Below are 57,671 nucleotides of genomic sequence, written 5' to 3'. Positions count from 1 at the left end.
ACGTTACAAGACTTGTACAGCCTGATGCGCATCGTTGATGCCTGCAACAACATCCATTATTCCCTGCGTCCCGTTGTGGCGCGGGATCTGGAAGACCCGCTGACGCTGGATATCAACACGGCATTTACCGCGATGAAGGCGACTTCGAAACCTATTGGCACAAGTTTTTTCGAGCCCGCCAACGTGCCCTCCGTGGTTGAAATGTTCGACGCGGCTTTGGGCGGCGACGGAGCCTTCAAGGCGCAACCCTTCTGCTTTGCGTCCGTCTGCCACGTGGTGCCACCGCTGACGCTGGCCGAGGAAGCCTGCGGGGTGATGCGTGAATGCGTGCGACTTGGAATGCCGCTACAAATCTGTTCCGCAGCGCAAGCTGGGGCCACAAGCCCGGCCGCGCTGGCTGGCGCCTTGGCGCAGGGTTTGGCGGAATCCTTGGCCGGTCTGGTGCTAGTCAACATGATGCAACCGGGCTTTCCCTGCATTCTGGCCTTCCTGCCCTTTATCTCTGATCTGCGCACCGGCGCCATGACCGGCGGTTCGGGCGAGGCTGCGGTCGCCAACGCTGCTGCGGCGCAGTTGCTATTGAACCTTGGCCTGCCTTCGACCGTGTCAGCAGGTATGACAGATGCCAAGACAGCCGATGCACAATCGGGCTATGAAAAGGGATACACTATCGCGCTCGCGGCACAGAGCGGAGCCGATATGATCAACCTGTCTGTTGGTATGCTGGGCTCGATCATGGCCGCCAGCAATGAAGCACTGGTCATAGACAACGACATGTGCGGGGCCATCCTGCGATCGGTGCGCGGCGTGGAAATGTTCGAAGGCTCGATTGATCTGGACATGATCGAACAGGTCGTGACCGGCGAGGGGCACTTCCTCGGCACTGCTCAGACCCTGGATCTGATGACCAAGGAATACGTCTATCCGTCTTTGGGCGACCGCCAGAGCGTCAATGACTGGCTTGAAAGTGGTGCGCAAACTGTCTGGGACAAGGCCATAGCCCGCGTTGCCGAGATCGAAGCACAGCCCGCACCGTCCCATCTGCCCGCCGACATCGAGGCCGCCCTGCGCGCCCGCATGCCTATCCACTTGAAAGACTAAGCACATGAAAAGCCAAGCCAAAGTTGTGATCATCGGGGGCGGCGCGGTTGGTGTCTCGACCCTTTATCATCTTGCCAAAGCCGGGGTGACCGACACACTGCTGATCGAAAAGAACGAATTGACCAGCGGGTCGACCTGGCACGCAGCGGGCAACATCCCCACCTATGCCAACAGCTGGGGCGGGATGCGCGCGGGCAATTATGCTTGGCGGCTGTATAAGGATCTGGCGGAAGAGGTCGATTATCCGATCACCTACCGCCACACCGGCGCGTTCTGGCCCGCCCACACGCCCGAACGCATGGACCTGTTCCGCCATCTTGTCGGGGTTTCCAAGGGTCTGTGCTATGACATGGCGATGCTCACCCCGTCCGAAATGGATGACATGCACCCTTATTTCAGTTCAGGCGACAGCATCATCGGCGGCATCCTTGACCCCTATGAGGGCGATGTGGACCCTTCGCAACTGACCCAGGCCCTGGCCAAAGGCGCTCGGGATAAGGGCGCGGCGATTGCGCGGTTCACCACAGTCACCGGCATCTCACGCCGCGCTTCGGGCGAGTGGGAGGTTCAGACGGACAAGGGCAATGTTGTCTGTGACATCGTGATCAACGCCGGGGGCTATTACGGTCGCCAGGTGGGTGAGATGGTCGGCCAGAAACTGCCCGTCGTAACGCTGGAACACCAATATTTGGTCACCGAAAGCCTGCCGGAACTGGAAGCGAACCCGGAAAACTTCCCCCTCGTCCGCGACCCGGACATCATGTATTACCTTCGGCGCGAGCGGAACGGGTTGCTGCTGGGCTCTTACGGACACGAAGGGCGGCCCGCGTGGCTGGACGGGATGCCCGATTGCTTTGCCAACCAGCTTTATCCCGACAGCGTCGACGACATCGCCGAAATCCTCGAAGCCGCGCTGGAACATGTGCCGTTATTGGGCGAGGCCGGGGTCAGCCGCTTCGTGAACGGCCCGATACCTTACAGCCCCGATGGCGCGCCGCTCTGTGGTCCGGCCTTTGGTCTGCCGAATTTCTACCACGCTTGCTGTTTCCCGGTGGGTATCACCCACTCAGCAGCAGCGGCGAAAACCCTGACCGAGTGGATTACCGAGGGCGAAACCGAATGGGACATGTCCTTCTGGGATCCCCGCCGCTTTGGCAAGGAATGGGCGACCTTCGATTACACCGTCAAACGCTCGAGCGAGTTGTACGAACATCAATACGCGATCCCCTACCCACATCGTATGTGGAAATCGGGTCGTCCGGTGCAGACCACGCCGCTTTACGATACGCTCAAAGACAAAGGCGCTGTGTTTGGGCAGATTGCCGGATGGGAACGCGCTTTCTGGTTCCAGACAGATCAAATCAAGAATGACGGGCAGCTGGGTTTCCATCACGAGGTCTGGCACGATGCGGTCAAAGCTGAATGCGAAGGCGTGCGGGACCGAGTTGGTGTGATGGATCATGGCGGCTTCACTCGGTATGAAGTCGAAGGACCAAAAGCCACCGAGTTCCTGAACTACGTCTTCTGTGGTGCAATGCCTGGCGTGGGCCGGGTCAAGCTGTCCTATATGCTGACGCCCAAAGGCAAGATTTGGTCCGAAGCCACCATCGCGCGGCTGGATGAAAACAAATACCTGCTCTGCGGCCCGACTCTGGCCGATCAGCGCGATCACGACTGGATGTCGAAATTCCTGCCGGGCGTGGGCGTGACCCTGACCCGAGGTTCGGATTTTGACGCTGCCCTAATGGTCATGGGGCCAAAATCCCGCGACGTCCTGCAACCCCTGACCCAGGATGATCTATCAAAAGAAAACGCGCCTTGGATGTCAGTTCGCGAAATCACTGTTGCGGGTGCTTCGGTCATTGCCCTGCGCGTGTCTTATGTCGGAGAGCTGGGTTGGGAGCTGCACATGCGCAACGCCGATCTGGTCCGCGTCTACACCGCCATAATGGATCAGGGCACTGAACACGGTATTGTCGAGTTCGGCTCTTACGGGCTGAACGCCATGCGGCTTGAGAAAGGCTATCACGGCTGGCGCGCGGATTTCGGTATCGAATACACCGCCTTTGATGCAGGGCTGGATCGTTTTGTCAGTAAAAAGAAAAACAGCTTTGTTGGACGCGACGCGTTTCTGGCGCAGGCTGAGCAGCCGAAGGATTACCATTTCACCGCCTTCGTACTCGACGGCCACGGCGCCGACGCGCTGTCTTCCGACCCCATCTGCCGCGACGGCAAGCCCGTAGGCTATGTCAGCTCGGGCGGCACCGGGTTCCGCATCGGCAAGCGGGTCGCTCTGGGCTATTTGACCGAGGCGGCGCAGCCCAGTGATTTATACCAGATCGAAGTGCTTGGCGTTCCGGTCAATGCGACTGTGGCGACCGTGCCGTTCTACGATCCTGAAAACGACCGGTTGCGGGGATAAAACCCATGGCGAAATCTCTTCCGACGGACGTTCAGGTCGCCATCATTGGCGGCGGCATTGTCGGCTGCGCGACCGCTTATCACCTTGCCAAGGCAGGCTGGTCCGCCGCCTTGTTCGAGCGTAAGAAACTGACCAGCGGAACGACATGGCACGCCGCAGGTCTGGTCAGCGAAACGCAGGGGGTTCCGGTCACGTCGGCGCTGGCGAAGTATGGCCTCGACCTGATGGAAAGCCTTGAGGATGAGACCGGGCAGAAAACCGGTTTCAAGCGCAACGGCTCGATGACCGTGGCGCTGACCGAGGCGCGTATGGAGGAGTTGCGGCGCAAGGTCGACTATGCCCATGGATGCGGGTTGCGCGCAGAAGAGATCAGCCTGACCGAGGCGCAGGATCGCTGGCCTCTGCTGTCCGTCGACGGTGCAAAGGGCGCGTTCTGGTTTCCCGGCGACGGCTATACCAATCCCATCGACACGACGATGGCTCTGGCCAAGGGCGCGCGGGCCCACGGCGCGCAGGTTTTTGAAGATACCAAGGTCACCCGCGTTGTGATCGAAGGCGGTCGCGTTGTCGGCGTTGAAACCGCCGAAGGTCTGGTCAGCGCCGAGCATGTGGTCAACGCCACCGGCATGTGGGCGCGCGAGTTTGGCCTGACTCATGGGGTGCAGATTCCGCTGCATTACACCAACCATTACTACGTTGTGACCGACCCGATTGAGGGTGTGACCGGTGACTTGCCTGTCCTGCGGGTGATGGACGAATACGCCTATTACAAGGAAGAGGCGGGCAAGCTTCTGATCGGTTGTTCCGAGCCAAACGCAACACCGTGGCTGCCCAAGGACGGTTTGCCCGAGACGTTCGAATTCGACGAACTGCCCTGCGATGAGGAACACCTTTTTCCCATCCTTGAAGCCGCGATGGAGCGGGTTCCAGCCTTGGCTGAGTCCGGTATCCGCAAGTTTTTCAACGGGCCGGAGTGCTTTACCCCCGACGCCAAACACTATCTGGGCCCGGTTCCGGATGCGGCGGGCTATTGGGTCGCCGCGGGTTTCAACTCAACCGGAATCCAGAACGGCCCCGGCGCGGGCATGGCGCTGGCCGAATGGATCATGGCCGGTCACATGACCATGGACCTGACCGATGTGGACAGCCGCCGCATCGTGCCGGGCCTGAACGCGCGCAGCTATACCGCGACCAAGGCGGCCGAAACGCTCGGCCATGCTTATGAGATGCATTGGCCCTACTTGCGCAAAACACAGGCGCGCGGTCTACGCCGGACGCCTTACTACACCCACCTGCGCGACGCGGGCGCACAATTCGGCAGCGCCAATGGCTGGGAACGTCCGCTCTACTATGGGCGCGAGATGACGGATGGCTTCGGATGCGAGCCGTGGTTCGACGATTGGCAGGCCGAACATCAGGCTCTGCGCACTAATCTGGGCTGCATCGACCTGACCTTTGGGCGGTTCATCGTCGACGGGCAGGATGCCGAGGCACAGATGCAGCGGCTCTGCGGGGCTAATATGGCCGTGACACCAGGCGCGCTGGTCTACACCCATATGTTCAACCCGCAAGGCGGGATCGAGGCAGACGTAACCGTCGCACGCCTGAATGCAAACCGCTACATGGTCATGGCCTCGGCCGGGGCTGAGCCTCAGACGGACTACTGGCTGAAAAAGCAGCTGGCAGGTACGGATGTATCCGTGGTCAACGTGACCTCGTCCGAGGCAACACTGGCCCTGATGGGACCGCGCGCGCGGGACTTTTTAGCCAAGCTGACCGATGCCGATTTGTCGAACGACACGTTCCCCTTTGGAACATGGCAGGCATTGAATGTCGGTCATGCTCCGATCCGGGCACAGCGGATCACCTATGTAGGTGAGCTGGGATGGGAGCTGCATGTCCCTGCCGAGTTCGCCCAGCAGGTGTTCGAAACAATCATGGCTGCGCCCGATGCACCGCGCTTATGTGGCGGCATGTCAGTTGACTCATGCCGCATCGAAAAGGGCTTTCGCCACTGGGGCCACGACATCGGACCACATGACAGCCCGGTCGAAAGCGGCCTGACCTTTGCCTGTGACTTCGCCACCGAGTTCACCGGCAAAGCCGCCATCGAAGCCCGCAAATCTGCGGGGTCTGCAAGCCGGTTGCTGTCTTTCCGGTTGGAAATCCCAGAGGCGCTGGTCTTTGGCAAAGAGCCGATCCTGTGCGACGGCCAGATTGTCGGGCGTTTGACCTCGGCCAGCTATGGGTGGACCGTAGGCGGTGCGATTGGCATGGGCTATGTCACACGTCCCGACGGGATGGCCATGAAAGAGCTTGCCAAACGCAGCTATCAAATCATGGTTGCAGGAAAAACCATCGCCACAACGGCGAGCCTGCGCGCACTTTATGATCCCGGAAACGAAAAGATGCGCGGTTAAGGAACCGCGCATCTCCAATATCTAACGCTGTAAACCTGTGGTGTCAGCCGTCCTGACCCATCTCTTTTACGGCAGCCAGAAGGCGCGCGATCTCTTTTTCGGTGTTATAATGGCAGAACGAGATGCGGATACAATCCGGCAAACCCAGCGGATTCAGTACGTTGCCGGAATAATGATCGGCCTTGCGCACATGGGTTCTGATACCCTGCGCGTTCAGAGTGGCGACCACATCCTCGGATGAATGGCCATCAACAACGATCGACACCAGACCTTCGCGCGCGGGGTTGTCCGCTCCGGCCAGAATTGTGACGTGATCCATATCGCGCAGACCTGGCAGGTTGCCAGTGCCATTGATGGCAGTGTTGGTCAGATGCGTTTCGTAGGCATGGATGGCTCGACCCGCAGCTTCGATCCGTTGGCGGGGTTCGGTTTCATCCGAAACCTCTCCACCCAGCCAGTCGAAATACGACACGACATCAGAAACAGTAGCATAAGAGCCGGTGTCTCGTGTGCCGAACTCCCAACCGGTTGCAGGAGCGTCGATCAACATGTCGTGCGGAACAGCACTTAGCTTGTCGGAAATCCACGCAATGCCATATCCGTGGCGTGAGAAAACTTTGTACGGTGAAATCGCATAGCCATCGACATTGTAGGCATCCAGATCCAGCTGCCCATGAGCTGCGTGCTGAATGCCATCCACGATGATCAGGCAATCCGGCGCAACTGCGCGAATCGCGCTCGAGATTGCGGCAACATCCATACCCATACCGGTCACGGGCGACGCATGCAGGATCGTTGCAACCGCCACGTCCGGAGTCATGAGTGCAGCATAGTCCTCGGGCGTGACCAAACCGGTATCGTCGTCATGTGCAACATTGACATAGTCCAGCCCGGCGATCCCGGCCCACCGGCGCGCAGCACTGCGAGTGGCGGGGTGTTCGATGGACGACCCGATCACCTTTGCCCCCTTTGGAGCGGTCAAACAGGCGGTTCGGATCAAGCGGAACAAAAGTTCTGTCCCGCTTTCCCCTGCAAAGAACTGACCCGATGACGCGTTCATGAAGACGGTCAGGTCTTGCTTGGCCTTGTTGATCACGTTCTGGGTACCCTGCCCCGCCGGGTTGATGCGACCTGGGTTGTCGGGGATTGCGGCATAAAAGGCTGAGGTTTCAGCCACGGATTTCAATGTCAGCGCACCACCAGCGTTTTCGAAGAAAATGCGCTCGCCCTGAAACGGGCAGCTGTCGACATGAGCAAAACGGTCACGGATTGCGTCGATAAGGGCGGGATTGTCTTGGATCATAGTTTAGTCCTGTGAGTTGTCAGAGCGCGCGGCTCACGATCGTGCGGCAAAGCTCGGCCACCGCGACATGGCTTTGGCGGGGAAACCCATCGACGCTGTCGTCGACGATCCCGTGGGTTGAATTGATCAGGCCGTTGGAGACCATGGTGTCCAGCAGAAGGGTTTCTCGGTTTGGTGTGTGCAGAAGTTTGGCGTTGCCCGCACGCGCTGCCATGGCAGCAGCAATCGCGGTACAGCCCCAATTGGAACAGGCAGCCGTCACCAATACATCACAGCCTGTCACAGCGCCGATCCCACCACCGCAACCACATTGGCATGTGTCTCCGTAGGGGACATGTGCCTTCACATGGTCGGCGACCTTACCCATGCCGATTTCGTTGCCACCATCGCCAACCGCCACTACTGGGATGCCGCGCTCAAGTGCCAGATCGAACAGGAAATCGACACGCGCGCGACCCATGCCATAGTCGATACCGCGCATTGAGTGATAGACGCCAAATTCATTGCGCCCGACACGCTCGGTCGAGAACAACAGATCAGGGTTCAGCTTGGCCAGAAGGGTCTCGGCCTGCGCCTTCCCGTCCGCATCATCGGTGGCGTAGGGAAGCATAACAATCGTGGCAAGGCTTTTGTCTGCCTTCGCAATCGCCGCCTGTTCCACCGTGACGGGAAAAAGCCCGGCAGCCTGACAGGTGTTCTGGATCGCAGGCAGCAGAGTTTCCTCGCACAGCATGACGCAGGTCACATTGCGGGCCAGTACCAGCGCGCGCGCAATCGCTGCCGCACCCGAGGGGCCATCGTTTTCACCCAGATCAGGCGTGATCCAGGCCCGCGAGACCGATCCGGTAGTCAACACAACTGTTCCACCCTCTGGCACTGCCATCAGCGCATCCGCAGCCGCCCCAACCAGCGACCGGCCTTCCAGCGCACGGGCTGCCTCGAACAGGTGCTCAACGCCGCGTTCGCCCATATCGATGTTCACAAGCTGTTCCAGTCGATTATCCAGCCGGGTGATCAAAGCCGTATCGGCCATTCACGTGTCTCCAAACAGTGTTGCCGCAAACCATTTCTTGTCGTGCAAATGCCGCGCAGTCTGGCGCATTGCCGACATCAAACAGTCAGCCACCGCCATTGCACCCCCAGCCCTCGCCACAGCACCCGATGTCGGTTTGAGCCGGATCGAGACACGCCCGCCGGGTTGCCCATGGGTGTTGACCGTGACAATCCCTTTGCTCTGCAGCATTAACATACCAATGGCCGCGGTCACCTCGGCTGGCACCAATTCTGACCTGTCGGCCCCGGCCATGCCCAGAACAATCTCCATCGCTTCCTGTTCATCGATCTTTGGACCAAGAGCCGACCGAGTGATGCGCCCTTGCCCCAGCACGCTGTCCAGCGCGTCGGCCAGGTCCTGACCATCCCGCGCCTCTTGCAGCAACAGATCGGGGGTAAATCCTTGCAGACTACGCATTGCACCCACGGCGACGGGGGCACGAGCCTCCATCCCAAGCTCACTCGCTTTCGCTTGCACAGGAACCAACGCCGCAGCCTCACCACACAGGACACCAGCGCGCGGGCCAGACAGGCCAGCCTTGTCTGCATTGGTGATAATCAAATCAGCCCCAAAGGACAGCGACGCTCCACCGCCGTACAGCACCGGGCGGAACCGCGCACCATAGGCGTCATCCAGGAACGTGACACAGCCCGCCTTGTTCCCAGCCGTAGCGGCGTCGCGGATCAGATCATCGCCAAGCATCGACAGTTCCGAGGTGACAGGCGTGATCACGAATAGCGCCGGGTTGTCTTCTGCCAGAGCCTTTTGCACTGCGTCCAGATCATGAACCTCTCGCACCGGCACGCCAGCCAGCCGTGCCCCGCGCAGAAGCGAGGCATGGCTGCGGTCGCCTGCGGCCACCAAAGAAAGCACCGGGTTGCCGCCTGAATGCGCCAACACAGTCGCCACGATCCCCGCGCTAGTGCGATTGACCACTGCCGCCGCCTCATGCCCCTGTCCACCCAGATGCGCGATAGCAGCCTTGCGCAGCTCTTCCCCGAACAGGCCAGGACCAATCCATTCCTCACACAGCAGGCTCAGATCGTCCGGTGTGGCGGGAAAAAACCGCAGGTTACCGGTACAGATAGCGATCTTGTCGATGCCTTCGCGGGCCACGAAATCTCTGGCCACGCGACCGGCCTGCGCCAACCTGCGCACCTCATCCCCCGAGCCCCGCAGCAGCGCCCCCCGAGCATATCCCACGCCCGGGTCAATTGCATTGCCGAACCGGTCCGTGCTCACGCGCCGCCCTCGATATTGATTGTGACGCATTTGCGGTATGTATATGCCTCTAGCGCTCCCTCAATCGAGTATTCGCTGCCCATACCCGACTGCTTGGTGCCCCCGTAAGACATCCCAGGGATTTGCCCGCCGCCCTGATTTACCTGAATCCAGCCTGCATCGATAGCGCGCGTCAGGCGCGTTATGCGGCTGACGTCATGGGTGAACAGGAAGGCTGCAAGACCATAGTGAGTGTCATTGGCCATAGCGATCACCTCCTCTTCGGTCTCGAAGGGGATCGCGACCATCACCGGGCCGAACACCTCTTCACGGGAGATGCGCCAATTGTTATCAACGCCGGTGATGATGGTGGGGTTCGGGCAGAAACCCGCCGGGTCTTCCGCTGGCGTTTCGCCGATCAGGAAGGTGGCCCCTTCTGCCTCAGCTTCGGCCACATAGGCGCGGATTTCACCATAGCGTTCCGCGTTAACCACCGCGCCCATATCCACGTCTGGATCCAGCGCATCACCCACTTTCAAAGCTGCCGATTTCTCGGCGACCTTCGGCATCAACTCATCCCAGATATCCTTGTGCACAAACAGGCGCGATCCGGCGGTACAACTTTGGCCCTGCCGCATGAACCGCATCGCGTTTGCCACCTGCTGCGCGGTGCTGTCCAGACGGCCATCGGCGATGGCGTCAGGGAAGACGATGGTCGGGGATTTCCCGCCCAGTTCCAGAGTAAGTTTTGCAATGCGATCAGCCGTGGCATGGCCAATTAACTTGCCCACATCGCTTGAACCGGTAAAGGACACCTTGTCGATACCCGGATGCGAAGCAAGCGCTGCACCAGCTTCCTCTCCCAACCCAGTGACCACATTAAAAACACCCGGTGGAAACAAGCCATCCGCAAGTTCAGCCAGTTTCAGGATTGCCAGGGGCGCATCTTCGGCAGGTTTCAACACCAGGCAGTTGCCGGTGGCAAGCGCCATCGAAATCTTCACCGCACCAAGCTGCAATGGAGAATTCCAGGGGATGATCGAGCCCACAACCCCATGTGGCTCGCGCGTCGAATAGCTCAGCAGTCCCGGGCCGAGCGGCAGGGTTTCGCCCTTTTGCTCAACCGCCACACCACCATAATACTTCAGAACGCCCGCCGCGCCCAATGCCTCTCCGCGTGACTGGGTTTTGATCGCATTCCCGCTTTCAGCAGCCAGCACGCGGGCGACTTCTTCGACATTTTCTTCCAGGCGACGGCCGAGTTCGGTCAACAGTTTGCCACGCTCGCTTGCCGCCAAAACGCGCCACGCTGGGAGCGCGGCACGGGCGGCTTCGACGGCCAAGTCGACCTCGGTTGACGTGCCGCGACCAACCTCGCAGATGGGTGCGCGACGCGAGGGATTTTCGACCACTAGTCGCCCTTCGGGCCAGTGCCATGCCCCGTTGATATAGCTTCCGGCCAAACCCGCTTCGGGCAGTTTCGGTTCCAGGTGTGTCGTCATCCCTGTTCTCCTTGGCAGGCTAGAGGTATTTCAGAATAAGTCGCGCCGCCTGGAGGGAGTTCAGCGGCGCAGCGACCGGGTGAGAGCTTGGATCTGACCCTAAAGCAAATCAGATCTTGGTGCGGACCACGGCCCACGCGTCGTCCAACGCGCCCTTGAACCGTTCAGTCGCAACATCAATCTCATCCTCATTGATGATCAGCGGCGGCATAAAGCTCATCCGGTCGCCAATCGCCCGCAAGTACAGACCCCGATCATGGGCAAAGTTCTGCACAAGTTCGCCCACTTTCCAAGAGGGATCGAAAGGTTCGCGGGTTTTGGCATCCTTCATCAGTTCGAAACCGCAGAACAGGCCAACACCCCGCACCTCGGCCACAAGCGGGTGATCGGCCATAGCGTGGCATTTTTCCAGGAACCGGGTCGAGACCCTGCGGACATGGCCGACCAGATCCATCTCGTCGTATATATCCAACGCCTCAAGCCCGACGGCAGCACCTACCGGGTGTCCGGCATATGTGTAGCCGTGACCGAACGTGCCAACCTCATCCGAGTTCTTCATCATGTCGGCGTAAATCTCATCCTTGAACATCAGCGCCGAGATCGGGAAAAACGCCGCCGACAGCGCTTTGGCACACGAGATCATGTCAGGCTCTAACCCCCAGGTCTGCGAGCCCCACATATTGCCGGTGCGACCAAAGCCGCAAACGACCTCGTCGGCCAGGAACTTGATGTCGTATTTACGTAGAACCGCCTGCATTTCTCGCCAATAGCCTTCGGGCGGCATCAGTGCACCACCGCCTGAGATGGCCGGTTCGGCAAAGAATGCCGCCACGGTTTCAGGGCCTTCCGCTAAAATCAGCTCTTGAAACTTGGCCGCCATTCTGGCCGAGAACTCTTCTTCGCTCTCACCGTCGATGTGGAAGCGGTAGTAGTTTGGCAATTCGGTGTGCTTGAATTCGGACAGCGGCAGGCCAAATTTGGCATGCATATGCGGTTGGCCCGACAAGGACACGGTGGCTATCGTGTTGCCATGGTAACCGCGTACGCGGCCAATGATCTTACGGCGATTGGGCTCGCCTTTGGCGGTGTTGGCGTACCACAGCAGCTTGATCGCAGTATCGTTCGCCTCGGACCCGGAACACTGGAACATTACCCGGTCCATGTCGACCGGAGCCATACCAATCAGGCGCTCACCCAATTCCGCAACACGTGGGTGCGAACGGTTGTAGAAGGTCGGTGCAAAAGGCAGAACATCCATCTGGCGTTTGGCCGCGTTGGATAGGCGCTCGTTATGGTAACCCAACGAGACGCAACCCAGCCCGGAAAACCCGTCGATGATCTCATGCCCTTCGCTGTCGTAGATGAAGACGCCCTTACCATGGGTGATCATGGTCGGGCCATTCTCGGCATGCTGACGCAAATTAGACTGCGGATGGACGTGATGCGCCTTGTCCTGTTCAATCGCGCGTCGGGCGTCAACGTTCATGGCGTATGCTCCAAAAGAAAACCTGCCGGGACTTCACCTTGTTATTGACTGAATTTCAATTTCGAAGTTTTTTGGTTTTTGTGAATATTTTTCAGGCTAAAAACACATGAAACCTCTCCTCGATCTGCGCCACCTGCAATTGATCCAAGCCATCAATGAAACTGGCCGGATCACTGATGCCGCCAAAAAGCTGGGCGTGACACCTTCGGCCCTGTCGCATCGTCTGCGAGAGGCCGAGCGCAGACTGGATGTGCCTCTGTTCACCCGAATGCACAAGAAACTGCGCCGGACGCCCGCTGCCGACTACATGGCAATCGTGGCCGAGCGCATCCTGACCGATCTGAGCCGCGCGGAAGAGGACGTGCGGCGCATGAATGCCAACGTACAACATGTCGTACGTCTGTCGGTTGAAGCCTACAGCAACTATCGCTGGCTGCCCTCGTTCATCAAGTTCATGAAGGCGCGCACCGACGGGATTGATATCCAAATCATGGCTGGCGCGCGCAGCGACCCGCTGAGCGGGCTACTAAACCGGCATCTGGACATCGCGATTACCTCTGGCACGGTCTCGCAAGCCGGGCTCAGCAGCATCAAACTGTTTGACGACCCTTTGCTTTACATCATGCCACCGTCACATCGTCTGGCGGATCACCCATATGTGGAAGGGTCTGATATCGTGGGTGAGCCATTTATCACCTATACCAAGATCCCAGAGCCTGACCGCGAATTCGCGCTGTTGTTCCGCCCGACGGACAGCTACCCGAAATGGGCTGCAACTGTCGAATTGCCCGAAGCGATTGTCGAGTTGGTTGCCTCGGATCTGGGTACCAGTGTGCTTTCGAACTGGGCGCTTCAGTCAGCGCTCAAAGAAGGCCGCATCGTTGGCGCTCAGGTTACTCGGGACGGTATTTCCGTGCCGTGGCACGCAGTATTAAGGTCAGAGGATATGGAAGATGGTGATCCGATTTTACAAATCGCCAAGTTGTTGTCGGAATGGTGCAGCCTGCCTGACTGTGGGTTTCACATAACCTGACTGCAATAGGTCTAAAGTGCGATGTCAGCTAATGACACAAGGGGTTTCTCGTTCTTGACATGACGGTCAATGAGTTTCCGTTGCTGTTTGCCCGTCGGGATGAACCCGGCAGGCTCTGGCAACACATCCGTTTGTTTCAGTTCTGGGAACAGCACGAAAATCTCTTCTCGCGCCTCAGCGCTAATCGCCTTGAGCGCTTCGGGCCCGGTAAACAGGCTCTCTGACGGCGCGCCTTCAGCAAAGATGATCTCGTGCCGGTCAAACAGCAGGTGGAAGTATTCGACTTCCTGGACAGTCTTGTCCACGTAAACCCCAGGAAGGCTTGTCAATTTGATAGCCGGGACAAGAACCTCTGGGACGCCAAACATGCGTTCGGCAATGGACGAGCGGACAAGCATTCGATGCTGCCGCGATATCAACAGATCCCTCTGCGGAAATCCGTTTCCCAGAGACCCGGCAAGAATTCGAACCGGGTATAGCTTTGGGTTGGCATGAAGCTCTGATTCAGCGACCCGCCGTCTGCCAATCCATCGCACAGGTTGAGGTCCATGTTGACGTGTAAGGACCAGATCCGACAGTGTAATCTGTTCGACCCGCTCTGGCCCGGTCGTCGTTGAAATCAATGTTGACCCGGTGAAACAAGGTACCAGACTGCTCTCATCGACAGGCGGCTGTCCCGAAGACCCTGGCCCTTCTGCGGATGAGATAACCTCAAGCGGCACTCCGCGCGGTGGGAAACTACCAACAAAGGCCACACCTTCGGTGGTGCCAAACGAAGGAGAGGAATTGTTAATGTTGACACCAAGAACCTGATAGGTTTGCCCGGTGCTGTTGTCACGCAGCGTGATGCTGTATTCAGCCTCGATACGCGTCCCATCGGCATAGGTCGTACCATCAAAGCTCTGAGCACCGTTTAAGCGCTGGTTCCCGTCATTGTCGTCAAAATCGGAGTCCGATCCGGCGTCTGACACGTTTAGATCCGTCAGCGGGCCATTGCCGATCGTTATAAATTGACCGACAAGGTTTGACCCATCACCCTGGGTGATACCGCTCAGGCTTTCACCTCCAGTGATCGAGACCTGGCTGGCAGCCAAAGCGTGTACGATATAGTCAGCCATGTCCCCTCAGCTCACTTGCGGAACGCTTTTTCAGGCTAAAGGATTGTCGGCTTCTTGCAAACAGGCACAACAGATAAACATTGACGGATTCGCTATTGACGGACATTTCGCCCAAAGCAGCGCTACGTGAAAAGAGTTACAATCCACGGTCTGGTATGCTGCGGGCAAGCACATTCTCCAGCGCCTCAGCGGCAGCCTCCAGATTAGTGCAGGCAATGACCCCGATCTCGGTCAGCTGATCGGTCACATCCACAGGCAGGCTTGTATTCGTGCCTTCTGGTATCTCGTTCAACCGACCGCCGATCAGAACCGGCACATCCAACCCGGCCTCTTCCAACTTTTGCAACAGTGTTTTTGAGTACCGCAACGCCACGCCATTATACGTGCTAAGTGCAATGGCATCGGCCGCGTTTTGTTTGACCAAGGCCACAATGTGATCCGGGTCGCTTGAAACGCCACCATCTATGACAACAAATCCTGCTTTGCCGAACACCAGATCCAAAAGCATCTTCCCATGCTCGTGCACATCTGTGGTTGCAGTCAGAATACGGGCAGAAGACTTGGCCAAATGGGCCACTGCCCGACCGGCTTCAGAGGACATGAAACGCGCGGCGGCTTCTTCTAGTTCGCGATATGTTGTAGCGCTTACAATGGGGGTTCTGCGACGCGGCGCATCTGGCCTTTCTTCACCTCCGCCAAAGGCTTGCTCCAAAGCGCGCCCACCGATGCGACGCAGGGCCAGCAGCATCTCAAAGGGATCGTCTGTATTGATGCCACCTTTTGACAATCCAGCAAGAACCCGATCTGCAAAACGCTGACCTTCGCGTAGCAGCATATCGCTGATCCGATCAATCTCAGTCATGTCAAACAGGGGCAGATACCCCTCTGCCAGCTCGGTCAACCTGCTCAAATGACATTGTGCGTCGCAAATCTCGGTCACGTCGGGGATGCGCTCATTCTCGCTTACTGGAACCGGGTTCAGCGCGTGCCCGCTTGGTCGCAACCGCTGCGCCACAATATCGGACAAAAGATACGAGGACAGCCCTGCATAGTTTTCGGCACGCGATCCTTTGTAAAGCACCGTTGCGCCATAGATCTGCGACCCCGGAACCCCATCGCTGATCTGCGCCAAGGCGCGTTGAAATGCCAGACGCGTCAGGGGTTCGGTAAAGTGATGGCCATAGCAAACAGCATAAGGCGCGCCGATCAGCCCGGTTACAATGTGCTTCTCAAGCAAAGCCTGACCCAAGACCGAGGTCAGGTCCTCGAATATTGCGGCGTATCCGTCATCCAGATTTGAGTGCACCAATACAGGAACAGGTTGCGCGGCAATCAGGCCAAGCGCCTTAACGGTAGCTTTTGTGGTCTCTATATCGTCTTGGTAGCCCGGCAGACGAAACGTGAAATACTGCCCCAGATTGCCGATCGTTGTGGCCCCAGCCGCAAGTGCAGCGCATGTGTTTTCCAGAGCTGCCGGAAACCCCAGCATGAAATCACCGAAATGCATCGCCGCGGGGCTGGCTTGTGTAAGACGCGCAAACGCGTCCGCGTCCTTTAGGATAACACCTGTTCCACGCACGTTTTCGGTTCTTTGATGTCTCGGAAACCCCATCGACCAATCCAGACACATACCAAAGCGATCAACCCGTGCACCGCGCTGGGCGCAGGTATCATACACCCTTCGGATGGCATCAATACTGTGGGACACGTCCCGAAATCCAAGATGCGCATGCTGCATAACCTGCCCGGACCGGATCATGGACTTCTTGTAGTCAATCTCGTTCTTGTACCCGGTCGCGACCTGGAAAGCACTGCTGCCGACACGCCAGTCCGACACCATTTTTTTACCACAGCTCAACAGCTCTGGGCCGCTGATCAGGTCCTGCTCTGGCAGAAGCGCCGCTCTGTCAATTCTGAGGTTTCGATCGTCCATTTCGCCACAATGGCCAATTCAGTGCAGCAGGCAAGTCTATTAACCCCAGCGATTTCCGGTGACGAAGGCACCTAGATACTCTCCCAAGGGAAACTGTCCAACCGTTCAATCCCTGTTTCGGTTACCAGCACCTGAGTTTCCAGTTTGACACTTTCCGAGCCCTCTTCCCCAACAAGACTTTCGACGCAGACGACCATTCCCGGCTCGATTACGCCCGACATGGCGGTCTCATCGAAATCGACATGCAACGGGATGACAGGCCATTCATCTGCCATGCCCACGCCATGGACCGCCAGCGAATATCGATAGTCAACATGCCGTTCAGGAATGCGCCAGCTTCTTTCGTTAAACTCGGCAAATGTCATCCCCGGCTTCAACACATCCAGGTTATGGTAGATCTGATCCACAGCCGTCGCATAGATCCGCCGCTGCGTATCCGTCATCGGGGTATAACCACAGGTCCAACTGCGGCTGAGGTCCGCGCAGTAACCGTACGGGCCAATCATATCTGTATCAAACGATATCATTTCACCCAATCGGCATACCCGGTCCGAACATTCTTTGTACCAAGGGTTTGTATTAGGACCGCAGGTCAAAAGCTTGGTTTCAAGCCAATCTCCGCCCGAACGTGCATTCTCAAAATGAAGATGGGCCCATAGCTCGCGTTCGGTTACGCCGGGAACTGAATGTTCGTAGATACGTGCCATCCCAGCTTCGCAGACGCGAATGGTCCAACGCATCAGTTCGATTTCGTCAGGGGACTTGATCGAGCGCGCGCGCTCCGTCAATTCACCCCCTTCCACGAAAGTTAGACCGCGCTTTTGAAGCGCGTGAAGTCCCGGGCCGTCCAGCCTGTCTGCAGCAAAGCGGCGATTGCCACCACCATGTTGGCGGATTACGTCAGCTATTTCATCAGCCCAACCTTCAACGCCAACAGGGGCTTTGTCGCCCTTTGTCATGAACATCCATGACACGGCGGTTCGAATTTCGTCGATACCGGGCAAACCATTGTTCAGGTGTTCACAGCCCTTGAACTCCCACAGGATTGCTGGGCCGCCCGCCAGGATCATCGCATAACGAACCGGATTGTGGCCCGTCCAAATCTGCATGTTCGAGCTGTCGACCGCATAGCGGATATTAATCGGATCATAGAGCAACAGACCTGCCACATCATGCTGTGCCATCTGCTGTCGCAATCGGGCCAATCGATAGGCACGGGCCGCATCCAGAGTGGCCTGTGGGACTGGGCTGATCAGCGGCTTATCCGCACCGTCGCGGTTCAGGTAGGTTAGCTTGCGCTCATCCTTGAAGGCAGGGCGCACCTGAGTCATGACACGGAACGCCCATAGAAACCAATTTGTTCTTCGGCGGAAAAATAAACGCCAGGGGTCTCATAAAACGAGAAAATCGCGATCACGCGTTCGGTGTCGCCTTGAACAGGTACAACACGGTGCGGTGTATTCACCCCACGGAACACATTAAGCGCGCCGGGCAACGGCATGATCCGTTTTACTTCCGGGTCCTTCCCGGCCAGAACAGCGACAACACCTTCATAGTTTTGGTCATCCGGCGTGCGCAGGTCTTTGCGATACTCAAGCTCACCGCCCACCTCAGGGGCCTGCAACAAGATCGTCGTCGTGAATTCCGAGCGGTCGAAATGCCAGTTCAACCCTTCGCCATCCCGTGTTGCCTGCACGTTCACACGCGCCATGGGGTCATCCATCTGATACAGCTTTTCTTTGCCCATTGTTGCAGCCAGAAAGTCGGCGAAGGGTTGCCATTCGTATACATCGATCACCGGGTTGCCCTCTAGCTGATCGGCGCACAGTGTATGGTTGACAGTCTGCGATTTGACCATCGCCGGATGCGCATCGTCGATGCCGGGCATATCATCTTTGAAGTAGACGTTGTGTTTACGCGCATGCCTGAATGAGACTGTGTCCAACGCGGGTTTCGCCGCATCTGCAGCTTGCTGTGCGATGCCAGGCTTAAAAAATCCTGGCAGGTTGAACATGCCGTCAGATGCCAGGTCTGCCCGACACTTTTTCACCAGTTTCTCGTATTCCCGGCTGTCAGGTCTGTGCAAAGGGTATTTTTCAAGATCCAGCAAGTGCTTCATCGCGCGTCCTCCTTTACTTCATTGAAGTTCAGTTTATGACAAAAGCAACCAGGAAAATTATTGGGTATCATAAGTTTTACTATGGGCTATGGGCACACTCTTCCGCCTCTGACCGCGTTGCGCGCCTTTGAAGCCGCAGCCCGATGTGGCAGTTTCGTATTGGCTGGGAAAGAACTGAGCGTCAGCTCGGCCGCGATCAGTTTACAGATCAAAACCCTTGAGGATCATCTCGGCAAAAAACTGTTCGTCCGCAAAGGCAACCGGATTTCGCTGACGGATGCGGGTGAAATGATGTACCCCAAGCTCGCTCGTGCCTTTGAGGAAATGTCTGAAGCCGCTCGGATCGTACGCAGCGATACGTCAACCCGGCAGTTGGTTGTCAGCGTGCTGCCGGCATTGGCTGAGTTGTGGTTTCTGCCCAAAGCCATCACGTTTACCGAAGAAACCGGAATATCGCTGGATGTTCGCGTTCAGGAAGACCCGATCGACTTTGAACGTGAAGCCATCGACATACGTCTGACCTATGGCTCGGCGCTTTATCCGGGTTACCGGGAAACTCGCCTGTTTTCAGATGTTGCGATACCGGTCTGCGCCCCCTGGTTCTGTGAAGCATATCCCAACATGGATGAAGCACTGACAAATGTCCCGGACAACAAATTCATCCACAACAAATGGGGCTCAAACTATGCAAGCGAGCCACTTTGGTCGGATTGGAGGCGCCAGGTCGAGTCTGATGCAACGCCGTTTTCTGATGCGGGTTTGACGATCAACGATTTGACCTTCGCCATCGCAACAGCCAAGCGGGGGGCCGGTATCGCGCTGGTGCCTTCCGTCCTGGCCAAAACGGACCTTGCATCGGGGCTACTCGTTATCCCGTCGAAACATGCCTTGAAAATGAAAAAGGACTATGTTTGCGTGATCCCGCATGCGCGTTTCGATACCTCTGCCGTCCGTCAGTTCAGCGCGCATCTGGCACTGAATTGGGCATGAGCGAGCACCGGCACACCGCTAGTTAATCAACGCTTGATCGCTTAGATGATGGTCTTTGCCCAGGGCAAGTCCCTGAGTATTTGTTTCGAATGTCACGTTCATAGCGCACAAAGGCAGAGGCTGCTCAGCGCGGCTGACCACCGATTGCCAATGTAATTTCGTGCGCCGCCTCAAGGACCATTTCGCCGAAGTAAGCAGCGTTCGCTTTGTTGATCCGCGCAGTGGGGCCAGAGACGGAAATACCCGCACATGCAACGCCAAATTGGTTTTGAATTGCCGCTCCGGTGCAGGACATTCCCTCGTAACGCTCCTCATCATCAAAGGACCAACCGCGTTGTCGGATCAGTGTAAGATCTTCAAACAGAGACGCCGTCGATCTATGCGTGCGATCTGTGTAAGGCTCAAACGTAAGGTCCGACGTCAGCCTGCCCAAGGCATCCTGGCTAAGCTCGGCCAGCAATGCCTTTCCGGTCCCCGACGCGTACATCGGCGTCCGCGCGCCGGGCGGGAAAAAGGCCCTGATCGGATTGCTGGTTTCGATCTGATTGACGAATACCACATGGCTTCCATCTGGCATTGCCATATTCGCCGTCTCACCCGAGTCGCGCATAAGCCTGCGCAGGATCGGTCGACCAATCTCAACCACGCTGTTGCGGTTCAGATAAGACGCACCAGTCCGATACGCCTCGATCCCGATCATCCATTCCTGGCGTTGCTCATCAAAACTGACATAGCCGCGGTTGGACAGCGTCGTCAGTATGCGATGCGTCGTAGCCGTTGGCACGCCCGTCTCGCGACTGAGGTCGCTCAGCGTGCAGCGTTCCAGCGTCGCCAGGGTCGTCAATGTCTCCAAAGCCCGGTCCAGGGATTGCAGTGTTCCGGCTGAACTTTCCTTGAACAGTGACTTGGGCCTGCCGCGCGGCTTTTTATGATTCTCCATGGGGATTTTCCTATGTGGTCCACAGCTCGCTTTTAGGCTTCGCTGCAGAATTTTTCAAATTTGAAAAATTTCCTCTCCAAAGTGAAAAACGATCTTACCCATGTGTTTCAATGCGCTAGGTAATTTTTTCGCTATGTGAAAAACATTTTCGAGAAAATTGCAAACCCCAAGCATTGGTAACATCATATTACCAAAGAGGAGGGGCAAGCCATGTCTCAACAAAACCCAGTTTTTATTCCGGGGCCCACAAATATCCCCGATCGTCTGCGTCTTGCGATGCAGGTTCAGACGCAAGACCATCGTGCGCCCGATTTTGTTGAAACGTTTGCCCCTGTGTTGGAAGACACCAAGCGGGTATTTGGGACAACCTCGGGCCAGGTCATTACCTTCCCGGCCAGCGGGACAGGCGGTTGGGAGGCCGCGATGACCAATACGCTCAGCCCTGGCGATGCCGTCCTCGTGGCGCGCTATGGCATGTTCAGCCATCGCTGGATCGACCTGTGTCAGCGTCACGGGCTGGATGTCCGGATCATCGAATGCCCATGGGGCAGCGGTGCTCCGGCGAACAAGTTCGCCGAGGCTCTGGCCGCCGACAAGGCCCATGAGATAAAGGCGGTTTTGGTCACCCATAATGAGACGGCGACTGGCGTACGTTCGGATATTGCAGCGGTACGTAGGGCAATGGATGCCAGCACTCATCCGGCGATGCTGTTTGTAGATTGCGTCAGCTCGCTGGCCTCGATGCCCTTCGCGTTTGACGACTGGGGCGTTGATATCGCGGTCTCGGGCTCGCAGAAGGGCTTCATGCTGGCCACCGGAATGGCGATCTTGTGTGTCAGCCCCAAGGCGCTGGCGGCGATGGAGACGGCACAACTGCCGCGCACCTTCTTTGACTTCCGCGACATGATGAATGCCAACGCGTCGGGCGGCTTTCCCTATACCCCGCCGCTGCAGCTGATCTATGGCATGCGCGAAAGCCTGAAAATGCTGTTCGAGGAAGGCTTGGACAATGTCTATGCCCGCCACTTCCGTCTCGCCGAAGGTGTGCGCAAGGCCACCTCGGCCTGGGGGTTGGAGCTGGTGGCGCAGTCGCCGGATCTCTACTCTGACACCGTCAGCGCGATCTATGTACCCGACGGCTTCGACAGCAATGCGCTGACGGATCATGCCTTCAACACATATGGTGTCAGCTTTGGCATCGGGTTGGGCGAGATGAACGGCAAGGCCTTCCGCATCGGCCATCTGGGCAGCCTGACGGACGTGATGGTTCTGTCCGGTCTGGCCACGATCGAAATGGCCATGGCCGATCTGGACTATCCGATCGAGCTGGGCCGCGGCGTGGCCGCAGCGCAGGAATACTTCCGCGCGGGCCGTGCCACACCCATGCAATCTGCAGCGTAAGGAGGCTCTGATGTTGGATGCAATGACCACAGCCGATTGCCTGACCATCGCCGATATGCGCGAGGCGCATGAGCGGATCAAACCCCATATCAACCGCACCCCGGTGTTGCGGTCGGAGTATCTGGACGATCTGACCGGCGCGCAGCTGTTCTTCAAATGCGAGAACTTCCAGGAGGCGGGCGCTTTCAAAGTGCGCGGGGCCTGCAATGCGGTCTTTGGCCTGAATGACGAGGCCGCCGAGCGCGGCGTCTGCACGCATTCTTCCGGCAACCATGCGCTCAGCCTGTCTTATGCGGCGGGCCGCCGGGGCATTCCCTGCAACGTGGTGATGCCGCGCACGGCACCGCAGGCCAAGAAGGACGCGGTGCGCCGCTATGGCGGGATCATCACCGAATGCGAGCCCTCGACCACCTCGCGCGAGGTGGTGTTTGCCGAGGTGCAGGCCCGCACAGGCGGCGAGTTCGTGCACCCGTATAACGACCCGCGCGTGATTGCGGGGCAGGCGACCTGTTCGGCGGAGCTGCTGGAACAGACCGACGGGCTGGACGCGGTGGTTGCGCCCATCGGCGGCGGTGGCATGATCTCGGGCACCTGCCTGACCCTGTCGAACCTGGCGCCCGAGGTGCAGATCTATGCCTCGGAACCGGAACAGGCCGATGACGCCTATCGCAGCTTCAAGGCTGGTCACATCATCGCCGACGACGCACCGATCACCATCGCCGACGGGCTGAAAGTGCCGCTGAAAGAAAACACCTGGCACTTTGTGTCGAACTTTGTGCGCGACATCCACACCGCCAGCGAAGACGAGATCATCGCCGCGATGAAGATCACCTGGAAATACCTGCGCATCGTGATGGAGCCCAGCTGCGCCGTTCCGCTGGCGACGATCCTGAAACACCCCGAGGTGTTCAAAGGCCAACGCGTCGGCGTGATCATCACGGGTGGCAACGTGGATCTGGACAAATTGCCCTGGACCCAGGGCTGAGGAGGAAGTGAGATGAATATGCCTGTGAATATCGACCAGCTTGAGGTTGGCTATGACATCCCCGCCGCCATCGGCATGGACGCATCCGAGATTCAAACCCCGGCTCTGGTGCTGGATCTGGACGCGCTGGAGCGCAACATCAAGAAGATGGGCGATTATGCCAAGGCCCACGGCATGCGTCACCGGGTGCATGGCAAGATGCACAAATCTGTCGACGTGGCGCAGCTGCAGGTCGAGCTGGGCGGGGCCTGTGGCATTTGCTGCCAAAAGGTCTCGGAGGCCGAGGTCTTTGCCCGTGGCGGCATCAAGGATGTGCTTGTGTCTAATCAGGTGCGCGACCCGGCCAAGATCGACCGTCTGGCGCGGATGCCCAAGCTGGGCGCGCGCACGATCTGCTGCGTTGACGATATCGACAATGTCGCCGATCTGTCCGAGGCCGCGCAGCACCACGGCACCCAGATCGAATGTCTGGTCGAGATCGACTGCGGCGCGGGTCGATGCGGCGTAACCACCACGCCAGAAGTGATCGCGATTGCCAAGGCCATCGACGCGGCCCCGGGGCTGAAGTTTGCGGGCATCCAGGCCTATCAGGGCGCGATGCAGCACATGGATCTGTATGAGGACCGCAAAGCCAAGATCGACATCGCCGTGGCGCAAGTCAAAGACGCCGTGGGCGGGCTGGCCGCCGAAGGGCTGGACTGTGACATCGTCGGCGGCGGCGGTACCGGGTCTTATTACTTCGAGAGCACTTCGGGCGTGTATAACGAACTGCAATGCGGCTCCTACGCCTTCATGGATGCCGATTATGGCCGCATCCTGGATGAAAACGGCAACCGCATCGACCGGGGAGAGTGGGAGAACGCCTTCTTCATCCTCACCAGCGTCATGAGCCATGCCAAGGCCGACAAGGCCATCGTGGATGCCGGTCTCAAGGCCCAATCCGTGGACAGCGGCCTGCCGGTGATCTTCGGGCGCACGGATGTGGAATATGTCAAATGCTCGGACGAGCACGGCGTGGTCGCCGACCCCGACGGTGTTCTCAAGGTCAATGACAAGCTTCATCTGGTGCCCGGTCACTGTGACCCGACCGCCAATGTGCATGATTGGTATGTGGGTGTTCGGAACGGCAAAGTTGAAGCGCTTTGGCCGGTCTCCGCGCGCGGCAAGGCTTACTAGCCGCCGCACATGCGTCCCGGGCGGCAGTTATCCCTTCCCCTGCCGCCCGGACCTGCACCCCAAAGCTCAAGGAAAAGGTCATGAAAGATATGACAGACAAACCCCTGCTGATCGTTGGAGAAGACCTCTGCCAGCAACTGGTCGGACGCCGCGAGGCCTTCGACGCGGTTCAGGACGTCTTTGCCGCCATGGCGCGTGGCGACGCCTATAACTTCCCCGTCATTCGTGAGGCAATCGGATATGCTGATGCGCTTTATGGCTTCAAATCCGGCTTTGACCGAGCCGGTCAAGTGCTGGGTGTCAAATCCGGCGGCTACTGGCCCGGCAACATGGACAAGGGCTTGACCAATCACCAGTCCACCGTCTTCCTGTTCGACCCCGATACCGGACGGCTCTCGGCACTGGTCGGCGGCAATTACCTGACCGCCGTGCGCACCGCTGCATCCTCGGCCGTGTCGATTGCCCATCTGGCGCGCAAGGATGCCAAGGTGCTGGGCATGGTCGGCGCAGGCCACCAGTCGACCTTCCAGCTGCGCGCCGCCGCCGAGCAGCGCGACTTTGAAAAAGTCGTCGCCTGGAACCCACACCCCGAGATGCTGCCCCGCCTGGGCGCGGTCGCAACCGAGCTGGGTCTGGAGTTCGAGGCCGTCAGCCCAGAGGACCTGGGTGCACAGGCGGATGTCATCATCACCATCACCTCGGCCTTCGAGCCACTGCTGATGAAAGACTGGATCAAACCCGGCACCCACCTAGCCTGCATGGGCACCGACACCAAAGGCAAACAAGAGGTCGACGCCGCGCTGGTCGCAGCCGCCACAGTCTTCACCGACGAGGTCGCACAGTCCATCACCATCGGCGAGGCCCAGCACGCTATTAAGGACGGCACTCTTGCCGAAGACCGGATCACCTCAATAGGTGCGGTCATCAACAATGATCATCCCGGAAGAACTTCCGAAAACGAAGTCACCCTTTTCGATGGCACTGGCGTCGGACTACAAGACCTCGCCGTCGCCAATGTCGCAGCTCGGATGGCGGAAGAGACAGGAAACGTAACACGCGTGGTACTTTGAAATAGGCCCGATTACGCCTCTTCAGCCGCGCGTTTCGAGGCGATCATGTCCAAAAGTTGTTCTTTGGTTCGCCGTATGTGGCGGACCAAAACATCGCAGGCTTCATCAGTTTTGCCTTCTTGCGCCAACTGCAGCAGGTCGCGGTGGTCCTTCTTTGCCGGTTCACGCTGTTTCATCACACTCAGATGCATACGAACATAACGGTCAGATTGAAGATTGATGCGGTCCAACAATTCATTGGTCAGTTTACGTTGCGAGGCGGCGTAAAGCGCCGAATGGTATTTGTAATTCAAAATGCCCCACTTACCCACGTCGTTTTCGTCATAAGACGCTTCCATCTGGGTCAAAATCTCATCGCACCGCGCGAAATCAGCGGATGTCATATTCGGAATGGCACGGCGAAACAGATCCACTTCGATCAGGATGCGCAAATCGAAAATCTCGCCTATTTCACTGAGGGAATGCTTGGTGACTGAACCGCCTCGGTTGTTGGCCCATTGCACCAGACCTTCGGCATTCAGACGTTTAAGCGCTTCACGGATCGGCATCCGTGAAACATCATATTCTTCGGCCAGAGCTTCTTGCCGGATCGTTTCACCCTCGGAGAGATCACCGCTCAGGATGCGTTCACGCAGGTCATTTGCAATAACCTCCGGTAAGCTCTGCTTGGTGATTGCGCGTTTACCTGCCATTTCAGATTTTGCCCTGCAGTATTTCAGATAGGGGTACCCATTTTTTGCAGCCTCTCCAAGCCGAACCAAAGAACTGGCATCGGCGGGACGAATCCGCGTGAACGGATACGGGATCGGAGATTGCGCATTCAAACACCCCAGGTATCCGACAAACGATACCCGCCTGGCCACGGGTCGTCGGGATCAAGCATGTGCTGATGAATACCAGTGATCCAACCGCGCCCGCTGATCTCTGGTATGATCGCCGCGCGATCCCCAACCTGCGCCGTGCCGACGATCCGCCCGGTGAAGCGCGACCCGATGATCGAGACCGCTTCGAAACTCTGACCAGGCTTCATCAGCCCTTTCGCCGCCATCAGCGCCATCCGTGCCGACACCGCTGTTCCCGTGGGCGAGCGGTCAACCTTACCCGGCTGGATCGCCACCGCAGACTTTCCGGAGAGGCCCGTTTCGATTTCACTGAGCGGGCCGCAAAAGGCGCAGAACGAGATATGGTCCCAATCCGGGTTCTCGGGATGCGAAAACCCAAGCTGTTCATTTGCGGCATTGGTGATCTTTACGCCCAACCGGGCGATATCGCGGGCTTCGTGCTCAGCGATTTCAAATCCCAGCGCCTTTGCGTCGACAACTGCGAAACTGTCGCCGCCATAGGCTGTATCCACGATGATCGTGCCCATCCCCGGCACCTCAAGCGGGACCGACAGTTTGTCGGCGAAACTGGGCAGGTTCTGCACGAAAATGCGCTGCGCCTTGCCGTTGCTGCATTCCGCCCGCACCCGGACCAATCCACCCGGGGCCTCAAGCACCATGTGCGTTTCGGGTTCCTGCATCGGAATGATCCCGCCATCCAGCAACACAGTCGAAACGCAGATCGAGTTCGATCCGGACATGGGTGGCGTGTCTTCGGGTTCCATGATGATCCACGCAGCATCAGCTTCGGGGTGTTTCGGGGGCACCAGCAGATTGACATGGCGGAACACACCACCCCGCGGTTCGTTCAGCACAAAGTTGCGCAGGGTTTGGTCCTGCGCAATGAAACTGCGTTGCGCCCAAACCGTGTCGCCGGGTGGCGGGCTGACGCCCCCAACAATCACATCCCCCACTTCGCCTTCAGCATGAGCCGAGATCACATGTATCGTTTTGCTGCTACGCATTTGGTTCCTCAGTCATGGTATGCGACAGGCGTTCGGCGCCTCGAATTCGAATTGACGGCAATCGCCCATCTTCCGGGTCAAAACCGTGTGGATGCATAAGGCGTCACATCAAGCGACGGTTTCCCATCAATGGCCAGATCTACAATCAGCTCAGCCGTGCCTGCGGATTGAGTAAGCCCCAGATGGCCATGGCCGAAAGCATAAAAGACCTGCGGTGCCCGCGCCGCGCGGTCGATAACCGGCAGGCTGTCAGGCAGAGACGGACGAAAACCCATCCATTGCTTGCCCCCTTCCAAGTTGAGCTTGGGCAGGAACCGTCCGGCTTTGGCCAGCAACGTGTCGGCGCGTTTGTAATTCGGGGCGAGTTTCAACCCTCCGAGTTCGACCGCACCGCCGACACGCACACCGTCGTTTATCCGTGTCACAACAAATCCGTGCCCGCCAAACGTTAGATGCGTACGCAGGTCAAAGGCTCCTTTGGGCAGGGTGGTATTATACCCGCGCTCTGTCTCAAGAGGAATGTGATCCCCTAGCGTCTTGGCCAATTGATGTGACCACGCCCCTGCCGCCACGATCACCTGATTGGCTGAAACTTCACCGCTGGCAGTTGTCAGGCGAACCCCCGCTTCGGTTGGCGTCAGAGAAGTGACACCTGCAATCTCAACACGACCTCCTCTCGCGGTGAACTTCGCCGCCAGATGGCTGGTCCAAAGGGCCGGATCGACCGTATTCATCCAGGTGGGCGTAAAACCTGCATGGGTAAACCGATGATCAAGACCGGGCTGAATCTCGGCAATTGCATCCGGACTGTCCAACAGATCAAAGGGAATGCCATGGTCCCGGCGCAAGTCCCAAGTGGGCAAGCTGGCACGGAACTCGGCTTCGCCTTCGAACAGCTGCAACTGACCATCGCGCTGCATTAGCACCTCGCCATCCACGTCTTTGATCTGACGCTCCAGCGCCGCCCGGCAATGGTCCATCAGCGCAGCTTGCGCCGACAGCGACGCGTCGTAGTGGTCCCGACAACTGGCCCGCCAGAACCTCAGCATCCAGGGTGCGATATTCAATGCATAAGCGGGCGGCACCGACAGCGGACCCAAAGGATCGAGCAGCCATTTCGGCGCTTTGCGCATGATCCCGGGCGTGGCAAGCGGCACGATATCGGTAAAGGCAAACGCCCCGGCATTGCCTTTCGACGCCCCTGCCCCGATACCTTCGCGGTCCAGCATCAGAACCTGCTTGCCGCGCTTTTGCAGCTCCAGCGCAGCGCTGATTCCGACGATACCCGCGCCGATTACAACAATATCCGCTTTTATGTCTTGCTGCATGGCCAGATGTTCTCAAATCTTGCTTCATGTCCGGGGACCGAATTACACCGGTCCCCGGTTTTTATGTCACAGGTAGATCCCAGCGCAGAACGGATCGTTCTGAGCGAAGATCAATTTACCCTCAGCCATGACATGGGCCTGCCCCGTCAGGGTCGGGATGACTCCACCGTTAGGACCGGGTTGGTAGCTCAGCCGGTAGGGGCTGCCGATCACACTTTCCTGTATGATCTCCTCCCCCGGAGCCAGCACCCCATCAGCAGCCAAACAGGCCAGACGCGCCGAACTGCCCGTGCCGCATGGGGACCGGTCGTATTCATCGTCCGGGCACAGCACAAAGTTGCGGCTGTGAATACCTTGCGATGGGGATTTGCCCTGCAAGATCACGTGATCCACGTCTTCTCCGTTCTCGCCGGTCACACCCTGCGCGATACAGGCTTCGCGGATGGCAATGGTCAGATCCGTCAGAGCGCGGATGTTGCCGGTCTCAACCGCAATCGGGCTGGGGTCGACAATAAAGAACCAGTTTCCGCCATAAGCCAGATCACCCGTCACCTGACCGTGGCCTTCAACTTCAATCGAAACCGACGCCCGAACTCGGCGGCTTTCAATATTGGTGACCCGTACAGTATTGGCGTCCAGCAGTTTGACCGAGATCAGACCCGCCGGAGTTTCGATCCTGTGCGTGCCCGGCGTAATCCGACCCAGATGCGCCAGCGTCACCCCCAGCCCGATGGTGCCATGTCCGCACATGCCTAAAACCGCGTCGGCATCGAAATAGATCACACCGGTTTCACAGTTCGGGTCTTCGGGGGGCACCAGAAGCGCGCCCACCATTCCGGGTTGTCCACGTGGCTCCAGCAGAACCGATTTATAGAACGCCTCATGCTCGGTGGCCAACAGACGGGCACGCTCGGCCAGCGGCCCCGATCCCAGATCAGGGCCACCATCCAAAATCACCCGTGTGGGCATCCCACCGGTATGGCTGTCGATCACATGCATTCAGCAATCACCCCACCCTGGCTTGACCAGTCGGCAAACCAGGTGCGGAAAAGGTTGTATTGCTGTTCGCAATAATTGCGCTGCGCATCCGACAATTCATCGGTTTCAACAAAATGCAGGCGGTATTCCTCTTCCCCGTTCAGAACCAGCAGATGCTTGTAATACAGCACCAGATCAGTGCCCTCGTCAAAGCTGGCCAACACACCAAAGGCTTCTTCCAACTCGCGCGCACGCTGACGGGCGTCGGCATGACCGGCCGCTGCTTTCTGGCACAAGGCGGCCAATAGCAGCGCCTCTTTCGGCAGCGCCGTTCCAATCCCGGTGATCGAGCCGGTGGCCCCGCAATTTACAAAGCCATGATAGACTTCGGTGTCTACACCCACCATCAGCGTAACCTGATCGTCTTGCGAGGTGATATGCTCTGCCGCATAGCGCAGGTCATCCTTGCCACCGAATTCCTTGAACCCTACTAGGTTAGGATGTTCGGCCCGCAGGGCAAAGAACAGATCGGCCCTTGTGGCAAATCCATAGACCGGGCTGTTGTAAATGATGGCCGGAACGTCGGGTGCTGCGGACAGTATGGCCTTGAAATGATTGCGCTGTGCCGCGACAGAGGACCCACGTGACAGTACGCGGGGGATAACCATAAGCCCCGCCGCGCCCACCTTTTGCGCGTGCGCTGCCAGTGCCACGGCGGATTTCGAGTTGATCGCGCCTGTGCCGACAACCACCGGCAGACCGGCATCGACCAAACGTTCCACGCCTTCCATCCGTTCAGCATCAGACAGCAAGGGCCAGTCACCCATTGAGCCGCAATACACCACGGCAGACATGCCTGCCGCAATCATTTCCTTACCCTTTTTAACGAGGCTATCGAAATCCGGCGTTCGATCCGTTTTGCACGGGGTCATTAGGGCGGGCATGGTACCAGTGAAGATGTTTTGAGACATGAAGATAACGTTCCTCAAGGTTGTAGGGGTGTGAGCGCTTTGCGCGTGTATGCTTGGTGTTTACAGGTGGCTGAGACATTTCCCGTAGGTTTCATTGGCTCAAGCGAAATGTAAAATGCGACCCCTTTCGAACATGTCCGAAGGCTCGGAATTTGTGGCACAAGTCTTGGGTCACTATAGCCGCAGGGTTTCAAACGCAGTCCTCCTGAATCATCTGACAGTGATGCCGTATCGGATTTTGTATCCAAAATCCAGTTCTGTTTGACCGAAGGAAGCCACATCCTGGAATTCAGCACAGGTAAGCACGTTGCGTTTCGTGAACAGGCTTGGAGCAGTCATTGTAATTAAGCCCATGGCTGTCCATTAAGTTCTGCAACCAGCGCCCCGTGCACCCGAATAGTCAGTTCCGACGGACTGGAAAAAATGCCGCCCATCGGCAACAGGCTTTTTTTGTCGGTGAACTCCGTAACGCGACATGGACAGCATCAGGCAAATAATGAGACAACACCGCAAACCGGTACCTAAGACAATCCACCTGGCAAAAGCCTGTGTTCTTTCGGCTTTGTCGGATTGGTCCCAAAGATACCTTTTGTGGAGCGCGCCATCCAAAAACGCGGCTTCGGATGAATTGACATTGAAGGAGAGACCGATGGAAATCAGGCCTTTCGGCGTTGAGATGTGGATGAATGAGTTCGAAACCAAGTGCGATCTCAACCTGGCAGAAACCTGTGTGGAGTCCATCACACTGGGTGAGCTGTTTGAGATGGCTGGCCAGCATAATCATATTCTGAATGATCTGTCGGCCCTAAAGATGACATATGGCGCAATCGAAGGATCTCATCGTTTGCGTGACGCTATCTGCAGTCTGTATGAAAATCAGACCCGCGACAATATCCTGACGACCCATGGAACAATCGGGGCCAATTCACTGGTACATCAAACATTGGTTTCGCGCGGCGATCATGTGATTTCGGTGATCCCAACCTATCAGCAACATTACTCGATCCCCGAAAGCATCGGCGCTGATATCGAACTCTTGCACCTGACACCGGAAAACGCGTTTCTGCCCGATCTCGACAAGCTCCGCGCTATGGTTCGACATGACACGCGGTTGATTGCAATCAATAATCCGAACAACCCGACCGGCGCTTTGATAGACCGCACCATGCTGGAACAGATTGTCGAAATAGCGCGCAGCGTCGATGCGTGGCTCTTATGTGACGAGGTGTATCGCGGCACCGATCAGAAGGGTGATGGATTTACGGCCGCCATAGCCGATCTTTATGAAAAAGGGATCAGCACGGCGGGTATGTCCAAGGCGTATTCGTTGGCAGGGTTGCGGGTCGGTTGGATCGCGGGACCGAAAGAGATGCTGCATGACGTGATGATCCATCGCGACTACAACACTATCTCGGTTGGGAAGGTTGACGAATTGCTCGCGGCCATGGCGCTTGAGAACCGTGACAAGATTCTGGCCCGTGCCCGACGGATCACCCGTGAGAACCTGCGTATCGTAGAAAATTGGATCGCAAACGAACCATTGCTGAGTTGGGTACCGCCAAAATCAGGTACCACCGCGCTACTCAAGTACGATCTGCCGATGTCTTCACGCGACTTGTGTGTTACGCTTTTAGAAGAAGAAGGCGTGATGCTGACACCTGGCAGCGCGATGGATATGGAGGGCTGGCTGCGGCTTGGCTACTCCAATCCGACGGCGGATCTTAAAGCAGGGCTGGAAAAGTTCTCAGGCTTTTTGGCGCGCCACAGCACGGCGAAAGATGCAGGGCACTGACGGCGCTTGGCATGGCTGGCTGTTCGGCGACCCCTGGATAGTACGCCCCGACGCATTCAGCTTTCGGACTTCCTGGCGCTTTTGCCGACGGAATTCCCCGGAGCGATAGAGAAAAGCTGGCGGCAACGTGGTCTTAGCGCAACTCGCTCATTAGCCGTTGTTGCATCGCCAAGCCGATCATTTTCGGCCCATTTCGCATTCCTGCTGGTGTCCAGGCGATGTAACTGTTTCGATCGCCTAGACACGTTACTCGGGTTGTAACGAGCCAAATGCTTAAGCAACAAGCCCATTTGCCCGGTTGCACAAAGCCCGCCCTCAAGCTCAGCGTTACCGTTTACCCGCAACAATGCGATCCAAGATCAGCGCACAGAACAAGATTGCAAGGCCAGCAAGAATACCCTGTCCCGCCGCCGCGTATTGCAAGGCTTCCAATACGTCTTCGCCCAAGCCCTTTGCCCCGATCAGGGAAGCAACGACAACCATGGCAAGTGACATCAGAATGGTTTGGTTAACACCAGCCATGATCGTTTTGTGGGCCAGCGGCAAATCCACACGCCAAAGCAGGTAGCGAGGCGTTGCGCCAAACGCCAGCGCTGCTTCTCGAACAGTTTCTGGGACCTGCTGAAGACCCAGCACTGTAAAGCGGATAACCGGTGGGCTACCGAAGATCATGGTTGCAACAACGCCCGCGGGCTTGCCCGATCCGATGAAGGCCACAACTGGGATCAGATAAACGAAGGATGGCATCGACTGCATGAAATCCAGAATGGGACGAACGATGGCAAAGGCACGTGGGCGACGAGCGCAATAAATGCCCAATGGAATTCCCAGGGTAATCGAGATCAGCGCCGCCGCGCCCAGCAGGGCAATCGTGGTCATCGCTTTTTCCCAAAAATCCAACAGACCCAGATAGGCAAGCGCAGCACCGGTAAAGATGGCGACCCGGGGACCGGCTGACAGGTACGCCAGCATGATGATCACCAGCGCGACCACCGGCCAGGGGGTATCAACCAGTACAACCTCGATCCAATCCAGAAGGGTGCGCATTCCATAGGTCAGTCCATCGAAAAAGCCGCGCCCGGCGGTTTTGGTCCATTCGAACACCGCCTGCACCCCGTCACCCACGTTCAAACGCCAGTCGCGATTGGTCGGGAAGGTCTTGAGCACAGCCAACGCGTCCGGCTGGGCAAATTTGATCATCGACAAAATCACAACCACAGCGGTCAGTGCCGTGGCAACAATCAAACGTGTACCAGACCAACCATGCGCCACGCTGGGATCAGAACGCCATCGTGCAAATTGCCCCTCCAATGTCCAGTTGGCTAACGACGCGGCAAGGAACTTGACGGCCAACAGAAGGACGACCCCGATAATCAAGTAAGTTATACCGGTCGAATCCGCCGTGCGTGCCGCCTCCTGCGCATTCGCAAGAGCCCCTTCAAGAGATTCCGATGCCCGTTTCAGGGAGTCCAGCGAGGCCGAGCCGGATTGTTCTGCCGCAGCAATTTGCTGGCGGCGCAGTTCCAGCGTCTGCTCGATCTGTTGCGCGCGCTCGCGGAAGTCCCGTCCGAGATCGCCAAAAAGTCCAAGCCCGATCTGGATAAATGCCAGCGTTTCCAGCACCAAGAACCCCAGAAACCACGACCAAAGGCCGCGTGCCCCGAACCAGATAGGACCCAGAATCGCTGCCGCTTTGTTCAGTGTGAAACGATAACCGGGGGCCTGCATCATATAGGCAAATGTCTTTTGGTAATAGGACTGCCCCTGCCCTACAAAATCGCCGATCAGAGCGTTCAGACGGTCGGCGGTTTCCGGTTGGATCTGTTGCACATCAACATGTTTCATATCGGTCCCCCTATGCCTGACTGTCCTGAATCGCGCGGATCAGACCCGCACGGTTGATTACGCCCACGGTCTTGCCATCCTGCGTTACAGCCACAACACCGTGGCCGTCGACACATAGGTTCATCAGATCGGAAAGGTCCATGTCTGGATGCGCTTCTTTGGCGTCGTTGGGAATTTCGCCGTGATGCGCCTCGAACTCGTCCACAGGTTTCATCACCGCATGGGCGAAGATCATGTTGAGCTTGGAAATCCCCGCCACAAAGTCCGCTACATAGTCGTCTGCTGGGTTTAAGATAATCTCTTCTGGCGTGCCGATCTGAACGATGCGCCCGTCCTTCATAATCGCGATGCGGTGTCCGATGCGGATCGCTTCGTCAAGGTCATGAGTGATGAACATCGTGGTCTTGTTGAGCTTATGGCTGAGCTCCATGAACTGATCCTACAACTGCTTTCGGATCAGCGGATCAAGGGCCGAAAACGGTTCTTCCATCAACAGGATTTCCGGGTCTGCAGCGATGGCGCGGGCCAGACCCACGCGTTGCTGCATCCCGCCCGAAAGCTCGTGCGCGTACTTATCTTCCCAGCCGTTCAACTCGACCAGTTCGAGCACCCGGTCCGCCTCTTCCCAGCGACGGGCCTTGCCGGTGCCCCGGATTTCCAGCGGCATCGCCACATTGTCGCGGACAGTGCGGTGAGGCATTAGGCCAAAGTTCTGAAACACCATCGCAACGCGCCGGTTGCGCAGATCTCGCAGGCCCTCGTCATTCAAGCCCATCACGTCTTCACCATCCAGATAGATATGGCCGTCTGTGGGTTCCAGAAGGCGGTTCACATGGCGCACAAGGGTCGATTTGCCCGAGCCCGACAGGCCCATGACGCAGAACAGCTCACCCCGCTCGATCTCGAAGCTGGCATCGGCCACGCCGACAACGCAGTTGAAGCGCTCCAGTACCTCGGCCTTGCTCAGCCCTTCGCTGTGGATGGCGTTTAACGCCTCCTGCGAGCGTGCACCAAACACTTTCCACACGCCTTTTGCGTCGATTGCAATATCCGCTGTCATATTGGCCTCACCGCTGTAGATTGTGTTGAATGGCGCCCCTGCAAAACAGGGGCGCACAGGCTTCAGTTGGTGGCCAGTCCCAACCAGCTGTCGACAGTATCGCCGTTTGCCGCGATCCATTCTGCCACGACCTCATCTGTGTCGCGACCCTTGACCACGACCTCATAGGTCAGAGCGCTCAGTTGCCCTGCATCCATGTCGATATTGGCAAGGAAAGATGCCGCTGCTGGGTTGCGCTCTTCCAGTGATTTTGAATGCGCCACGGTCACGGTTTTGACCGGCTCGCCCGTGCTGACATGGGATTTGTTATACCAGTCGGCATCTTGATCGGGCTGCACCATTTTATAGGTGGCCGCGTCATGTTCTGGCTCTTCCAAGATGGTCACATCGTAGAGCGCATGGACGTAGTGCGGCGCATAACAATAAAAGGCTGCACCTTTCTTCTGGTCAATCTGATCCTTCAGTCGCGAATAGAACACAGTTTCGTCTTCGGTGGTCGGCGTTAGGAAAGTCTCAAGCCCGTAATCCCGAACCCGCACTTTAAAGGTGTTGGTCGAGGCCCATCCCGAAGCACCAACCCAAACCTCGCCCAGGCCGTCGCCATCCGAGTCGAACAGTTCTTGCGCTGCGGGTGTGGCCAAATCGTAGATTGAGCGGATGTTGTGATCCTCAACCATGTAATTCGGCACGCAAATCCCGGCACGACCCTCATAGCTGCCCGAAGACAGTGCGACAGTGCCCTTTTGATCCACGTATTCGTCCGTGAATGAGGATTGGTTCGGCAGCCAGACATCCGGGTGAACGTCGATATCGCCACGTCCGCCATCCATGGCCGCAAAGATCACCGCGTTGGCACCGGGGGCATAACCAGCCTCTCCTCCCAGACGAGTTTCGATCACCTGCCCGATCACCCGGCTCATGATTTTGGCGCCAGGCCAACTGGGCTCACCCACCATGACCTTTTCCTGCGCCATCGCAGTTGTTGCACCCAGCGCCAGCGCCAAGGTTGCGGTAAATGTCAGTTTCTTCAAGTCTATTCTCCCTTTGCTGTGAGTTACTTACACCGTCAGGCGCGCGCCCGCTTTCGTTGCGGGTCTAAGAAAGGTGTGTCCGAGACAGTGGCGCGCAGTCGTTTCATCCGCCCGTCAAGCTGGCCAACATCCAATTGAGTGCCGTTGTCCGCGTGTTCAACGGAAAGCCGTGCCATCGCGATCGCGTGTTCCAACATCGGCGAACGTGTCGCTGAGGTGACCACGCCCACTTGTCGCTCGCCCGCATAGATGGGTGCACCGTGGGCGGGCACATCATCACAGCCGATCAACAGCCCCTTGAGCACTCGGCGTGGTTCGCGGGCATTGCGTTCCAGTGCGGCCTTGCCGGTGAATTCGGTTTTGGTCAGATCGACGGCAAAGCCCAAGCCTGCCTCGAACGCATCTACACCCGGTGCAAATTCTGCGTTGGCAGCAGCCAGCCCCGCCTCGATCCGAATGATATCCAACGCCGCAGAACCCATCGGGGTGATCCCGAATTCTTCGCCGGCGGCCATCACCGCATCCCAAATCGCGACCGCATCGGATTTGGTACAAAAAATCTCGTACCCCAATTCGCCGGTATAACCTGATCGCGACAGCATGAAAGGCGCGCCCTCACGGTCATTCAGACGCGCAATGGTGACACCAAACCATTTCAGATGATCCAGACTTGGCACATGCGGCTGTGTGAAGGCGATCTTGCGCAGCAGGTCGCGGGATTTCGGGCCTTGAATGGCGAGGTTCGGCATCGCACCACGCAGCGCATGAACCCGTACTTGCAATCCGCGTGAATCTGCCAGTTCCTGCAAAGCGCGCCCGCTTTCCTCCGATCCACAGCACCAGCGGAAAATTTCAGGCGCGAGGCGGAACAAGGTGCCATCTTCGATGACCGAACCGCTCTCGTCACACATCAGCGTGTAAGAGCCGCGCCAGACCGGCAGTTTCGCCACGTTGCGTGTCGTGGCCAATTGCATCAAAGCCTCGGCATCTGGGCCGACAATGTCGAATTTGCGCAAACCGCTCATGTCCTGCACAGTCACGGCCTCACGACAGGCCCAGTATTCACCCAAGCTGCCATAAGCGGGGTAACTGACGGGTGCCCACAGATCACGCGCCGGGGCGAAATGCTGTGTCAGCGGGGATAGCCGCTCGTGAAAGGCGGATTCCTGACTGATCGACATGGGGGCGTCTTCCTTTTCGCGATAAGCAACCGCTCGGCGGATCGGTGTTTCAGGGCGGTATATACGCACGTGCACGTCCGTTGGGTTCCAGCCATTGATCGGATCGATATCATCAGGGCAGGCCGTCGAAACACAGACCAAGTCCTCAAGCGCCCGCAATGCAACATAGTCACCTGAGCGCGAGTAAGATTCTTCGGTCAGAATGTGATGTGTGACCGGATCAATCCACGTGTTCCAAAAGAAATTGATCGCAGGCCAAGCCGCCCGTCGCGCCACCCCATATGGCGCCAGCGCATTTGTCATGTTGTCCGAGCAATTGAGATGGCCGGGGAAGCCTCGCTCTTCATAGCCGCGTGCGGTGCAAGCCAACCCGAAGGTATCGTGCCGCCCACACGTGTCTTGAAGCACATTAAGCAACGGACGCATTTCACGGTCAAAAAACTTGTCCAGCAATCCCGGCCCCGGATAAGACCGCCGCACCATCGATCGGGTCGCGGTCGAGTCGATCATCCACTCGTGTCCACATTCCAACCCATCAGCTCGCAGCGCCATAAAATCAGAGCATTGCTGACCTTCGACATCAATGATCTGAACAAACTCCCCGGCCTGAAGCTCATAAGCAATCGCGCTGCCGCTCGGCACAGTGAATTCATCCCGTGTGTCCCCCAACAAAGGCGGCAACTGCGGCGTTTGGACTTTCGCAACTTTATGTAGAACCGTAATGCTTCCGGTCGCCCTGCCCTGGATCAGTTCGTCGATGTCGAAGACGTGAATCACCCAAAGCGTAATCGCGTGATCCGCTCGTCTCCGCCTCGAGCAGCGATCCAGCCTGCAAGTTGAGCGCTGTCAAATGTACCCCAGTTGACCGCCCCGTTCTCTGTCAGGTTTAGCGCCGCCAACATCGGTTGCCCATCATCAGCGAGGGCCACCACGTCCAAAGGCTGTGACGGCCCAAGCCCTTCTATCGAAAGCAAATCTCCTGGCTTCACAATCAGGCGGACAGCCTCGCGCGGGGCAAGTGTATATGTGCAAGCACCAGAGGCTTTTGGAAAACCCGGAAACAGGCGACCCGGGCCGTCGAGCCCTGCGTTGTTGAACGTATGTAATACAGTTGATCCCTGCATTTCGCCGAAGGAGTCCCGAAATGTAACTAGTTACAGAGGTTGATGAAACTAGTTACATATGTCAACTCTTTCTTAAGGAACCTGAAAAATGGACCGAAAAAACAGAAATGCAAAAAGCCTCGGAGCCTAAGAAACGCGCAAACCTCAGAGATGTGGCAAAGGCTGCGGGCGTGTCTGTTGCCACTGTGTCTCGCGTCTTGAATGAACCAGGCTTGGTTAAAAAGGACACATTAGAGAAAGTTCAGGCTGCCATTGCCACGCTGAAATTCGTTCCCAGCGCCGCGGCCCGAGCAATCAATTCCGGCCGAACCCGATTTGTCGGCGCTCTGATCCCCACGTTGGACAATGCGATCTTTGCCCGGTTTCTTGCGGCGCTTGAACGAAAACTGTCGGAGCACCAATTATCGTTGGTCGTGGCAACAACAGATTCGAATCCCGACACCGAGGCAGAGAAAGCAAAAAGTCTGATCGATATCGGAGCGGAAGGCTTAATTGTCACCGGAGCTACGCATTGCGCAGCTATGCACGACTTGCTCGAGCGTACTATGATTCCGACCATCATCACGTCTTTCTATGAGTCAGATAACGCCCTGCCAACGATCGGATACGACAACGCGGCCGCAGCGCAACTTGCATTGCATCACCTGGCCGAACTTGGGCACAAAGACATCGCTGTAGTTCACGGGCCAGTTCGCGACAACGACCGAACAAGAGCGCGCCTTGATGGCCTTAAGACCTATGTGTTTGACGGCAAGCTAACAACGTTTGAAACTCAGATCAGCCATCAGGGCGGGGCGAACGTTGCCGATCACATTTGCAGCTTACCTCGTCTGCCGGACGCCATCTTATGCCTTTCCGATGTTGTGGCATTAGGGGTATTGCTCGGCCTGCAAGCCAGCAAGATTTCAGTTCCAGAGCAGGTTTCGATGATTGGCATCGACGACCTACCAACCTCGGCTGTCACGGTACCACCTTTGACCAGCGTGCACCTGCCCGTGTCCCAGATGGGTGAACGTGCTGCAGATGGATTGGCGCAATGGATCACAACGCAACAAGCGCCTCATTCCGAAAAACTGCATGCCCGCCTCATCGTCAGGAACTCCACCCGGTCCCTGCTCTGACTAGCTTCAATGCCACTGTGCCATTCGGTCAGATCTAGCAGCCCTAAAAGCGGCGTCTTTTTGTTCAAGTTCTGTTCAATTCGCGAATTAAACGCCTGCGCGCCGATAGTCTAAAGGCAGCACCTTGCGACGCAGTTGTTTGGATAGCTCAACCCGGTGTGGAGACGGTCTGAGAACCAGGGGTTACGGTTTATAGAGAAGTCACTTCTTCTCTAGCCGCGGCGCATTTCAGCGCCAGTTTTCACGCAGGGTCAATACAGCACAAACGCTCTGTGAGTGCGTTGAGGGTATCAGCGTGCACGGCTCAACGTTTGATAGTTCTTGTTTCGCGAACAACGTTAACCGAACATGAACAATGTATTCTCAGTGTGTTCAACCAAGATTAGGCATAGTGACCATGTTGGATCGAACGAAGTGTGTTTCGTTTGGTTGAAATAAGGGGAACAGCATGAATAAGCCTGCCTTTATGACTGAAGACTGTGGCGCAAAAGCTGCGATGCAGACTTCTGGCAAATACGCTGAAGAACGTCTGCAAACCAAGATGAAACCGAGCAATGGTCGCTTCCCTCCTATTGAAAATGCACTAACAGAAATCATAAAAAACAAGCGGCTATCCGAGGCTCATAGCGCCGTCTGAAGGCAAGTCAGCTGGCGCCCCCGAACAATTCTCGATATTCGTCCTAAAGATCAGAATTGTAATCGAAATCCCGCCCCATTTTGGGGCGGGATTATTTTTTGAAAGCCGCAATGATCGAAACGGCAGATCAATTTAATTTGGGCCAGCCGCGTTCACGTCGGTGATACGGCTGGCCCAGCTTCAATACGTCCGCGAGTGATCGATAGCGCGTGAAGCCTAATATTAAAGTCCCAGAAGCGATTTTACTTTTTCTTCGACCTCGTCAGTGACAGGCTTGTTGGCTGCAGCTTCAAGCGCTTCTCGCTCAGCCAAATCTTGCTCTTCAACACGCTCCGCCAGTTCTCCCAGGTCTTCGACGGCCTCGTTGTAGTCGATAGCAGCCTGTTTTTCGTCATTCAGATCTTTAGCCGCATCAACTGAGGTATCCAGGTCCGCTTGCGCCTCTTCCAGGTCTGCTTCTATGTCTGGGTCCATGCCACCGGCATCTTCCAACGCCTGCTCAAGCTCTTGAACCCTATCGCGATTGTCCTGAACTTCACCCAAAGCGGCCTCCAAATCATTCTCGATTTCCGACAACGTTCGCTCTGGCGGATCCAAATCTTCAAGTTCCTCCAGTTGTTCGGCCAAATCCTCACGCAAGGCCTCTCCGGCAAGTACAGTGTCCCGATAGGCGGCAATTCTGCCGACTCGGGAATTCGGAGCGGCATTTTCCAGCGCAGTCGGGCTTGCATGGGCCGCATTCAGTGCACCCAGCTCAGAGGGATGAGCTTCAAGCTCTTCTTCGACATGGTAACGTTTGGGGCGGGTGACCGGGCGTATGGACTCTTCCACACTCGTGGACCGATGAGCCGTCTTGGTGTTGTGCGTGCCGCTTGTTGTTACACGTTTTGGCGAAGACGCCGATTTGCGTTTGGTCCCTTTTCCAGTGAACAGGCCCTTCAGGGAAAACCCGCCACCCTTATTTTGTCCGGAGTGGGCAGATTGCGATTTTGATTTGCCACTACCAGATTTCCCGGCTCTGGTGCTGCCACGGTTTGAATCGGCTTTGTTCCCACGGCTGCTGTTTCCGGCCGCGCTGCGATCACCGCTATCTCCTTTCGCGCCGTTACCATTGCCGCCGCCGTTGCCACCACCATTCCCGTTGCCTTTTCCGCCACCGTTACCACCGCCATTTCCTTTGCCTTCCTTGGCATAGGCAAAATCAGGAGCTGCAACTGTGGCAACAACGGCCGTGGAGCCCAATAGGGCAATCGCAACTGTGGAAGCCTTAAGCAATCCACGACTGGTGGTTTTCATGACAATCTCCTCAAGTCATGTGCGAACAGCTTACCAAGGCTGGCCGCCGCATTCTATTAGCTCGAACCGCAATCGAATCACTGATCGTTCTTGCCATTTGACTTGAATGCACTTGAACGCAGGGCTAACTGCTTGTTCATCATCGGTTCACGTCCACCCATGTAATCTGGTTCGAAACTGTTTGAGAGTCCGATGCAGACCAGAGCTATAATGTTGGTAGCGGCGTTACTAACCGCTTTATCCGCCGGGAAAGCGGCGGCTGACGCACGCGAACTCAAACAGACCGAGTTGCGCAAGGCGACGTTGTCAGGAAACGCGATCCGACTGAAGCGTGTCATCAAGGGTGTGGAAAGTGCATTCGGCGGAACGCCAGTTGACGCGCGAGCGTTCAAATCAGGCGACATATACTACCGCATTCTGGTGAAGAAACCGGGCGGAAAGATCGTAAGTGTAATCGTTAATGCCAGGACCGGCACGGTGGTCTCGAACCGCTCGAGTGTTGGCCAACAGATCTCCGAGGCCGCGCGCTCCAGTTCGACCAGAACAAAAAGCAGCCAGAGCGCTTCGACCACCCGTGGAAACAGCGAAAACCGTGGTAACGGTGGCGGCAATGGCGGCGGCAACGGTGGCGGCGGCAATGGCGGCGGCAATGGCGGCGGCAACGGTGGCGGCAATGGCGGCGGCAACGGTGGCGGCAATGGCGGCGGCAGAAAATAGTGTGATTTCGATATCAGATTGGCTGTAGTCTCTGGTTATGCGAATCCTTCTTGCTGAAGATGAACCTCAGCTTTGCGAGCAAATCAAAAAGCTATTAGTGGCGGAAAGCCACGTTGTGGATGTAGCCCATAATGGCTCCGACGCCCTGCATCTGGGAGCGACTGAACCCTACGACATGATCATACTGGATATTGGCCTGCCAGAGCGTGACGGTATCTCGGTACTCCGCGAATGGCGCAGCGCAGGCGTTACGACTCCTGTATTGATCCTGACTGCCCGAGATGGCTGGAGCGAACGCGTCGACGGCTTGGACGCAGGCGCGGATGATTACATGACCAAGCCCTTTCACATGCCGGAATTGGCCGCACGGGTTCGAGCAATCCTGCGGCGGCAAAGTGGCCAGTTGAACCCGGTGATCGAAATGGGCGATGTGTCTCTGGATACGCGGAACGGCAGGGTCAGTATCGGGGGCATACCTGTCGATTTGACCGCGCAGGAAATCGCGGTTCTGACCTATCTGGCGCATAACATCGGTCGTATGGTGTCACGCACCGAATTGTCCGAACACATCTACGAATATGACGGGGACAGGGATTCCAACACAATCGCAGTGTTCGTCACCCGCCTACGCAAGAAACTGAGGCCAGATCTGATCACAACTGTCCGAGGGCGTGGCTACATGATTGATACGGCCTGATGCTATCGCTTCGTCAACGTGCGTTGCTAGGTGGCCTTGCATCCGGCGCGTTGTCCGTGGGTGTTGGTACCCTGGTTGTTTTCTCATACATCAACACGCGCGTTCTGGATCAGTTTGACGGTGCGTTGCGAGACCGGCATACCCAGCTTGTCGTTGGTCTCAGCGCCACTACGGATGACCCCGAATCTTTGCGCGAATTGATATTCGACCCGGCTTATAGCACCCCGTATTCTGGCAGATATTGGCAAGTGACAGACGGCGACGGAGCCGCTTTCACCTCAGCCTCGCTTTTCGACGAAACGATTGCAGAGCCTTCACAGACCAGCGACGAGGCAACAGTTTGGAATACCACGGGCCCGGACAATGAGGGCGTTCGCAGCGTCTATCAGAAGATCACATTCGAAGACGGAACAGAATGGGGCGTAACCGTCGCCGAAAGCAGGCAGGTACTCATCAATGAACGCAAAGATGCGCAAAGCAACTTGCTTCCGGTTTTTGGGTTGGTCGGCTTGATCGGAGTGGCCAGTTCCCTTTTGCTGATGTCGGCCATCGTCGGCCCCCTCAGAAAGCTGCGCGCGGATGTGGCCCATCGCTGGGACGAGGGCGACGACCTGACCCCCGAAGATTATCCGGAAGAGGTTTCGCCGCTGGTAGAAGACCTGAATCAATTGCTGCACAGAAACCGAGAGATTGTCTCCAGTTCCCGACGGCAGGCGGCGGATCTTGCGCATGCGCTCAAGACACCCACGGCCATTCTGCGCAACGAGCTGACGGACTTATCTCAAAGCGGTGCACAAACCGAACCCGCAGAAGAGGCACTCAGCAGAATTGACGCTCAGCTTAGCCGGTCGCTTGCACGCATGCGCGCAGCAAATACCGGAGAGTTGACGCATTCCCGAACAGATCTTTCAAACTCGGTCGAACGCTTGTGCAGGTTGTTTTCATCCATGGCAGAGCGGGAGGGAAAAACGCTCATTTCGGAGTGCGAGGCTGGACTTCGTGTACGAATGGATCCCCAGGACATTGAAGAAGTGATCGGAAATCTTCTCGACAATGCCCTCAAGTGGTGTCGCACAACCTTTCAAATCTCTGCACAGCGGACCGAAAATGGCATCGAAATTCGCGTCGAGGACGATGGACCCGGAATTCCAGAAGACGCCCGACCAGAGGCCATTCGCTCCGGTAGCCGGCTGGATACTTCTGTGGGCGGAACCGGTTTGGGCCTGGCGATTTCCGTCGATTTGCTGAACGCTTATGATGGACATCTGGAATTGGGGGCTTCTGAAAGCCTTGGTGGTTTGTCCTGCAGAGTTCTGATCCGCGCTTAAAATGCCGTATGCCCAGGCCATGGGAGTACTGAACATTCACCATTCTCCGCGGCATGCGCCGGGTTTGTGAGTGTTGGAAACTGGTTTTGCTAATGGCTCTGCCACGAAGGAGAGCAGAACACGCATTATCAGATGACACTCTGGGAGTTGGAAATATTGGTTTTACAACCAGAACCTACCGGAAACCAACCATTGCCGAATACACAACACGACTTCGTTCAATAATATCAAACGAACCCTCAAATCGTTTGGAATCCAGTCAATTTTCACACCAAAGCGATTGACCCATGCGTTTCGGATAACGTCCGACCCCTGATTATTCCGCAAGGAAAATGACGTATTTGCGTTGACTAAAAGACCGCAACCGGACCCGTTGTTCCTCTGACGATGCGCTCTAATTCGCAGCAGATTCTAAAAGGCTCAGGATCATCTGAGGTAATGTAATCGGTAAACCTCTCACCAGCGAGTTTTCCAATGGTTTCTGCTGGGATGCGAATGGTGGTGAGCCCAGGTTCAACATCCGCAGATCCTTTGAAGTCTCCTATGCCGATGATGGATAGGTCGTCGGGAACCTTCAAGCCAAGACTTTGGGCTGCAAACAATCCACCCTGCGCAATAACGTCATTTCCGCAAAGCAGCGCCGTCGGGCGAGCATGTTCAGTTAAAAGAGACATGGCGGCCTGCTTAGCCTGAGAAACACTGTAGGGAGCTTCAGACTCATGTTCGCTGGGAACGGAAATACCTTTTTCGTTAAGCGCTTCGCGGACGGCAGAAAGCCGATTTTGAGCCCGATCGTTGCCTGTGGTTTTCGGAAAGATCAACCCAATGTGACGGTGGCCCAAGGCCAATAGGTGCTCGGCTGCAAGGTGCCCTGCCAATCGATTGTCAGCCCCAACACAGGGCAGCGGACAGTCCTCCGAGTAGTTCCATATGGCTAGCGCTGGTGTTTTCTGCTGCTCGATCAGCCGGGTCGTAGCGTCGGAATGCTCCAATCCTACCAGCGCTACTCCGTCCACGCGATGCTCTAAAAACTTGCGGACCATCGCGTATTCACGATCGAGGTCATAACTATGGGACGCCAATAGCAAGCTGAACCCGGCTCTATCGATGGTCTCCGAAAAGGCCTGAATGACTTCGGCAAAAATGGCGTGGTTAATCGTCGGGACAACAAGACCGATTGTACCGGATCGTTTGCCATGCATCGTCTGCGCCGCCCGGTTTCGAATATACCCCAGCTTCTGCACTGCTCGGTTGATCTTTTTCCGAGTCGCGGGACTGACCAAATTCGGGTGATTGAAGGTGCGTGACACCGTGGACGGTGACACTTTTGCAGCCTTTGCAACCGCCACTATATCCACCTTACCCTTCTGATAATTATCCATTATCTTCTTCCGATTGGTCGAATTTATGAAAACATTTGCAATACTATTTTCATCGCCTAACCTGATTTGTCAACAAAAGGTAAAGTTTGGCCCAACGGGTTGGGAGGCCCTGAATGGAGTTCATATATTATTTCGGAGAAGTGTTCACGCCGCTGTCGTTTTTGCTGCTTTTGGGCGGCACGATCGGAGGGCTGATCCTGGGCGCGACGCCCGGCTTGTCACCCACAATGGCGGTCGCATTGCTGATTCCGTTCACCTTCCAACTTGAAGCGGCGCAGGGGTTGATCCTCCTGGGTGCTGCCTACACCTCAACTGTAGCAGGTGGTGCGGTCAGTGCAATTTTGCTCAAGATCCCTGGTGCACCAGCCAATATTGCGACAACTTTGGACGGGCACACCATGGCCAAGCAAGGTCAGGGAGCACGGGCATTGCAGCTGTCATTCCTCGCCTCGGCCGTGGGCGGCGTCTTTGGTGTTCTGCTGTTGATCTTCTTGACCCCGGTTCTAGCAAAATGGGCCTTGGCCTTCGGCCCCTCGCACCTGTTCTGGCTGGCCATTTTGGGTGTGACAGTGATCGGGACGTTGGATTCCCCCTCGGTGGTCAAAGGTTTGCTGTCAGGCTGTATCGGGTTGTGGCTGGCTACCATTGGATTTGACGACATCATGGGAGCACAGCGCTTTATCTTTCACCCCGCTTTGGGCGGAGGCATCAATATCATTGCCGCGCTGATTGGCCTGTTTGCGATCCCTCAGGTATTGACGATGTTTGCGAAGGGTCGCCACAACAAGGGTGCCGAAGTCATCGAGGTTCAGCGCCATTCGATCCTGGCCGCGATTCGAGAACTGACCAGCCGAACCCGTGCACTTGGCATCGGCACATTGACCGGTTCGATCATCGGCCTGATACCCGGTGTTGGCGGACAAATCGCTGGGTTGGTCGCCTATGATCAAACAAAGAAGTTTTCAGCTGAAAAAGACAAGTTTGGCACAGGGCATTCCGAGGGTGTGATCGCTGCGGAATCCGCCAATAACGCGATGGTCGGCCCGTCTCTGGTGCCGCTGCTGACCTTGTCGATCCCGGGCAGTCCAACCGCTGCGGTTTTGCTGGGTGGGTTGCTGATCCACGGGATTTTTCCAGGCTCGGACCTGTTCGACAATCACCCGGACGTAGCGTGGACTTTCATCAACTCGATGCTGATCGGACAAGTCCTAATGTGCATTTTTGGTCTCTATGTTGCCGGTCTGGCCGCACGTGTCGCGCAGGTACCGCAGTCGGTCATGGCGGCCATCGTTCTGGCGCTATCGGTCTTCGGCGCCTATTCGGTTCAGGGCTCAATGGGTGATGTCTATGTCATGGCCTGTCTTGGCATTAGCATGTTTTTCTTGGAACGTTTTGGCTTTTCTGCCGCTCCTCTTGTTCTGGGTCTGATCCTGGGACCCATCGCCGAGGCCAACTTCATTCAAGGCGGGATGATCGCCGACGCGACGGTGGGCAAAGCTTCGTATTTCCTGACCGGTGGATTGAACCTGCTGCTGATCGCGGTGGTGCTGGCTTCAGTAGCTTACTCGGTTTGGATGGAACTGCTCCATCGTCGCTACACCACCAAAGAGGAGGCGCAGGCATGAACCGTTCGCAGCATGTAATTGGGTCTGGTGTGGTCTTTGCAGTAGGTCTTTGGGTGACCTGGGTCAGCTATACACAGCAACCCGCCGAAGCGTTCTTGTTTCCACGTCTTATCGCATCGGTCTTTGTGGTTCTGGCTGGCTGGACTTTTGGTAAGGCAGTCATGGGACTGTCCAAGGTCGGAAACGGCATGACACGGACGATGTTTATTAACATGATGCCGGGGCTGATCGTGACGCTGATCTACGTCTTTTGGGCGGCCAAGTCATTGGGCTTTTACACAGCGACCGCAATCACGTTTTTTGCTCTACTGTCGATCTACGATCCAGCCTCACATTCCGAAGCCAAAACCTGGGTCAAACGCGGCGCCATCACAGCGATCTTTGTGACCGTGATGTACGGCCTCTTTGCCATGCTTCTGAACGTCTACACACCAAGGGAAATTCTGTTCTGACCGCACGAGAGATGCGGGTGGACTAAAACAAGGAGGAAATGCAAATGAAACGAATGATTGCAGGGATAGCCTTGGCTCTTATGAGCCTGACGGGCCCGGTGGTGGCCGAGGAATTCCCCGAGCGACCGATCATGATGATGGTTAGCTATGGCGCAGGTGGCGCTACAGATTTTCAGGCGCGGATTGTCACAATGACGTCCGGAAACGAGGACGCGTTGGGGATGCCCATCGCCATCATCAACAAGCCCGGCGCAGGTGGACGCGTGGGCTGGAACTGGTTTGCGACGCAAGCTGAGGCTGATGGCTATACGTTGGCGGCCTATAACGTACCACATTTTATCGCACAGTCGATCAAGGGCGGTGTTGAGTACTCAACCGACAGCTTCGAACCCATCGCAAACTGGGGTGCCGACCCGGCAGTGTTTGTGGTTGGGGCAGACAGTCAATTCAATTCGATGGAAGACGTCGTCGCCTATGCCAAGGAAAACCCTGGCAAGTTGACTGTTTCCGGTGCAGGCCTTTTCGTGGGCCACCACATCGCAGCCTTGCAGATTGATAAGGCTGCGGGAACCAAGATGGCCTACATCCCAACCAAAGGCGGCGGGGCCGCAGCCATGAAAGCAGTGATTGCAGGTGAAGTCATGGGAGGCATCAACAACCTGTCGGATGCGTTCAGGGCACAAGAGGCGGGCAACGTCAAAATCCTTGGTGTCGCTGATCTTGAACGCAGTTCATTCCTGCCGGACGTTCCGACAATGATGGAGCAAGGGCTGGACGTCGACAATTCATCGGTCAACTTCCGGGGTGTGATGGTGCCCAAGGGGACACCGCAAGACGTAATCGACAAACTTGCAGCAACGGTCCCAGAAATGTTCGCCAACGACCGTGTGACCAAAAAGATGAAAGCCGGTGGATCACCGATGCACATCATGACGCGCGATGAAGTGAAAGAGATGTGGGCGCAACGCCAGCAAACTCTGAACGAATTGCTGGCTGGTCTGTGATCTGAACAACATTTGCGGGGCGGAACCGGTCCGCCCCGAATAAACAATTGAGGACCAAGATGAACGCTCGGGACGGGATTTACCCAGAAATCGCTGAAGTGGATCGTATCGTGACGCGCGCACGAACGGCTCAGGCAGTTTACGAAAAAAAAGGCTGTCAGGCTCTTTATGACAAAGCAGCGTTGGCGGCTGGTTGGGCAATTATGGAACCTACCCGCAATCGGGCGCTTGCTGAGATCGCGGTGGAAACAACCGGTCTGGGCAATGTGCCCGACAAGATCACAAAAAACCACCGCAAGACATTGGGCCTGCTGCGAGATATAGCCAAGGTGAAAACCTACGGTGTCATCAATAACGATCCGGCGACCGGTATGACCGAAATCGCTCGTCCCATCGGCGTAATAGGCGCAGTCGTGCCGTCGACCAACCCTGCTGCGACGCCCGCCAACAACATCATAAACGCACTTAAAGGCGGCAACTCCATCGTGGTGGCGCCATCGCCTAAAGGCGTGGCGTCTTGCGAGATGCTGATTGGTTACATCCACGCTGAATTCGACAAGCTGGGCTTGGATCGTAACTTGGTTCAAATGATTCCTGCTCCGGGTTCAAAGGCCAAAACCCAGCGACTGATGGAATCTGTTGATCGGGTGATATGCACCGGTAGTCAAAACAACGTTCATCGCGCGCAGTCCTGTGGCACGCCAGCTGTCGCAGTTGGTGCTGGCAATGTGACTGTGATTGTGGATGAAAGTGCAGACTTGCAAGCAGCTGCAGCCAAGATCACGGCCTCGAAATGTTTCGACAACGCGACGTCCTGCTCATCTGAAAATGCTCTGGTTGTGGTGGATGCGATCTATGACGCGTTCGTGGCCGCAATGGCCGCTGAAGGCGGTGCCTTAGTGCCTCATTCCGAAGCAAGTGGCATCATCGCCAGGCTTTGGCCCGATGGTCATCTCAACCGTTCAGCCATAGCGCAAGATGCGGATAAAATGCTCGAAGCTTTGGGAATGGCAGGAAAAGTGCCCGAAGGGACCAAGTTTTTGGCTGTAGAAACCGATGGCATAGGACCCGATCATCCATTGTCCGGCGAAAAACTCAGCCGAGTTTTGGCGCTGTACCGCGCGGCTGATTTTGAAGAGGCCAAGGTTATTGCCACACGTATTCTAGAACATCAGGGGGCCGGGCATTCCGTCGGCATTCACACCAAGCACGACATACGCGCCGTTGGATTGGGACGTGACTTGCCCACCTGTCGGGTCATTGTGAATCAGGCGCATACCTTCGCAACTGGAGGCAGTTTTTCAAATGGCTTGCCGTTTTCACTCTCAATGGGTTGCGGCAGCTGGGGCGGCAATGCCATCGACACCAACCTGCACTGGAGACATTTCGTCCAGACCACTAAGATCGTACGAGAAACACCCCCGCTTGAGCCCGGACTAGAGGAAATTTTCAGCGACTACTGGTCGGAGGTCGGCCAATGATGGAACCACCCAAGGGAACCGTCCGTGATTGGTTGGACCTAAGAGCAAGCCAGGGGGGAACTGGTTTTGTTTTCCCGGACGGGGCACCTGATCTTAGCTGGAGTGAACTGCGCGAAACGGCCCAACGTATTGCTGTCATGCTAACGGGAATGGGTGTGGCAAAAGGCGAGAGCATTGCGATCCTCTATCCCAATTGCCGCGAAGCGCTTGAGGTCTTGTTCGGTGTTCTCTACGGAGGATTCCGCGCAACGATGATTAACCTTGTCGCCGGTGACAGCGCCATCGCTTATGCACTGGAGCACAGTGGCTCACGCTATGGCTTTGTGCACTCCAGCCAAACGCAATTGTTCGAACGAACAGCCGATCCCAACAGAATTACCCGGTTGCAGGTTACAGATGCCGCCGATCCCAAAGTCGAGCTTCACAGCGTTTCGCCCGACAGCCATGCGCTGTTAATGTACACGTCAGGAACCACCGGGCGCCCCAAAGGTGTAGTTCACACACATTCCAGCCTACTGGCAGGCGGCTGGACGACGGCGGTCGCTCATGAGTTGTCCGAGGTCGATCGCGGATTTTGCGTATTGCCGATCTACCATATCAACGGGCTCTGTGTGACCGTCATGGGAACGCTTGTTTCAGGTGGTTCGTTGGCCATGTCCGAACGGTTTTCGGCCAGTCGGTTCTGGGACAGTCTGAGCAAGTCTCAAGCGACCTGGTTTTCAGTTGTACCTACCATCATTTCTCACTTGTTGCACTCAGACACTAAGCCGGATGCGTGCACTCGTCAGCGCGTGCGTTTTGGTCGTTCCGCATCTTCGGCTTTGGCACCAGATGTACAGCGGGCCTTTGAAGACCGTTTCGAAATCGCGATTGTGGAAACGATGGGATTGACTGAAACCGCTGCTCAAATTTTGTCCAACCCCTTGCCACCCGGTGTGCGTAAGATTGGTTCACCAGGTATCCCCTATGGAAACGAGGCCGCCATTTTTGATGCGAACATGCAGCCCGTTCCGCGTGGGATAGAGGGCGAACTGGTCATTCGCGGGCCAAATGTGATGCTGGAATACCTCAACGACTGCGACGCAACCGCAGGCACGTTCAGTTCTGACGGATGGTTAAGAACAGGTGATCTCGCACGGATGGATGACGACGGATATGTTTTTGTCACTGGTCGACTGAAAGAACTGATCATCAAAGGTGGTGAAAATATTGCGCCGCGTGAGATAGACGAAGCGCTCTATTCTCATCCCGATGTCGTCGAGGCCGCAGCGTTTGCCCGACCCTGTGACAGCTACGGGGAAACTGTCGAGGCAGCCGTGAAAATTCGCGAAGGTTCTCAGCTAACACCGCTGGGTTTGTTACAACTATGCGAAGTCCGATTGGGCCGATTCAAGTCACCCGACGCAGTTCACATCTTGTCTGACCTTCCAAAGGGGCCATCTGGGAAAATCCAGAGAAACCGAATCCTCGAAATCGTTGACGAGGAGGCATGACTTTGGGATGTGACTGCCCTTGCCTTCAGATCGATTGAATGCCCAACAGCCGTTTTTTTAAGGAACGCCACAGCAAAGCAAGCCTAGCTTGCGCGGCACGACAAAATTGAGAAACCTGACGCCGAAAGCACAAGATCCATTCGTCACATCAAACACCTATCAAAACACCGTACATGTCTAAGGGTCGAGTCAAACAGCAGTGATGTCACACGGACTTAAGTAGTAAGTGATAATATTGGGGCTGACCGCCTTGTCACGGTCAGTCTCTGCCGTCACGCTCCGCCCCTGAAGCATTGCTTCAATGTGTTTCTACCGGTTCCTCACGGATCACCGGACTTCCCCAAACTTCTCGCATTGTGAAGCATTGAAAAAGTGTGGCACCTCGTCTCGAATCATCCTGAAATGGCCTAACGTCAGACCATACGGACGACCCGTTCAACGAAGTGCCACCGGGGGAGAACACCCTATAGTTGGCTCGGCACCACAAGGACTGGAATCGTGGATCTGCGCAACACCCGTTTCACAACAGTGCCTAGGAATGTATGTGACGTGCCATGCTCGTGCGACCCCATCACGACCAAGTCGCAATTCAGGTCTCTGGCGCGTTTCAGAATCGATTCCGCAGGATGCCCATCGATCAATTCCACTGAAGTCACGGCAGAGTAGTTCTCTTGATCTTCAGGGGTCAGAGACTTCAGGAAATCATGCTGATTGTCCGTGAGCAGCGATTTAACCGCTGCATGCCGGTCCTTGATGGCCTGCTTGCGGGACTTATCGTCCTGGATGAACATCCTCATGGTGACGATGGCATCCTGCGACAACGGTTCTGTAACATGCAGCACATGGGCTTTGGCCCCATGTGCTATTGCAATGCTCAATGCGTGCCGAAGCGCGTTGTCTGCGTTTTCCGAAAGGTCCGTCGCGACCAGAATGTTCTGTATTTTGGGTAACATTGTCTTCTTCCTCCGTTTCGCGGATCAGTACCCAAAGAACCTTGGGAGCCACAACGCTATTTCAGGCACAAACGCGATGATGAAGATCGCCACAGTGTTGATGAAGGCAAACGGTAGAGCCGCCACTGAAATGCGTTCGATCGAGATATTGGAAATACCTGACGCGATAAACAGGTTCTCACCCAAAGGCGGCGTCTGGAAACCGATGCCCAGCGTACAGACCATGACTACACCAAAGTGAATCGGATCGATCCCCATACTGTAGGCCACTGGTAGCATCACCGGAACCAGGATCAGAATGGTTGCCAATGTCTCCATGAACATGCCGACGAACAGCAGGAACAGGATCACCAACGTCCAGATGATGTAGATGTTGTCGGTGATCGACAGCATCCCGTCTGCAATGATGGCAGGGATCTGATTTTCAACCAGCAAGCGGCCAAACACCGTCGCCGTGAACATGATCAGCAGCACGCGGCCGGTCAGCCAGGTTGTCGTCTCCAGCGAGGTGAAAAGCTTTTCCCAGGTCAGTTCACGATAAATGAACGCACCCACGATCAGCGTGTAGAAGATGGCTACGATCGCAGCTTCAGTCGGAGTGAAGAAACCCGAATAGATGCCGCCCAGAATGACCAGCGGAGCCATAAGCGCCCAGAAACCCCGATACAATTCGCACCAGATATGGCGGGCAGACCAACCTTCCGTGGTACCTTTGTAGCCGTGCTTTCGGGCCAAAATATAGTTCATGATCAGTAGGCTACCGGCAATCAGGAAAGCCGGGAGAAAGCCCGCGATAAACAGTTTCGGGATCGACACGGTTTGGAAAGTGCCATGTTCAGCCACCGCCTCGGGTGGGGGCGGCATGCCGAGGGCCGCGATGCCGAAGATGATCAGCGGAATCGATGGCGGGATCACGATGCCCAAACCACCGGATGAGGCCGTGATAGCCGACGCATAGTCTCGGCTGTAGTTACGCTGGATCATAGCAGGGATCATCAGCATGCCCACCGCCGCTGTTGTCGCAGGACCTGAGCCCGAGATTGCACCGAAGAACAGACAGGCAAAGACCGCTGCGGCAGACATGCCACCAGTGAACGGGCCAGCAAAACTTTCGGCTACGTTGATCAGCCTGCGGGACAGGCCCGACGCCTCCATCAATGCACCAGCCAGAATGAACGCGGGTAGCGCCATCAGCGGAAATGAGCCCACCGAAGTAAAGGCAATCTGCACGAACTTGATTGGGTTTTCATCCAGTACAAGGAAGGTAACCAGCGTAGAAACGCCCAACGCAACTGTAATCGGCGCGCCGATGAACAGCAGCAGAAGAAACCCGCCGAACAGGATATAGATGATTTCGGTGCCCATTACTTGCCCCCTTCTTCACCGAGCTCAGCGCGGACCTCGTCCAGATCAACCTTGTCCGGATCTTTTAGATCTTCGCCGAGAATGATTTTTTTGTAGTTCACCTGAATGATGCGAACGGTCATCAGGGCAAACGCGATGGGCAGAACGATGTAAACCCAACTAAGGTGAAACCCTAGCGTCTGTGACGACTGAAACTTGTTCATCCGGTTGAAGATGAAGTCCAGCGCCAGATAGACGAAATACAGGTTGAAGCAGATCCAGAACAGATCGGCGAACGCTTCGATGTATTTGATCGCACGGTCCGGCAGGAATTTGAACTGAAACGTCACCCGGTTGTGGGCGCCCATCTTGGCCGCATAGCTCGCACCGAAAAACACGAACCAGACGAACATGTAGATAGACAGTTCTTCCACCCAGGAAAACGAGAAATTGAACACTGTTCGGACGACAACCTGTAGGAACAACAAGCAGACAAACGTCGCAAGCAGAAAGCGGCAAAGGTAGCTTTCTATGTTGTTGAGTATCCCTAAAAAGGTTTTCATATGCCCCTCCCTAGAAGTGAGAGAGCGCCACTCGGGCGCTCTCTTGTTTTTGTTTTATTTATTCGGAAACCGGGTCGCGACCGATTGCAGCCAGAACGGCGTTCAGCTTTTCAACGCCGCCGATGCTTTCATAGAACTTCGGCCAAACAGCTGTGGTTGCCAGCTCGATGAACTCGGCCTCGTCGTTTTCAGGGACGTGGATTTCCATGCCTTTTTCGACCAGCAGCTCTTTGATTTCAGCTTCCTTGTCGCGCAGGAACTGTGCGGAAGCCTGAGTCGCGGCTTTGCCTGCTTCCAGAACAATCTCTTGATCTTCGGCGGACAGACCTTGGAAGACCTGCTCGGACACGATCAGCGGCTCGATCGAGAAGATGTAACGGATTTCAGTTACATAGTCCTGAACTTCGTAGAACTTCATCGCGTTGATGGTGGTGTAGGGGTTGTCCTGACCGTCAACAACTTTGGTCTGCAGACCTGCGAAGGTTTCCGACCACGCCATCGGAGTCGGGCTGATGCCCCACGCCTTGTAGGTGTCGATCATGATCTCGTTCTTGGGAACGCGGATGACCAGACCTTCAAGGTCAGCAACCGACTTCACAGGTTTCTTCGAGTTCGTCAGAACGCGGAAGCCTGTGTAGGTCCATGCGATGATGCGAACGCCAGCGTCGTTGATGGTGTTCTCGGTCAGTTCCTGGCCAATCGGACCTTGGGTCAGCGTTTCCGCGTCTTCCAGGCTGAGAATCACGTAAGGCAGCGTGAATACGCCAACCGTCGGCGAGAACGGAGTGACGTTGTTGATCGCCAGCAGCGACATGTCCAACGTGCCGATTGCTGCTTCGTTGACGGTGTCCTGCTCTGAGCCGAGCTGACCATTCAGGAACAGTGTCGCGGTGTGCTTGCCGCCTGACAGTTCTTCAAGTTTCTCCTTGAATGCAAGGCCTGTTGCTTCCTGGCTGGAACCGCCGCTGTCACCGACAGCAATCTTAAAGTTCTTGGCGCTTGCCGGTGCGGCCAATGCCAATGCGCCGAGCGACGCAGCCGCCGCAAATGTTTTGATACTTTTGAGCAGAGTCATAAAACCTCCTCCTGTTCGTTGGTTTTGGAAAGTGTTCCGACATGAACAATTGCCCACCAGACCCACTTCGCACGAACACTAGGTTGTTTGGGTTGTGCAATTAATATAAAGTAGTCGAAGTAAAGGTGCAGAAAAATACACGTAAAAAATGCCACAGAAAAAAGCAATCACCAACATCTCTGACGTCGATATAAGGCTCCTTCAGGTATTCCGTACGGTCGTTTCGTGTGGTGGCTTTACAGCCGCAGAATTTGAACTCAACATCAGCCGATCAACAATCAGCAAGCATATTGCCGATCTTGAAACGCGGCTGGGCACAAAACTTTGCCACCGCGGCGCGGCAGGCTTTTCTCTGACATCGGACGGCAAACATGTGCTTGAAGCGTCGAACGAGTTGTTCTTGGCCATAGACAAATTTCAGAACGGATTAGGAGATGTTCGGTCGGAATTGACCGGTAAATTAAGGATAGCACTATTTGATCATTCCACTTCAAATGAGGAATCCAACCTCGATGAAGCGATCAAACGATTCATCGACAAAGCGCCCGGCGTGACACTGGACATATCCATGGAACCGCCGAACATTATCGAAGAAGGCGTGATTAATGGGCGCTTCAACCTCGGTATCGTACCCTTGCACCGACAGTCACCGATGCTGTCTTACTCAGAACTTTATGTCGAAAGAATGCGATTGTTCTGCGGTCGGGACCACGATTTGTTTCAGTCTGCGTCTGACGACGTCCCTCTAAGTAAACTTCGGCGGTACAATTATGTCGGACTTAGCTTCAACTCACCCAACATGGCTGTTCACCAAAAGTTGATGCTCAGGAAATCCGCATTTGTACAAAACGAAGAGTCTTTGATGCTTTTGATTCTATCCGGCCGGTACTTGGGATTCGTGCCAACGCATAAAGCCCGCACTTTGGTTAAAGAGGGGCACCTCAAACAGATCAATTGCCCTGAAGCCGAGTTTTCTTCGACCATGGCTGCGATTGTACGGAAGAGCGCATCAAAAGGTCGTCGTTTGAACTTGTTTTTGGATGTTCTGCGTTCGTCTCACGGCTGACAGAAGTGTTTTGTCGACGCACTCAGGTTTGTTTTCAGCTCTGGAATATCGAAGCGTAGCGATCCCTTGATGCGCTTCTCGCTTTGTGAAGCAGGCAGTCGTATTCTGTTCTGTGTGAGACCGGGCAACGTAAGCCTTTGCGTATCGTTAAGATAATACCGCTGAACTGCTCTGCCAGAGAGCGAGATGCTTTCCGTCGGATTTCGAGAAGATGGCCACAGAAAGCTGGAAGAAATCACGCGGTTCAGTGCACATTTTTCAAAAGCACGGATCACGCCGCAACGCGGGCCTCAATGTCGCCTGACTGTCTTTGCTTCCTAGAGTTGGGCCACTATTTTTGCCGAGAAAAAACAATGACGAGCTAAACTTCAAAGAGTTTGCAGGGGAAGGCATGGGCTGGGTGACAGGCCAACTGCATCGGCGAGGGCAACGTTGGTTATATTGCCTTGCTCCTGCAGCGTAGACAGAATGTTTATATCGATCCGGTCAAGCTTTGCATTGTCTATCATGATGTCGTCTCCTGAGCGTTCTACTCAGCCAATTCTGCTTGATGGGCCTTGGCCATGTCGATCATGCTGTTGAACTGGAAGTCGTACTTTGGCATTTCACCAGGGTGCATGGTTGCGCCAAAGCCTTTCTTGTCATGCCGACGATAGATCCAGCAATTCGCCAAGCCAAATTTGTTTGCGGGGGCGTGATCATGGAACATGCTTTCTGCGGTATGCAGAATTTCATGCTTTTGAATGCCCTGACGAGCCAGCATTTCGATCATGTAGTCAAAGTTCCGATCAAAAGGTTTGTAGCTCCCTACGTCCTCTGCTGTATAAACACCGTCAAAATGCACGCCAAGACGGGTGTTTGCTGCGGCAAAGGTCGTATTGTCCGTGTTGGTCAGAACAAACAGTTTGTAGTGCTTTTTGAGATACTGCAGCGCTTCGATAGTGTCGTCAAACGCTTTCCAGTGACGCGCATGTTCGCCATACGCAACGCACTGCTCCCAAGTTACC

General features: G+C 56.3%; 47 protein-coding genes and 2 pseudogenes (2 of these 49 cut by a window edge). 21 read left to right on the top strand and 28 right to left on the bottom strand.

The genetic code is table 11. The features are described from left to right. The 3 genes in view from GOV89_RS09515 to GOV89_RS09505 are tightly spaced (at most 5 nt apart) and all read left to right on the top strand, a layout consistent with a single transcriptional unit that may run on beyond the window. On the top strand, positions 1-1,101 hold the 3' portion of the coding sequence (locus GOV89_RS09515) for a trimethylamine methyltransferase family protein (protein ID WP_171238020.1). It extends 318 nt beyond the left edge of the window; 1,101 of the gene's 1,419 nt are visible here — the last part of the coding sequence; its start codon lies beyond the left edge, outside the window; the stop codon is at positions 1,099-1,101. Positions 1,102-1,105: 4 nt separating this feature from the next. Beyond that, complete coding sequence (locus tag GOV89_RS09510; protein WP_171176593.1) at positions 1,106-3,523, top strand: FAD-dependent oxidoreductase; 2,418 nt, start codon at positions 1,106-1,108, stop codon at positions 3,521-3,523. Positions 3,524-3,528: 5 nt separating this feature from the next. Beyond that, positions 3,529-5,943: an FAD-dependent oxidoreductase gene (locus GOV89_RS09505; protein ID WP_171176591.1), complete on the top strand. Its 2,415-nt coding sequence runs from the start codon at positions 3,529-3,531 to the stop codon at positions 5,941-5,943. Between the two features lie 43 nt (positions 5,944-5,986). Here GOV89_RS09505 and GOV89_RS09500 read toward each other — a convergent pair whose 3' ends face one another. The 5 genes from GOV89_RS09500 to GOV89_RS09480 form a co-directional block, all read right to left on the bottom strand. Continuing rightward, positions 5,987-7,246, bottom strand: coding sequence for an aminotransferase class V-fold PLP-dependent enzyme (locus tag GOV89_RS09500; RefSeq protein WP_171176589.1), 1,260 nt, complete (start codon positions 7,244-7,246; stop codon positions 5,987-5,989). A 19-nt stretch (positions 7,247-7,265) separates the two neighbouring features. Then, positions 7,266-8,279, bottom strand: coding sequence for a glutamate cyclase domain-containing protein (locus GOV89_RS09495; RefSeq protein ID WP_171176587.1), 1,014 nt, complete (start codon positions 8,277-8,279; stop codon positions 7,266-7,268). Then, on the bottom strand, positions 8,280-9,542 hold the full coding sequence (locus GOV89_RS09490; RefSeq protein ID WP_171176585.1) for an aminotransferase class I/II-fold pyridoxal phosphate-dependent enzyme: 1,263 nt from the start codon (positions 9,540-9,542) through the stop codon (positions 8,280-8,282). Then, a complete protein-coding gene (locus GOV89_RS09485; RefSeq protein WP_171176583.1) occupies positions 9,539-11,023 on the bottom strand; it encodes an aldehyde dehydrogenase family protein in 1,485 nt (494 codons plus the stop codon). Before GOV89_RS09485 ends, GOV89_RS09490 begins: the two co-directional genes overlap by 4 nt. A gap of 109 nt (positions 11,024-11,132) precedes the next feature. Continuing rightward, the gene (locus tag GOV89_RS09480) at positions 11,133-12,509 is read right to left on the bottom strand and encodes an aminotransferase (RefSeq protein WP_171176581.1); all 1,377 of its coding nucleotides are present in this window, start codon (positions 12,507-12,509) and stop codon (positions 11,133-11,135) included. Positions 12,510-12,615: 106 nt separating this feature from the next. Between GOV89_RS09480 and GOV89_RS09475 the strand changes: the two genes are divergently transcribed. Continuing rightward, the gene (locus tag GOV89_RS09475; RefSeq protein WP_171176579.1) at positions 12,616-13,542 is read left to right on the top strand and encodes a LysR family transcriptional regulator; all 927 of its coding nucleotides are present in this window, start codon (positions 12,616-12,618) and stop codon (positions 13,540-13,542) included. 11 nt (positions 13,543-13,553) lie between these two features. Here GOV89_RS09475 and GOV89_RS09470 read toward each other — a convergent pair whose 3' ends face one another. From GOV89_RS09470 to GOV89_RS09455, 4 genes are all read right to left on the bottom strand, one after another. Then, positions 13,554-14,660 (bottom strand): Hint domain-containing protein, encoded by a 1,107-nt coding sequence (locus GOV89_RS09470; protein WP_171176577.1) that lies wholly within the window; start codon positions 14,658-14,660, stop codon positions 13,554-13,556. Positions 14,661-14,796: 136 nt separating this feature from the next. After that, the gene (locus GOV89_RS09465; RefSeq protein WP_171176575.1) at positions 14,797-16,593 is read right to left on the bottom strand and encodes a cobalamin-dependent protein; all 1,797 of its coding nucleotides are present in this window, start codon (positions 16,591-16,593) and stop codon (positions 14,797-14,799) included. Between the two features lie 71 nt (positions 16,594-16,664). Beyond that, positions 16,665-17,924: a Xaa-Pro peptidase family protein gene (locus GOV89_RS09460; RefSeq protein WP_171176573.1), complete on the bottom strand. Its 1,260-nt coding sequence runs from the start codon at positions 17,922-17,924 to the stop codon at positions 16,665-16,667. Next, complete coding sequence (locus tag GOV89_RS09455; protein ID WP_171176572.1) at positions 17,921-18,712, bottom strand: 2OG-Fe(II) oxygenase; 792 nt, start codon at positions 18,710-18,712, stop codon at positions 17,921-17,923. The genes GOV89_RS09460 and GOV89_RS09455 overlap by 4 nt, the downstream gene beginning before the upstream one ends. Before the next feature lie 60 nt (positions 18,713-18,772). Between GOV89_RS09455 and GOV89_RS09450 the strand changes: the two genes are divergently transcribed. Next, entirely contained in the window at positions 18,773-19,702 is a 930-nt protein-coding gene (locus GOV89_RS09450; RefSeq protein ID WP_171238019.1) for a LysR family transcriptional regulator, read from the top strand. 124 nt (positions 19,703-19,826) lie between these two features. Here the strand turns inward: GOV89_RS09450 and GOV89_RS09445 are convergent, their stop codons facing one another. Beyond that, complete coding sequence (locus tag GOV89_RS09445) at positions 19,827-20,642, bottom strand: IclR family transcriptional regulator (protein ID WP_171176568.1); 816 nt, start codon at positions 20,640-20,642, stop codon at positions 19,827-19,829. A gap of 210 nt (positions 20,643-20,852) precedes the next feature. Between GOV89_RS09445 and bhcA the strand changes: the two genes are divergently transcribed. The 4 genes from bhcA (at position 20,853) to bhcD (ending at position 25,274) form a co-directional block, all read left to right on the top strand. Then, entirely contained in the window at positions 20,853-22,043 is a 1,191-nt protein-coding gene (gene bhcA / locus GOV89_RS09440; RefSeq protein WP_171238018.1) for an L-aspartate--glyoxylate aminotransferase BhcA, read from the top strand. Positions 22,044-22,053: 10 nt separating this feature from the next. Beyond that, a complete protein-coding gene (gene bhcB / locus GOV89_RS09435) occupies positions 22,054-23,028 on the top strand; it encodes a beta-hydroxyaspartate dehydratase BhcB (RefSeq protein WP_171238017.1) in 975 nt (324 codons plus the stop codon). Between the two features lie 12 nt (positions 23,029-23,040). Beyond that, positions 23,041-24,204 (top strand): 3-hydroxy-D-aspartate aldolase BhcC, encoded by a 1,164-nt coding sequence (gene bhcC / locus GOV89_RS09430; RefSeq protein ID WP_171176562.1) that lies wholly within the window; start codon positions 23,041-23,043, stop codon positions 24,202-24,204. Between the two features lie 89 nt (positions 24,205-24,293). Continuing rightward, complete coding sequence (bhcD, locus tag GOV89_RS09425; protein ID WP_209509419.1) at positions 24,294-25,274, top strand: iminosuccinate reductase BhcD; 981 nt, start codon at positions 24,294-24,296, stop codon at positions 25,272-25,274. 11 nt (positions 25,275-25,285) lie between these two features. On the opposite strand, the gene GOV89_RS09420 is transcribed toward bhcD, so the two are convergent. The 5 genes from GOV89_RS09420 to GOV89_RS09400 form a co-directional block, all read right to left on the bottom strand. Further along, positions 25,286-25,966 carry a GntR family transcriptional regulator gene (locus tag GOV89_RS09420; RefSeq protein ID WP_171176559.1) on the bottom strand — a complete coding sequence of 227 codons (681 nt, stop codon included), beginning with the start codon at positions 25,964-25,966 and terminating at the stop codon, positions 25,286-25,288. Positions 25,967-26,094: 128 nt separating this feature from the next. Further along, positions 26,095-27,120 carry a proline racemase family protein gene (locus tag GOV89_RS09415; RefSeq protein ID WP_171176557.1) on the bottom strand — a complete coding sequence of 342 codons (1,026 nt, stop codon included), beginning with the start codon at positions 27,118-27,120 and terminating at the stop codon, positions 26,095-26,097. A 77-nt stretch (positions 27,121-27,197) separates the two neighbouring features. After that, positions 27,198-28,448: an FAD-binding oxidoreductase gene (locus GOV89_RS09410; protein WP_171238016.1), complete on the bottom strand. Its 1,251-nt coding sequence runs from the start codon at positions 28,446-28,448 to the stop codon at positions 27,198-27,200. A 66-nt stretch (positions 28,449-28,514) separates the two neighbouring features. Next, entirely contained in the window at positions 28,515-29,447 is a 933-nt protein-coding gene (locus GOV89_RS09405) for a proline racemase family protein (RefSeq protein WP_171238015.1), read from the bottom strand. Then, on the bottom strand, positions 29,438-30,397 hold the full coding sequence (locus tag GOV89_RS09400; RefSeq protein WP_171176552.1) for a dihydrodipicolinate synthase family protein: 960 nt from the start codon (positions 30,395-30,397) through the stop codon (positions 29,438-29,440). Before GOV89_RS09400 ends, GOV89_RS09405 begins: the two co-directional genes overlap by 10 nt. Before the next feature lie 649 nt (positions 30,398-31,046). Here GOV89_RS09400 and GOV89_RS09395 point away from each other — a divergent pair. Continuing rightward, complete coding sequence (locus tag GOV89_RS09395; protein WP_171176550.1) at positions 31,047-32,189, top strand: aminotransferase; 1,143 nt, start codon at positions 31,047-31,049, stop codon at positions 32,187-32,189. A 327-nt stretch (positions 32,190-32,516) separates the two neighbouring features. Here GOV89_RS09395 and GOV89_RS09390 read toward each other — a convergent pair whose 3' ends face one another. From GOV89_RS09390 to GOV89_RS22810, 5 genes and pseudogenes are all read right to left on the bottom strand, one after another. Continuing rightward, positions 32,517-34,034, bottom strand: coding sequence for a proline/glycine betaine ABC transporter permease (locus GOV89_RS09390; RefSeq protein ID WP_171176548.1), 1,518 nt, complete (start codon positions 34,032-34,034; stop codon positions 32,517-32,519). Between the two features lie 10 nt (positions 34,035-34,044). Next, a pseudogene (locus tag GOV89_RS09385) lies at positions 34,045-35,094 on the bottom strand (glycine betaine/L-proline ABC transporter ATP-binding protein). Between the two features lie 62 nt (positions 35,095-35,156). Next, a complete protein-coding gene (locus GOV89_RS09380) occupies positions 35,157-36,125 on the bottom strand; it encodes a glycine betaine ABC transporter substrate-binding protein (protein ID WP_171238014.1) in 969 nt (322 codons plus the stop codon). A gap of 35 nt (positions 36,126-36,160) precedes the next feature. Beyond that, the gene (locus tag GOV89_RS09375) at positions 36,161-38,083 is read right to left on the bottom strand and encodes a DUF1989 domain-containing protein (protein ID WP_371810627.1); all 1,923 of its coding nucleotides are present in this window, start codon (positions 38,081-38,083) and stop codon (positions 36,161-36,163) included. Continuing rightward, the gene (locus tag GOV89_RS22810; protein WP_254451510.1) at positions 38,080-38,430 is read right to left on the bottom strand and encodes a hypothetical protein; all 351 of its coding nucleotides are present in this window, start codon (positions 38,428-38,430) and stop codon (positions 38,080-38,082) included. The genes GOV89_RS09375 and GOV89_RS22810 overlap by 4 nt, the downstream gene beginning before the upstream one ends. Positions 38,431-38,537: 107 nt before the next feature. Here GOV89_RS22810 and GOV89_RS09370 point away from each other — a divergent pair, with 107 nt between their 5' ends. Both GOV89_RS09370 and GOV89_RS09365 read left to right on the top strand, forming a co-directional pair. Further along, on the top strand, positions 38,538-39,551 hold the full coding sequence (locus GOV89_RS09370; protein ID WP_171176539.1) for a LacI family DNA-binding transcriptional regulator: 1,014 nt from the start codon (positions 38,538-38,540) through the stop codon (positions 39,549-39,551). A gap of 448 nt (positions 39,552-39,999) precedes the next feature. Next, positions 40,000-40,188, top strand: coding sequence for a hypothetical protein (locus GOV89_RS09365; RefSeq protein WP_171238013.1), 189 nt, complete (start codon positions 40,000-40,002; stop codon positions 40,186-40,188). Between the two features lie 222 nt (positions 40,189-40,410). On the opposite strand, the gene GOV89_RS09360 is transcribed toward GOV89_RS09365, so the two are convergent. Next, entirely contained in the window at positions 40,411-41,484 is a 1,074-nt protein-coding gene (locus GOV89_RS09360) for a hypothetical protein (RefSeq protein ID WP_171176281.1), read from the bottom strand. 192 nt (positions 41,485-41,676) lie between these two features. On the opposite strand from GOV89_RS09360, the gene GOV89_RS09355 reads away from it, so the two are divergent. From GOV89_RS09355 to GOV89_RS09345, 3 genes are read left to right on the top strand one after another with little or no spacing between them, the layout of a single operon-like run. Beyond that, a complete protein-coding gene (locus GOV89_RS09355) occupies positions 41,677-42,201 on the top strand; it encodes a PepSY domain-containing protein (protein ID WP_171237957.1) in 525 nt (174 codons plus the stop codon). A 37-nt stretch (positions 42,202-42,238) separates the two neighbouring features. Further along, positions 42,239-42,898 (top strand): response regulator transcription factor, encoded by a 660-nt coding sequence (locus GOV89_RS09350; RefSeq protein WP_171176532.1) that lies wholly within the window; start codon positions 42,239-42,241, stop codon positions 42,896-42,898. Next, the gene (locus GOV89_RS09345; RefSeq protein WP_171176530.1) at positions 42,898-44,226 is read left to right on the top strand and encodes a HAMP domain-containing sensor histidine kinase; all 1,329 of its coding nucleotides are present in this window, start codon (positions 42,898-42,900) and stop codon (positions 44,224-44,226) included. The genes GOV89_RS09350 and GOV89_RS09345 overlap by 1 nt, the downstream gene beginning before the upstream one ends. A gap of 350 nt (positions 44,227-44,576) precedes the next feature. On the opposite strand, the gene GOV89_RS09340 is transcribed toward GOV89_RS09345, so the two are convergent. Next, on the bottom strand, positions 44,577-45,608 hold the full coding sequence (locus tag GOV89_RS09340) for a LacI family DNA-binding transcriptional regulator (RefSeq protein WP_171176528.1): 1,032 nt from the start codon (positions 45,606-45,608) through the stop codon (positions 44,577-44,579). Positions 45,609-45,721: 113 nt separating this feature from the next. Here GOV89_RS09340 and GOV89_RS09335 point away from each other — a divergent pair, with 113 nt between their 5' ends. From GOV89_RS09335 to GOV89_RS09315, 5 genes are read left to right on the top strand one after another with little or no spacing between them, the layout of a single operon-like run. Beyond that, complete coding sequence (locus GOV89_RS09335) at positions 45,722-47,233, top strand: tripartite tricarboxylate transporter permease (RefSeq protein WP_171176526.1); 1,512 nt, start codon at positions 45,722-45,724, stop codon at positions 47,231-47,233. Next, a complete protein-coding gene (locus tag GOV89_RS09330; protein ID WP_171176524.1) occupies positions 47,230-47,685 on the top strand; it encodes a tripartite tricarboxylate transporter TctB family protein in 456 nt (151 codons plus the stop codon). The genes GOV89_RS09335 and GOV89_RS09330 overlap by 4 nt, the downstream gene beginning before the upstream one ends. Before the next feature lie 44 nt (positions 47,686-47,729). Then, a complete protein-coding gene (locus tag GOV89_RS09325; protein WP_171176522.1) occupies positions 47,730-48,689 on the top strand; it encodes a tripartite tricarboxylate transporter substrate binding protein in 960 nt (319 codons plus the stop codon). A 59-nt stretch (positions 48,690-48,748) separates the two neighbouring features. Beyond that, positions 48,749-50,170: an aldehyde dehydrogenase family protein gene (locus tag GOV89_RS09320; RefSeq protein ID WP_171176520.1), complete on the top strand. Its 1,422-nt coding sequence runs from the start codon at positions 48,749-48,751 to the stop codon at positions 50,168-50,170. Further along, positions 50,167-51,663: a class I adenylate-forming enzyme family protein gene (locus tag GOV89_RS09315; protein WP_171176517.1), complete on the top strand. Its 1,497-nt coding sequence runs from the start codon at positions 50,167-50,169 to the stop codon at positions 51,661-51,663. Before GOV89_RS09320 ends, GOV89_RS09315 begins: the two co-directional genes overlap by 4 nt. A gap of 464 nt (positions 51,664-52,127) precedes the next feature. Here GOV89_RS09315 and GOV89_RS09310 read toward each other — a convergent pair whose 3' ends face one another. Genes GOV89_RS09310 through GOV89_RS09295 form a run of 4 tightly spaced genes read right to left on the bottom strand, consistent with a single transcriptional unit; the run spans position 52,128 to position 55,598 of the window. Beyond that, positions 52,128-52,616 (bottom strand): universal stress protein, encoded by a 489-nt coding sequence (locus tag GOV89_RS09310; RefSeq protein ID WP_171176515.1) that lies wholly within the window; start codon positions 52,614-52,616, stop codon positions 52,128-52,130. Between the two features lie 24 nt (positions 52,617-52,640). After that, the gene (locus tag GOV89_RS09305) at positions 52,641-53,981 is read right to left on the bottom strand and encodes a TRAP transporter large permease (protein ID WP_171176513.1); all 1,341 of its coding nucleotides are present in this window, start codon (positions 53,979-53,981) and stop codon (positions 52,641-52,643) included. Then, positions 53,981-54,523 carry a TRAP transporter small permease gene (locus tag GOV89_RS09300; RefSeq protein WP_171176511.1) on the bottom strand — a complete coding sequence of 181 codons (543 nt, stop codon included), beginning with the start codon at positions 54,521-54,523 and terminating at the stop codon, positions 53,981-53,983. The genes GOV89_RS09305 and GOV89_RS09300 overlap by 1 nt, the downstream gene beginning before the upstream one ends. A gap of 58 nt (positions 54,524-54,581) precedes the next feature. Beyond that, entirely contained in the window at positions 54,582-55,598 is a 1,017-nt protein-coding gene (locus GOV89_RS09295; protein WP_171176509.1) for a TRAP transporter substrate-binding protein, read from the bottom strand. Between the two features lie 148 nt (positions 55,599-55,746). Between GOV89_RS09295 and GOV89_RS09290 the strand changes: the two genes are divergently transcribed. Then, positions 55,747-56,664: a LysR family transcriptional regulator gene (locus GOV89_RS09290; protein WP_171176507.1), complete on the top strand. Its 918-nt coding sequence runs from the start codon at positions 55,747-55,749 to the stop codon at positions 56,662-56,664. 386 nt (positions 56,665-57,050) lie between these two features. On the opposite strand, the pseudogene GOV89_RS09285 reads toward GOV89_RS09290, so the two are convergent. Together GOV89_RS09285 and GOV89_RS09280 are read right to left on the bottom strand one after the other, a co-directional pair. After that, a pseudogene (locus GOV89_RS09285) lies at positions 57,051-57,173 on the bottom strand (winged helix-turn-helix transcriptional regulator); the annotation flags it as partial. Positions 57,174-57,193: 20 nt separating this feature from the next. After that, positions 57,194-57,671, bottom strand: the 3' portion of a protein-coding gene (locus GOV89_RS09280) for a haloacid dehalogenase type II (protein WP_171176505.1). Its footprint extends 245 nt past the window's final position; only the last 478 of its 723 coding nucleotides appear in the window; the start codon falls outside the window, past its right edge; its stop codon occupies positions 57,194-57,196.

The sequence above is a fragment of the Ruegeria sp. HKCCA5763 genome (assembly GCF_013034545.1).
Taxonomy (GTDB): Bacteria; Pseudomonadota; Alphaproteobacteria; order Rhodobacterales; family Rhodobacteraceae; genus Ruegeria.
This window is presented reverse-complemented; position numbering and strand designations above follow the sequence as displayed.

Bases quoted from the DNA above. Each gene is read 5' to 3' on its own strand.
- GOV89_RS09510 (WP_171176593.1), top strand. From the start codon at position 1,106: ATGAAAAGCCAAGCCAAAGTTGTGATCATCGGGGGCGGCGCGGTTGGT.
- GOV89_RS09505 (WP_171176591.1), top strand. From the start codon at position 3,529: ATGGCGAAATCTCTTCCGACGGACGTTCAGGTCGCCATCATTGGCGGC.
- GOV89_RS09500 (WP_171176589.1), bottom strand. From the start codon at position 7,246: ATGATCCAAGACAATCCCGCCCTTATCGACGCAATCCGTGACCGTTTT.
- GOV89_RS09495 (WP_171176587.1), bottom strand. From the start codon at position 8,279: ATGGCCGATACGGCTTTGATCACCCGGCTGGATAATCGACTGGAACAG.
- GOV89_RS09485 (WP_171176583.1), bottom strand. From the start codon at position 11,023: ATGACGACACACCTGGAACCGAAACTGCCCGAAGCGGGTTTGGCCGGA.
- GOV89_RS09480 (WP_171176581.1), bottom strand. From the start codon at position 12,509: ATGAACGTTGACGCCCGACGCGCGATTGAACAGGACAAGGCGCATCAC.
- GOV89_RS09475 (WP_171176579.1), top strand. From the start codon at position 12,616: ATGAAACCTCTCCTCGATCTGCGCCACCTGCAATTGATCCAAGCCATC.
- GOV89_RS09470 (WP_171176577.1), bottom strand. From the start codon at position 14,660: ATGGCTGACTATATCGTACACGCTTTGGCTGCCAGCCAGGTCTCGATC.
- GOV89_RS09465 (WP_171176575.1), bottom strand. From the start codon at position 16,593: ATGGACGATCGAAACCTCAGAATTGACAGAGCGGCGCTTCTGCCAGAG.
- GOV89_RS09460 (WP_171176573.1), bottom strand. From the start codon at position 17,924: ATGACTCAGGTGCGCCCTGCCTTCAAGGATGAGCGCAAGCTAACCTAC.
- GOV89_RS09455 (WP_171176572.1), bottom strand. From the start codon at position 18,712: ATGAAGCACTTGCTGGATCTTGAAAAATACCCTTTGCACAGACCTGAC.
- GOV89_RS09445 (WP_171176568.1), bottom strand. From the start codon at position 20,642: ATGGAGAATCATAAAAAGCCGCGCGGCAGGCCCAAGTCACTGTTCAAG.
- bhcA (WP_171238018.1), top strand. From the start codon at position 20,853: ATGTCTCAACAAAACCCAGTTTTTATTCCGGGGCCCACAAATATCCCC.
- bhcB (WP_171238017.1), top strand. From the start codon at position 22,054: ATGTTGGATGCAATGACCACAGCCGATTGCCTGACCATCGCCGATATG.
- bhcC (WP_171176562.1), top strand. From the start codon at position 23,041: ATGAATATGCCTGTGAATATCGACCAGCTTGAGGTTGGCTATGACATC.
- bhcD (WP_209509419.1), top strand. From the start codon at position 24,294: ATGACAGACAAACCCCTGCTGATCGTTGGAGAAGACCTCTGCCAGCAA.
- GOV89_RS09420 (WP_171176559.1), bottom strand. From the start codon at position 25,966: ATGGCAGGTAAACGCGCAATCACCAAGCAGAGCTTACCGGAGGTTATT.
- GOV89_RS09415 (WP_171176557.1), bottom strand. From the start codon at position 27,120: ATGCGTAGCAGCAAAACGATACATGTGATCTCGGCTCATGCTGAAGGC.
- GOV89_RS09410 (WP_171238016.1), bottom strand. From the start codon at position 28,448: ATGCAGCAAGACATAAAAGCGGATATTGTTGTAATCGGCGCGGGTATC.
- GOV89_RS09405 (WP_171238015.1), bottom strand. From the start codon at position 29,447: ATGCATGTGATCGACAGCCATACCGGTGGGATGCCCACACGGGTGATT.
- GOV89_RS09400 (WP_171176552.1), bottom strand. From the start codon at position 30,397: ATGTCTCAAAACATCTTCACTGGTACCATGCCCGCCCTAATGACCCCG.
- GOV89_RS09395 (WP_171176550.1), top strand. From the start codon at position 31,047: ATGGAAATCAGGCCTTTCGGCGTTGAGATGTGGATGAATGAGTTCGAA.
- GOV89_RS09390 (WP_171176548.1), bottom strand. From the start codon at position 34,034: ATGAAACATGTTGATGTGCAACAGATCCAACCGGAAACCGCCGACCGT.
- GOV89_RS22810 (WP_254451510.1), bottom strand. From the start codon at position 38,430: ATGCAGGGATCAACTGTATTACATACGTTCAACAACGCAGGGCTCGAC.
- GOV89_RS09370 (WP_171176539.1), top strand. From the start codon at position 38,538: ATGCAAAAAGCCTCGGAGCCTAAGAAACGCGCAAACCTCAGAGATGTG.
- GOV89_RS09365 (WP_171238013.1), top strand. From the start codon at position 40,000: ATGAATAAGCCTGCCTTTATGACTGAAGACTGTGGCGCAAAAGCTGCG.
- GOV89_RS09360 (WP_171176281.1), bottom strand. From the start codon at position 41,484: ATGAAAACCACCAGTCGTGGATTGCTTAAGGCTTCCACAGTTGCGATT.
- GOV89_RS09355 (WP_171237957.1), top strand. From the start codon at position 41,677: ATGCAGACCAGAGCTATAATGTTGGTAGCGGCGTTACTAACCGCTTTA.
- GOV89_RS09350 (WP_171176532.1), top strand. From the start codon at position 42,239: ATGCGAATCCTTCTTGCTGAAGATGAACCTCAGCTTTGCGAGCAAATC.
- GOV89_RS09345 (WP_171176530.1), top strand. From the start codon at position 42,898: ATGCTATCGCTTCGTCAACGTGCGTTGCTAGGTGGCCTTGCATCCGGC.
- GOV89_RS09340 (WP_171176528.1), bottom strand. From the start codon at position 45,608: ATGGATAATTATCAGAAGGGTAAGGTGGATATAGTGGCGGTTGCAAAG.
- GOV89_RS09335 (WP_171176526.1), top strand. From the start codon at position 45,722: ATGGAGTTCATATATTATTTCGGAGAAGTGTTCACGCCGCTGTCGTTT.
- GOV89_RS09330 (WP_171176524.1), top strand. From the start codon at position 47,230: ATGAACCGTTCGCAGCATGTAATTGGGTCTGGTGTGGTCTTTGCAGTA.
- GOV89_RS09325 (WP_171176522.1), top strand. From the start codon at position 47,730: ATGAAACGAATGATTGCAGGGATAGCCTTGGCTCTTATGAGCCTGACG.
- GOV89_RS09320 (WP_171176520.1), top strand. From the start codon at position 48,749: ATGAACGCTCGGGACGGGATTTACCCAGAAATCGCTGAAGTGGATCGT.
- GOV89_RS09315 (WP_171176517.1), top strand. From the start codon at position 50,167: ATGATGGAACCACCCAAGGGAACCGTCCGTGATTGGTTGGACCTAAGA.
- GOV89_RS09310 (WP_171176515.1), bottom strand. From the start codon at position 52,616: ATGTTACCCAAAATACAGAACATTCTGGTCGCGACGGACCTTTCGGAA.
- GOV89_RS09305 (WP_171176513.1), bottom strand. From the start codon at position 53,981: ATGGGCACCGAAATCATCTATATCCTGTTCGGCGGGTTTCTTCTGCTG.
- GOV89_RS09300 (WP_171176511.1), bottom strand. From the start codon at position 54,523: ATGAAAACCTTTTTAGGGATACTCAACAACATAGAAAGCTACCTTTGC.
- GOV89_RS09295 (WP_171176509.1), bottom strand. From the start codon at position 55,598: ATGACTCTGCTCAAAAGTATCAAAACATTTGCGGCGGCTGCGTCGCTC.
- GOV89_RS09290 (WP_171176507.1), top strand. From the start codon at position 55,747: ATGCCACAGAAAAAAGCAATCACCAACATCTCTGACGTCGATATAAGG.